54 protein-coding genes and 1 rRNA gene (1 of these 55 only partly in view) are annotated in these 56,880 nt (G+C 55.1%); 40 read left to right on the forward strand and 15 right to left on the reverse strand.

What is annotated here, in order from left to right:
* Position 1: 1 nt before the first annotated feature.
* A 5S ribosomal RNA gene (gene rrf / locus ML541_RS16800) occupies positions 2–118 on the forward strand.
* A gap of 134 nt (positions 119–252) precedes the next feature.
* On the opposite strand, the gene ML541_RS16805 is transcribed toward rrf, so the two are convergent.
* A complete protein-coding gene (locus ML541_RS16805; protein ID WP_243374676.1) occupies positions 253–2,043 on the reverse strand; it encodes a type II/IV secretion system protein in 1,791 nt (596 codons plus the stop codon).
* A gap of 160 nt (positions 2,044–2,203) precedes the next feature.
* Here ML541_RS16805 and msrA point away from each other — a divergent pair, with 160 nt between their 5' ends.
* Complete coding sequence (gene msrA, locus ML541_RS16810; RefSeq protein ID WP_243374678.1) at positions 2,204–2,749, forward strand: peptide-methionine (S)-S-oxide reductase MsrA; 546 nt, start codon at positions 2,204–2,206, stop codon at positions 2,747–2,749.
* Positions 2,750–2,761: 12 nt separating this feature from the next.
* Here the strand turns inward: msrA and ML541_RS16815 are convergent, their stop codons facing one another.
* Positions 2,762–4,681, reverse strand: a complete 1,920-nt coding sequence (locus ML541_RS16815; RefSeq protein ID WP_243374680.1) for an LTA synthase family protein — start codon at positions 4,679–4,681, stop codon at positions 2,762–2,764.
* A gap of 176 nt (positions 4,682–4,857) precedes the next feature.
* Between ML541_RS16815 and ML541_RS16820 the strand changes: the two genes are divergently transcribed.
* Complete coding sequence (locus tag ML541_RS16820) at positions 4,858–5,727, forward strand: diacylglycerol kinase family protein (RefSeq protein WP_243374682.1); 870 nt, start codon at positions 4,858–4,860, stop codon at positions 5,725–5,727.
* 11 nt (positions 5,728–5,738) lie between these two features.
* On the opposite strand, the gene ML541_RS16825 is transcribed toward ML541_RS16820, so the two are convergent.
* Both ML541_RS16825 and ML541_RS16830 read right to left on the reverse strand, forming a co-directional pair.
* Positions 5,739–6,281, reverse strand: coding sequence for an acyloxyacyl hydrolase (locus tag ML541_RS16825; protein WP_243374684.1), 543 nt, complete (start codon positions 6,279–6,281; stop codon positions 5,739–5,741).
* Positions 6,282–6,368: 87 nt separating this feature from the next.
* Entirely contained in the window at positions 6,369–6,998 is a 630-nt protein-coding gene (locus ML541_RS16830; RefSeq protein WP_243374686.1) for a hypothetical protein, read from the reverse strand.
* Between the two features lie 231 nt (positions 6,999–7,229).
* Between ML541_RS16830 and bfr the strand changes: the two genes are divergently transcribed.
* Entirely contained in the window at positions 7,230–7,697 is a 468-nt protein-coding gene (gene bfr, locus ML541_RS16835; protein WP_243374688.1) for a bacterioferritin, read from the forward strand.
* A gap of 257 nt (positions 7,698–7,954) precedes the next feature.
* Here bfr and ML541_RS16840 read toward each other — a convergent pair whose 3' ends face one another.
* The gene (locus tag ML541_RS16840; RefSeq protein WP_243374690.1) at positions 7,955–10,495 is read right to left on the reverse strand and encodes an EAL domain-containing protein; all 2,541 of its coding nucleotides are present in this window, start codon (positions 10,493–10,495) and stop codon (positions 7,955–7,957) included.
* Between the two features lie 49 nt (positions 10,496–10,544).
* Positions 10,545–10,991: a response regulator gene (locus ML541_RS16845; RefSeq protein ID WP_243374692.1), complete on the reverse strand. Its 447-nt coding sequence runs from the start codon at positions 10,989–10,991 to the stop codon at positions 10,545–10,547.
* Between the two features lie 214 nt (positions 10,992–11,205).
* On the opposite strand from ML541_RS16845, the gene ML541_RS16850 reads away from it, so the two are divergent.
* On the forward strand, positions 11,206–11,595 hold the full coding sequence (locus ML541_RS16850; RefSeq protein WP_243374694.1) for a response regulator: 390 nt from the start codon (positions 11,206–11,208) through the stop codon (positions 11,593–11,595).
* Between the two features lie 11 nt (positions 11,596–11,606).
* Here the strand turns inward: ML541_RS16850 and ML541_RS16855 are convergent, their stop codons facing one another.
* Entirely contained in the window at positions 11,607–13,514 is a 1,908-nt protein-coding gene (locus tag ML541_RS16855) for a PAS domain-containing sensor histidine kinase (protein WP_243374696.1), read from the reverse strand.
* 82 nt (positions 13,515–13,596) lie between these two features.
* Complete coding sequence (locus ML541_RS16860; RefSeq protein ID WP_243374698.1) at positions 13,597–14,364, reverse strand: ATP-binding protein; 768 nt, start codon at positions 14,362–14,364, stop codon at positions 13,597–13,599.
* A 117-nt stretch (positions 14,365–14,481) separates the two neighbouring features.
* Here ML541_RS16860 and ML541_RS16865 point away from each other — a divergent pair, with 117 nt between their 5' ends.
* The 6 genes from ML541_RS16865 (at position 14,482) to ML541_RS16890 (ending at position 20,262) form a co-directional block, all read left to right on the forward strand.
* Positions 14,482–15,900: a response regulator gene (locus tag ML541_RS16865; RefSeq protein ID WP_243374700.1), complete on the forward strand. Its 1,419-nt coding sequence runs from the start codon at positions 14,482–14,484 to the stop codon at positions 15,898–15,900.
* Positions 15,901–16,080: 180 nt separating this feature from the next.
* A complete protein-coding gene (gene kaiC / locus ML541_RS16870; RefSeq protein ID WP_243374702.1) occupies positions 16,081–17,841 on the forward strand; it encodes a circadian clock protein KaiC in 1,761 nt (586 codons plus the stop codon).
* Complete coding sequence (locus ML541_RS16875) at positions 17,838–18,155, forward strand: circadian clock KaiB family protein (protein ID WP_243374703.1); 318 nt, start codon at positions 17,838–17,840, stop codon at positions 18,153–18,155. Before kaiC ends, ML541_RS16875 begins: the two co-directional genes overlap by 4 nt.
* A gap of 37 nt (positions 18,156–18,192) precedes the next feature.
* Positions 18,193–18,552, forward strand: a complete 360-nt coding sequence (locus tag ML541_RS16880) for a circadian clock KaiB family protein (RefSeq protein WP_243374705.1) — start codon at positions 18,193–18,195, stop codon at positions 18,550–18,552.
* Positions 18,553–18,568: 16 nt separating this feature from the next.
* The gene (locus ML541_RS16885) at positions 18,569–19,837 is read left to right on the forward strand and encodes an ATP-binding protein (protein ID WP_243374707.1); all 1,269 of its coding nucleotides are present in this window, start codon (positions 18,569–18,571) and stop codon (positions 19,835–19,837) included.
* Between the two features lie 2 nt (positions 19,838–19,839).
* On the forward strand, positions 19,840–20,262 hold the full coding sequence (locus ML541_RS16890; protein ID WP_243374708.1) for a response regulator: 423 nt from the start codon (positions 19,840–19,842) through the stop codon (positions 20,260–20,262).
* Between the two features lie 9 nt (positions 20,263–20,271).
* On the opposite strand, the gene ML541_RS16895 is transcribed toward ML541_RS16890, so the two are convergent.
* The 3 genes from ML541_RS16895 to ML541_RS16905 form a co-directional block, all read right to left on the reverse strand.
* Positions 20,272–22,857 carry a PAS domain S-box protein gene (locus ML541_RS16895; RefSeq protein ID WP_243374710.1) on the reverse strand — a complete coding sequence of 862 codons (2,586 nt, stop codon included), beginning with the start codon at positions 22,855–22,857 and terminating at the stop codon, positions 20,272–20,274.
* Positions 22,858–22,901: 44 nt separating this feature from the next.
* Positions 22,902–25,103, reverse strand: coding sequence for an ATP-binding protein (locus tag ML541_RS16900; protein WP_243374712.1), 2,202 nt, complete (start codon positions 25,101–25,103; stop codon positions 22,902–22,904).
* Between the two features lie 384 nt (positions 25,104–25,487).
* Positions 25,488–26,195 (reverse strand): PilZ domain-containing protein, encoded by a 708-nt coding sequence (locus tag ML541_RS16905; RefSeq protein ID WP_243374714.1) that lies wholly within the window; start codon positions 26,193–26,195, stop codon positions 25,488–25,490.
* Between the two features lie 189 nt (positions 26,196–26,384).
* On the opposite strand from ML541_RS16905, the gene ML541_RS16910 reads away from it, so the two are divergent.
* From ML541_RS16910 to ML541_RS16925, 4 genes are all read left to right on the forward strand, one after another.
* Complete coding sequence (locus ML541_RS16910) at positions 26,385–28,454, forward strand: M1 family aminopeptidase (protein ID WP_243374717.1); 2,070 nt, start codon at positions 26,385–26,387, stop codon at positions 28,452–28,454.
* Positions 28,455–28,540: 86 nt separating this feature from the next.
* A complete protein-coding gene (locus tag ML541_RS16915) occupies positions 28,541–29,503 on the forward strand; it encodes an HD domain-containing phosphohydrolase (protein WP_243374718.1) in 963 nt (320 codons plus the stop codon).
* 85 nt (positions 29,504–29,588) lie between these two features.
* Positions 29,589–30,422 carry a rhomboid family intramembrane serine protease gene (locus ML541_RS16920; protein ID WP_243374719.1) on the forward strand — a complete coding sequence of 278 codons (834 nt, stop codon included), beginning with the start codon at positions 29,589–29,591 and terminating at the stop codon, positions 30,420–30,422.
* 55 nt (positions 30,423–30,477) lie between these two features.
* Positions 30,478–30,840: a DUF4124 domain-containing protein gene (locus ML541_RS16925; RefSeq protein WP_243374720.1), complete on the forward strand. Its 363-nt coding sequence runs from the start codon at positions 30,478–30,480 to the stop codon at positions 30,838–30,840.
* 14 nt (positions 30,841–30,854) lie between these two features.
* On the opposite strand, the gene ML541_RS16930 is transcribed toward ML541_RS16925, so the two are convergent.
* Positions 30,855–31,580 (reverse strand): YkgJ family cysteine cluster protein, encoded by a 726-nt coding sequence (locus tag ML541_RS16930; protein WP_243374721.1) that lies wholly within the window; start codon positions 31,578–31,580, stop codon positions 30,855–30,857.
* A gap of 54 nt (positions 31,581–31,634) precedes the next feature.
* On the opposite strand from ML541_RS16930, the gene ML541_RS18925 reads away from it, so the two are divergent.
* Together ML541_RS18925 and ML541_RS16935 are read left to right on the forward strand one after the other, a co-directional pair.
* Positions 31,635–31,769 (forward strand): hypothetical protein, encoded by a 135-nt coding sequence (locus tag ML541_RS18925; protein WP_279342553.1) that lies wholly within the window; start codon positions 31,635–31,637, stop codon positions 31,767–31,769.
* A 66-nt stretch (positions 31,770–31,835) separates the two neighbouring features.
* Positions 31,836–32,207, forward strand: coding sequence for a response regulator (locus ML541_RS16935; RefSeq protein WP_243374722.1), 372 nt, complete (start codon positions 31,836–31,838; stop codon positions 32,205–32,207).
* A gap of 97 nt (positions 32,208–32,304) precedes the next feature.
* Here the strand turns inward: ML541_RS16935 and ML541_RS16940 are convergent, their stop codons facing one another.
* Together ML541_RS16940 and ML541_RS16945 are read right to left on the reverse strand one after the other, a co-directional pair.
* Positions 32,305–34,077 (reverse strand): ATP-binding protein, encoded by a 1,773-nt coding sequence (locus ML541_RS16940; protein ID WP_243374723.1) that lies wholly within the window; start codon positions 34,075–34,077, stop codon positions 32,305–32,307.
* Positions 34,074–34,751 (reverse strand): response regulator transcription factor, encoded by a 678-nt coding sequence (locus ML541_RS16945; RefSeq protein ID WP_243374724.1) that lies wholly within the window; start codon positions 34,749–34,751, stop codon positions 34,074–34,076. Before ML541_RS16945 ends, ML541_RS16940 begins: the two co-directional genes overlap by 4 nt.
* Positions 34,752–35,016: 265 nt before the next feature.
* Between ML541_RS16945 and ML541_RS16950 the strand changes: the two genes are divergently transcribed.
* The 4 genes from ML541_RS16950 to ML541_RS16965 all read left to right on the forward strand — a co-directional run bounded on the left by ML541_RS16950 (position 35,017) and on the right by ML541_RS16965 (position 39,673).
* Positions 35,017–36,666: an AMP-binding protein gene (locus ML541_RS16950; protein WP_243374725.1), complete on the forward strand. Its 1,650-nt coding sequence runs from the start codon at positions 35,017–35,019 to the stop codon at positions 36,664–36,666.
* 46 nt (positions 36,667–36,712) lie between these two features.
* Positions 36,713–36,859 (forward strand): hypothetical protein, encoded by a 147-nt coding sequence (locus ML541_RS16955; protein WP_243374726.1) that lies wholly within the window; start codon positions 36,713–36,715, stop codon positions 36,857–36,859.
* A gap of 18 nt (positions 36,860–36,877) precedes the next feature.
* On the forward strand, positions 36,878–38,068 hold the full coding sequence (locus ML541_RS16960) for a Xaa-Pro peptidase family protein (protein ID WP_243374728.1): 1,191 nt from the start codon (positions 36,878–36,880) through the stop codon (positions 38,066–38,068).
* 282 nt (positions 38,069–38,350) lie between these two features.
* Complete coding sequence (locus tag ML541_RS16965) at positions 38,351–39,673, forward strand: citrate (Si)-synthase (protein WP_243374730.1); 1,323 nt, start codon at positions 38,351–38,353, stop codon at positions 39,671–39,673.
* A 101-nt stretch (positions 39,674–39,774) separates the two neighbouring features.
* Here the strand turns inward: ML541_RS16965 and amrA are convergent, their stop codons facing one another.
* Positions 39,775–40,329 (reverse strand): AmmeMemoRadiSam system protein A, encoded by a 555-nt coding sequence (gene amrA / locus ML541_RS16970; RefSeq protein ID WP_243374773.1) that lies wholly within the window; start codon positions 40,327–40,329, stop codon positions 39,775–39,777.
* A 92-nt stretch (positions 40,330–40,421) separates the two neighbouring features.
* On the opposite strand from amrA, the gene ML541_RS16975 reads away from it, so the two are divergent.
* From ML541_RS16975 to ML541_RS17065, 19 genes are all read left to right on the forward strand, one after another.
* Positions 40,422–41,849, forward strand: coding sequence for an aldehyde dehydrogenase family protein (locus ML541_RS16975; RefSeq protein ID WP_243374732.1), 1,428 nt, complete (start codon positions 40,422–40,424; stop codon positions 41,847–41,849).
* Between the two features lie 172 nt (positions 41,850–42,021).
* The gene (locus ML541_RS16980; RefSeq protein WP_243374733.1) at positions 42,022–42,231 is read left to right on the forward strand and encodes a hypothetical protein; all 210 of its coding nucleotides are present in this window, start codon (positions 42,022–42,024) and stop codon (positions 42,229–42,231) included.
* Between the two features lie 150 nt (positions 42,232–42,381).
* Complete coding sequence (ndk, locus tag ML541_RS16985; RefSeq protein WP_243374734.1) at positions 42,382–42,795, forward strand: nucleoside-diphosphate kinase; 414 nt, start codon at positions 42,382–42,384, stop codon at positions 42,793–42,795.
* A gap of 61 nt (positions 42,796–42,856) precedes the next feature.
* Positions 42,857–43,891: a 23S rRNA (adenine(2503)-C(2))-methyltransferase RlmN gene (gene rlmN, locus ML541_RS16990; RefSeq protein WP_243374735.1), complete on the forward strand. Its 1,035-nt coding sequence runs from the start codon at positions 42,857–42,859 to the stop codon at positions 43,889–43,891.
* A gap of 38 nt (positions 43,892–43,929) precedes the next feature.
* The gene (mtnP, locus tag ML541_RS16995; RefSeq protein WP_243374736.1) at positions 43,930–44,793 is read left to right on the forward strand and encodes an S-methyl-5'-thioadenosine phosphorylase; all 864 of its coding nucleotides are present in this window, start codon (positions 43,930–43,932) and stop codon (positions 44,791–44,793) included.
* Between the two features lie 22 nt (positions 44,794–44,815).
* The gene (locus ML541_RS17000; protein WP_243374737.1) at positions 44,816–45,190 is read left to right on the forward strand and encodes a hypothetical protein; all 375 of its coding nucleotides are present in this window, start codon (positions 44,816–44,818) and stop codon (positions 45,188–45,190) included.
* A 371-nt stretch (positions 45,191–45,561) separates the two neighbouring features.
* Positions 45,562–46,050, forward strand: a complete 489-nt coding sequence (locus tag ML541_RS17005) for an adenosine-specific kinase (RefSeq protein WP_243374738.1) — start codon at positions 45,562–45,564, stop codon at positions 46,048–46,050.
* 23 nt (positions 46,051–46,073) lie between these two features.
* Positions 46,074–46,727 (forward strand): protein-L-isoaspartate(D-aspartate) O-methyltransferase, encoded by a 654-nt coding sequence (locus tag ML541_RS17010; RefSeq protein WP_243374739.1) that lies wholly within the window; start codon positions 46,074–46,076, stop codon positions 46,725–46,727.
* Between the two features lie 364 nt (positions 46,728–47,091).
* Positions 47,092–47,982 carry an RluA family pseudouridine synthase gene (locus ML541_RS17015; protein ID WP_243374740.1) on the forward strand — a complete coding sequence of 297 codons (891 nt, stop codon included), beginning with the start codon at positions 47,092–47,094 and terminating at the stop codon, positions 47,980–47,982.
* An 88-nt stretch (positions 47,983–48,070) separates the two neighbouring features.
* Positions 48,071–49,282: a 30S ribosomal protein S1 gene (gene rpsA, locus ML541_RS17020; protein ID WP_243374742.1), complete on the forward strand. Its 1,212-nt coding sequence runs from the start codon at positions 48,071–48,073 to the stop codon at positions 49,280–49,282.
* Between the two features lie 22 nt (positions 49,283–49,304).
* Complete coding sequence (locus ML541_RS17025) at positions 49,305–50,222, forward strand: PfkB family carbohydrate kinase (RefSeq protein ID WP_243374743.1); 918 nt, start codon at positions 49,305–49,307, stop codon at positions 50,220–50,222.
* A gap of 113 nt (positions 50,223–50,335) precedes the next feature.
* Positions 50,336–51,082 carry a tetratricopeptide repeat protein gene (locus ML541_RS17030; protein ID WP_243374744.1) on the forward strand — a complete coding sequence of 249 codons (747 nt, stop codon included), beginning with the start codon at positions 50,336–50,338 and terminating at the stop codon, positions 51,080–51,082.
* Between the two features lie 7 nt (positions 51,083–51,089).
* Positions 51,090–51,917 carry a helix-turn-helix domain-containing protein gene (locus ML541_RS17035; protein ID WP_243374745.1) on the forward strand — a complete coding sequence of 276 codons (828 nt, stop codon included), beginning with the start codon at positions 51,090–51,092 and terminating at the stop codon, positions 51,915–51,917.
* A 40-nt stretch (positions 51,918–51,957) separates the two neighbouring features.
* A complete protein-coding gene (locus ML541_RS17040) occupies positions 51,958–52,692 on the forward strand; it encodes a GAF domain-containing protein (protein ID WP_243374746.1) in 735 nt (244 codons plus the stop codon).
* A gap of 140 nt (positions 52,693–52,832) precedes the next feature.
* Positions 52,833–53,216, forward strand: a complete 384-nt coding sequence (locus ML541_RS17045) for a response regulator (protein ID WP_243374775.1) — start codon at positions 52,833–52,835, stop codon at positions 53,214–53,216.
* 24 nt (positions 53,217–53,240) lie between these two features.
* The gene (locus ML541_RS17050; protein ID WP_243374747.1) at positions 53,241–53,684 is read left to right on the forward strand and encodes a universal stress protein; all 444 of its coding nucleotides are present in this window, start codon (positions 53,241–53,243) and stop codon (positions 53,682–53,684) included.
* Between the two features lie 185 nt (positions 53,685–53,869).
* On the forward strand, positions 53,870–55,048 hold the full coding sequence (locus ML541_RS17055; protein ID WP_243374748.1) for a response regulator: 1,179 nt from the start codon (positions 53,870–53,872) through the stop codon (positions 55,046–55,048).
* A gap of 107 nt (positions 55,049–55,155) precedes the next feature.
* Positions 55,156–55,557 (forward strand): response regulator, encoded by a 402-nt coding sequence (locus ML541_RS17060; protein WP_243374749.1) that lies wholly within the window; start codon positions 55,156–55,158, stop codon positions 55,555–55,557.
* 8 nt (positions 55,558–55,565) lie between these two features.
* Positions 55,566–56,880 carry the 5' portion of an FAD-dependent protein gene (locus ML541_RS17065; protein WP_243374751.1) on the forward strand. Its footprint extends 263 nt past the window's final position, so the window shows 1,315 of its 1,578 coding nt (coding positions 1–1,315); its start codon is at positions 55,566–55,568; its stop codon lies beyond the right edge, outside the window.

Consider the following 56,880-nt stretch of genomic DNA (forward strand, 5'->3'; position numbering starts at 1 on the left):
TCTCGGTGGCTATGCCGAGAGGGTCACACCCGTTCCCATCCCGAACACGGAAGTTAAGCCTCTCAGGGCCAATGGTACTGCACGGGTAGCTGTGTGGGAGAGTAGGTCGCCGCCGGGATTTAATTCAAAAAGCCTCTGCTTTCTTAAGCGGAGGCTTTTTTTATTGCCTGCTAATTCCCCTTCCGGGATTCTATCCTTTAGATCCACTTGTTACGACTCCATTTCCAACCCGTTATCGCCTTCGCACAAACTCTAACCGGTTATCGCCACTACCTCCTCGTATGTCGTAACGCCTTCCAGCATTTTGTGAATTGCCACATTCCGCAGGCTTACCATACCGTCCCCCTTTGCTGCTTCATATAGACGGGCCAGGTCCACCTGATCCGACAGTACCTCCTTGATGGACTCGGTGAAATCCATAACCTCAAAAATCCCGGTCCGCCCTTTGTATCCGGTTCCCCTGCATTCGGAACAGCCGTTCCCTTCGTGAACCGTATATTTCCCCTTTGCCAATTGCAGGTAAGCGATCTCATCATCGTGCAGGTGCCGCTGATTTTTGCAATGGGGGCATATGGTCCTCAGCAGGCGTTGGGCGATGATGCCATTGACCGTTGAGGAGATAAGAAAGGAAGGAACTCCGAGGTCGATGAGCCGTGTAACCGAAGACGGGGCATCATTAGTATGGAGGGTGGATAATACAAGATGACCGGTCAGTGCTGCCTGGACGGCATTCTCTGCCGTCTCACGGTCGCGGATCTCGCCGATCATGATGATATCCGGGTCCTGACGCAGGATGTTGCGCAGTACGGTGGCGAAGGTGACACCTATTGCAGACTGTACTCCCACCTGGTTGAACTCCTCCATTACCATTTCGATGGGGTCTTCTACCGTGACTATATTTACCTCAGGGGAGGCAAGGGTCCTCAAAGATGAATAGAGGGTCGTGGTCTTGCCGCTGCCGGTAGGACCGGTGACGAGGATGATGCCGTTGGGCTTGCGGATAAACGAGTTGTAAAGCTGGTACTCCCGGGGATAAAAACCGATCCTGTCCAGATCCTGCATGAGTATTTCCGGATCGAAAATCCTGATAACTACTTTTTCGCCGAAGGCGACCGGCAGCGTTGAGACGCGGAGCTCCACCTCCTTCCCCTTATGGCTCGTTTTGATCCGCCCGTCCTGTGGCCGCCGTTTCTCGGCCAAGTCCAGACGGGAGAGGAGCTTGATGCGCGAGACAATCGGTGGATGCAACTGGCGTGGAATGGTGTGGATATTGTGCAACACCCCATCCACCCGCAGTCTGACCAGGGACATTTCCCGCTTTGGCTCGATGTGGATATCGCTGGCCCGCTGGTCGAAGGCATACTGGAGCAGAAATTCGACAGCAGCTATGATGTGGTGATCGGTGCTTTCAATGTCGGACTGCCCGCGCATCTTCACGAACTGTTCAAGATTGGAAAGATCGGTGGAAGTTACGACTTCGTTTTCCGCAGCCCTGATAGACGCGCGGAAACCAAAAAACTCCCGGAGAATCTTCAAGATATCGTTGCGCGAAGCCAATACCAGCCTCACGGATATCTTTGTCGCTGCAGCCAGATCATCTATGGCCGCTGTATTAAAGGGGTCCGCCACTGCTATGGTGACTTTGCCACCGCATTCATCAACCGGGACAATGACATTCTTCAGGGCAAACGGCCTGGACATGTATCGGGTGACTATGTCGAGATTGAGCTTCAGGGGGTCGATCTTCAGGTATTCCAGTCCTGCCGCCTGGGCAATGATCTCGGTGATAATGTCTTCGCTAAGGATTTTGCCGCTCTTGGGCATGAGCAGGTTGAAAGAAGAGATGACTTCTGCCGGTGAAATCTGATCGACGCCTTGGGTAAGACGCCGGGAATATCCTGATTGTTGGTGACTGTGCAGACGAGCCGCCTGGATTTCCCCTTTTGCCGTGACTTCCTTGAATTGCTCTTCGGTGATGAGTCCGCGTTTCAGGAGGATCTGGCTGACGTTTTTTATGGTAAGGGTTTTCTTCTGATTGGTCATTGCGCCTCTCTGTGGTCATCGGATTGATTTACAACGGCTTGAATCTTGGCAGTATTTTATCTCCACTACCCAAGGAGGGCAAACCTAAAGTTGGTGGGGTAAGAAAGGAAGCTGCTTTTTGCTACAATAGAATTAACGGAGGACTGGGAGGAGAAATGCAATGGAAAGACTTGAAACGGCGACACTGGCCGCAGGATGCTTTTGGTGTACCGAGGCGGTTTTTCAGGTGCTTAAAGGGGTGTACCGGGTGGTATCCGGCTATGCCGGGGGGAATGTGGAGAATCCCACTTACCAGGAGGTCTGCAGCGGCAGAACCAAACATGCCGAATCGGTGCAGATATCTTTCGATCCGCAGGTCATATCCTACGGAGATCTTCTAGATGTATTCTGGCGCTGCCACGATCCGACCACTCCCAATCGCCAGGGGGCGGACCGGGGCAGCCAGTACCGGTCCGCCATCTTCTATCACGACGACAGACAGAGACGGATTGCCGAAGAATCAAAGGAAAAGGCCGAGGTGGATGGGCTCTGGTCCGATCCCATTGTTACCCAGATCGTACCCTTTACCAACTTCTATCCTGCGGAAGGATATCACCAGTCCTACTACCGGTTCAACCGTACCCAGCCTTACTGCCTCATGGTGATTGACCCCAAGATCGAAAAGTTGCGGAAGACCTTCCACGGCTGGATGAAGGATGATGTTTGAGTTTTGCGAACCCTATCTTACCAGCCTGTTCAGCCGGTTCTTATATACGTAGTAGGCTCCCTGGTAGTATCCCAAACCATTCATCAGCAGGTCATCCTGGGGCTTGATCTCGGTCATCCGGTCATCCCCCGAGGCTCCTCTGGTGAAGGTATAGAAGCCTGTCTCTTTTTTGGGTCCCAGTACGAGCAGGCGATTTCCTTCAATGAAGCCGAGCTTCTGATAGGTGGAGATGAAAGCCCGCTCCTGCCCCGGTTGAGCGTTCAGGATGTCTTTGCCGAAAAACCTGGTCGTATAGCTGAAGTTGAGCAAGCCGAGCACCGTTGGTGCTATATCGATCTGGCTCATCATGCGATCGACCCGCTGCGGCTTGATCAAGGCGGGGGCATAGATGAAGAGGGGGATGCGGTAGTTCTTCACCGGCAGGGCCATCTTGCGGGCACTTCCGGCGCAGTGGTCGGCAACGATGACGAAAACGGTGTCGTTGAACCAGGGTTTTTTCCTTGCTTCCGCCAGCAGCCGGCCGATGGCGTAGTCGGCGTATTTTACCCCCCCGTCGCGCCCGGTCTTTGAGGGGATGTCGATTTTGCCGTCGGGGTAGGTGAATGGACGATGGTTGGAGGTAGTCATGACGACGCTGAAGAATGGCTTCTTCTGAGTAAAGGATTTGTCCCCTTCCTTGAGGACTTTCAAGAACAGGTCTTCGTCGCAGACCCCCCAGGCGTTGGTGAAGGTGATTTCATCCTTGGCGAAATTGAGCCGGTCGACCGTGGCAAAGCCATTGTTGGCAAAGAAATAGTTCATATTGTCGAAGTACCCGTGCCCCGCATAGATGAACTTGTTGTCGTAGCCTTTGTCCCTCATCACCGAACCCCAGGAGAAAAAATGCTCATTGTTGGGGCGCTTGACTATGGACGTGCCGGGGAGCGGGGGCATTGCCAAGGTGATGGCTTCAAGCCCGCGCACGGTTCGCGTGCCGGTGGCGTAAAGGTTGGTAAAGAACAGGGATTCGTCTGCCAGTTTGTCCAGATTCGGCGTGATCCCAGTCCTATTACCGAATGTACCTAGGAATTCGGCGCTCAGACTCTCTTCGACCACTACAACCACATTCAGACGTTTTTCAGGCCCTTCGTGGCGGATGATACGGGAAATCTCGTCGGCGCCAGAGCTGGCGAAATGGTTGCCGGTTTCCGTCAGCTCTTTTTTGAGGGCAGCCATGACCAGCGTACCGTTTTTGGACGCGTAGAACTTGTTGAAGTCCAGCTCGTTGTTCCTGAAGGCTGCTGCCAAGTTGTAAATGCCGTTACTGGCCAGCTCATCGGCATAGTTGTTGGGAGAGATGTGGTTCATGGAAATATCGACGAAGAAATAAGACAGCACCGGCAGCGCCAGGAGCACGAGGCCTGTCCGGCAGCGTCGTCCCAGCCGCGAACTTCCTGAGAAAGCAGGACGCAGCTGTTTCCTGACGACCATGAAGACGAGGATGTTGATAATGAAGATGCCCCCAAGCAGCCAGTTAACCGGGTATGACTCGCGGATGTTGCGAATGACCTCGGTAGTATAGATCAGATAGTCGATGGCGATGAAGTTGTAGCGGGTGGCGAATTCGTCGAAGAAGGTATATTCGGCGATGACGTTGAAGAGCATCAGGTAGGTGACGACAAAGGCGACGGCAGCGGCAACGAGCTGGAAGACCCTGTTGTTGAAGACCTTGTCGGGAAGCAACATGGAGACGATGACGAACGGTATGGCAAAATAGCTGAAGGTAACGCAGTCGAAAAAGAAGCCCACGCCGTAAATTTTTGCCAGAAGAAGCGGTATAGGTTCAAGGCTGGGGAGCGACTTGACCAGGAGAATCGTTCTGGTGAGAAATGAAAACAGTATGATGATCAGGAACAGGATGTACAACGACCGGAATCTGCTTTTCGTCAACATGGTAGTTTCCTTGCATTCTTTAATCTAACCGCCTGTTTTGCCGAAGCAACTTCCAACTCTACTGTAGATTGATCACAGAAGTCCATCTTATTCATTAGCCCACCTAAAAAACGTTGCACATAGCCTGGTTACGTTCTATAACAGCCGAACGGATTCACCCCGAACATGGAGAACAAATGTCCAGACGCTGCTTTCTTATCGTCAATCCCACCTCGGGGAGCTATTCGCCACGCAGAATCGATGCAGTCATGGCACGGCTGAGTGGTGCCGGTTTCTCCCCCCAGCTGCTCATCACCGGGAGTGCCGACGATGCTTCCCGTTTTGCTGCCAGGATCTGTACAGAAGAGACTGACCCTTTCATCATTGCCGGCGGTGGCGACGGTACCGTTAACGGCGTAGTGAACGGGCTGGTGCCGGGAATGGCAACTCTTGGGGTGTTGCCGCTAGGTACGGCAAACGTGCTGGCGAAGGAACTGGGCATAGGTTCGGTGCACGAGGCCGTGGAGAAACTCGTCAGACAACGGGAGAGATCCATATCCGCAGGGATGCTGGAGGCTGCCGGCGAAAGCCGTTATTTCCTTCTCATGGCCGGTATCGGCTTTGACGGTGCGGTGGTGGAAGGGGTGCGCCTGGGGGAGAAACGGCTGATGGGCAAGGGTGCATACGTCCTGTCGGCCTTGCGGGTTCTGGCGGACTGGGACCGCCGGCAGTTCACGATCAGCATCGACGGCAGGGATATATCCTGCCACGGCGCGGTTATCTGCAATGCCTCCAAATATGGCGGCAATTTCGTCCTCGCTCCGGGGGCTGAGCTGTTCAGCCCGGAGTTCCAGGTGGTCTATATCAGGGACGGCAGCCGGACCGCCTACCTGAAATTATTGATGGGGATGGCTACAGGGAAAATTTCGGGCTCGGGCATAGCCGTCATGGGGGGGCGTGAGATAATCGTCGGCGGTGACAAGGCAGTCCAGGTGGATGGGGATTTCCACTGCCACGGGCCGCTGCGGGTCTCCCTTGTGGAGAACTTCGTGAACATTATCGTCTGAGGAAAAGGTGTCTAGAAATTCCAGCTGAGTGCAGCCATGTGCAGGTCCAATCCTGTATTGACGCTGTCATATAATCCTGCGTTGGATATGTGCTGAATCCGGTATCCTAATCCAAGGCCGCTGTCGAAGCGGTAGTTCAGTCCCAGGTAAATGAGAAACAGCACCTTTCCCCCAAAGTCCTGCTGGCCGAAATGGCGTTTGTCGAGAAAGACAAGCCCTGGTCCTACTTCTGCAGAAAAACCGCGATTCCCTTTGTCAAAACTGAATCCGGGACTTATCGTGCCGATAAACCCGGCTTCCTTGCCACCATAAAGGGCTCCGGCAGCAGCGTCAAGCTGCACTCCCAAACCCCACCCTGATTCTCTGCGCCATTCCCACGGCAAACCAAATTGGGCAAAAGCCTCGTATTGATGGAAGTATTCGTTCTTTCCCTTTGCCGAAAAGCCGGCTCGAATGCCGATGTCTTTCAGTCCTTCCTCTGCAGAAGCGATGGGCAGCAGCCAGAGATTCAACACCAGAAACAGCAGGCCCAGGACCGGAAGAGTGGTTTTCATGTATGCCCCTTTTTAAGTTAGTGTCGTTTAATATTTTAAGGGGTGCCGCTGAAAATGCAATCGACCGTGGGGCAAATGGGGAGGCGGCTATTCGTAGGAATAACCCGCCAGTCCCTGGAGAGTCTCCTTTAACTCAAAGGCAGCTATGGAAAAGAAGCGGTTGAGGAGGATTTGGTCAGGATTTACGGGATAGACAGGGAAGGAAAGGCGATAAATAAGGTCCAGGAAGGAGTCGTGGCGGTTTTCCTCAAGAAACAGGGAACCGTACTGGTTGACCGGACCATAGAGGAGGGCGTCCTCCATGACCGCCTCGTCTTCGCTGTAGTAAGGCATGAGCATCTCCAGGGCAAGGCAAAGACCCTGTCCGGTGGCATCCTCCGCCAGGTAGACCAGCACCTCGTCTTGGCCTGCTCCGCCATGCTCATCGCTTTCCGGGCAGATCGCTCCAGCCGGGATGACGATGACCTGCCCGTGACGGGGGTCGAGGCCGTAAGGCCATCCTCTCTCGGTGATGAACCGCTCGATTACCCGGTAGCCCTCGGCCTGCAGCGGCTCCAGCCCCCGAAAAAATTCCACCTGGAAAATCTCCCGGTTTGCTACGAGCTCCTGAAACGAGATGAAGTCGTCTTCGCTGGCAGCGGGTCGCGTGTTTCTCTTTTCGGTATTATTCACCACCAACCTCAGCTGGGGTCGGTTGTCGTTTTTGTCTTTGCTCATGGCTAGAGGTTCCGTTTCCTGGGAATTGTCGGTCTTCCAGACGATACTTTGTATATGCCCCAGTGTCAAGGGATGTGACGATCGTATGGGGGATGGTGGCTTACCGCCTGCTCAGGGGAGGGCTGCCGTGGCAGGCAAAAGAGATGCTTGAATTAGTTCTCTCTCATATTATACTGATGAAGACGGTAAAAGCTGCCGAATACACGACCAGTGCCGAAAAGGGGGAGGATCATGAAAGGAAGCGAGAAGGTCATCGAACACCTGAATGCCAGACTGGCCGAGGAGCTTTCGGCCATCAACCAGTATATGGTCCATGCGGAAATGTGCGAAAACTGGAAGTATGCCAGGCTGTACAAAACCATAGAAGAGCGGGCCATAGTTGAGATGAAGCATGCGGAAAAGCTCATAGCTCGGATCCTTTTCCTCGAAGGGAGGCCGATCGTCAGCAACCTGAACAAAATAAATATTGGTGCCGAGGTGGAACTGATGCTGCGCAACGACCATGCCTACGAGCTCGAAGCGATCCATGGGTATAACGACAGCATCCGTGTGGCGGTCGAAGAAAAGGACAACGGTACCCGTGATCTTCTCCAGTCCATCCTGGATAACGAGGAGGAACATATCGACTGGATCGAGGCGCAGCTGGATCAGATCCAGCAGATGGGGCTGCAGCAGTACTTGGCTGAACAGACTGCCTGAGTTCAGGAAAAGGAAGAATAGACGATAGACAGAAGAATGTTGCACCCGGTCCATAAATGTCTCCCATTTGTGGACTTTTTGTTTTCCTCCATCCATTTCTCCTGGTGTGGCCGGCGGGAAAATTCCTTTGGTTGTAACGGCACCATGAGATAAAAATGGCGACAGGAGATGTCGCCAGTATTTTCAAGCCGGGGGGGAAACTACGTTGCTAATTCAGGCTACTGGTAAATTGCTTCAATTCATCAACCTGTCATGCATTACATTATCAGCCGCCTGAACTGCTCGGCCGGTATGGGGCGGCTGTAAAGAAACCCCTGCATGTGATCGCAGCGGTTCTCATGGAGAAATTCCAGTTGATCCTCGTCCTCCACCCCTTCGGCGATGACCTCCAGTTTCAGGTTATGGGCCATGGCGATGATGGTGGCGACGATGGCCTTGTCGTTGGGATCGCTGTTGACGCCGAAGATAAAGGATTTGTCGATTTTCAGCTTGCGAATGGGAAGTTTTTTGAGATAGCTGAGGGAAGAGTAGCCGGTGCCGAAGTCGTCGATGGCAAAGCCTACCTCCATACCAGTCAGGGTTTTGAGGCTGGGAATCGTATATTCGATATCCCGCATGGCTGTTCCCTCGGTGATCTCCAATTCCAGGAAGCGGGGGGGGAGGCCTGTCCCCTCCAGCACCTTCCGTACCCGGTCCACCAAGTCCGGCCTGCGGAACTGCTTGGACGAGAGGTTTACCGTCACATTGAAGGGAGGGTGTCCCTCGTCCTGCCATGCCTTGTTCTGGGCACAGGCTGTTTTCATGACCCAGTCGTCAATGTCGGTGATGAAGCCTATTTCCTCTGCCATGGGGATGAAGTGGCTGGGGGAGAGCAATCCCAGCTCGGGGTGGAGCCAGTAAACGAGCGCTTCGGCCCCGGTCAACAGCCCCGTATCCATGGCTACCTGGGGCTGGTAGAGCACGACCAGCTCGTTATGTTCCAGTGCCTGCCTCAGCCGGTTTTCCAGCTTTACCCTTTCCAGCGTCCGGGTGTTCAGTGCGGGATTGTAGAACTGGTAGTTGTTTCTCCCCTGTTCCTTGGCGTGGTAGAGGGCTATGTCGGCATTTTTGAGCAGGGTCTCCGCGTCTTCCCCATCGGTGGGATAGAGACTGATGCCTATGCTGATGGTCACTTGTAGCTGGTGCCCATCTATGGCAAAGGGTTTGCTCGTGGCCGAGAGGATTTTATTGGCAATTGCCGTTGCATCCTCCGGATGAACCATCTGGGTGATGAGGATGTTGTATTCGTCCCCCCCGATGCGGGCCACCGTATCCGTTTCGCGGACGCACTCCTTCAGCCGTTCCGAGATGAGTTGCAGAAGCTTGTCCCCCGCTGCATGCCCCAAGGAATCGTTGATGGATTTGAAGCGGTCCAGATCCAGGAACATGACCGCCTGGATTTCGTTGTAGCGGTGCCCCTGGCTGATGGACAGGGCCAGATGGTCCATGAACAGCATTCTGTTGGCCAGGCCGGTGAGAATATCGTGGGTGGCCTGGTAACGGATCTCGTCTTCCAGCCGCTTGCTCCGGGTAATGTCTCTGATGATGTGTATGGAACCCAGGACGTTCTCCCGTTCGATGAAGGGGGAGGAACTTATTTCCACATCGAGAAAGGAGCCCCACTTGGTACGCATGGCAGTGCCCAGTTTCTCCAGAGCCTCCCGTGATTCTTCCCTCTTCTTCAGCTCCCCCTGAAGCCTGGGGACCTGGTCCACCGGCACCAGGTCCACCATGTGCATCTTCATGAACTCGTCCGGTTCGTAACCAAAGAGGTCCATGGCCCGTTGGTTGATGTTGATGAATTTCAAATCCCGATCGACGATGAATATGGGATCGTTGGCGCTCTGGAACAGGTAACGGTAGCGTTCCTCCGACTTCTGCCGTTCTTCGTAGAGGAGGTAGTTTTTTAATGCCAGGCTGACGGTTTTGCCGACTTTGTGGGCGAAGTCGTATTGGCTGTCGCTGAACCAGGAAGCGGGGCTGTGGTAGTGGAGAGAAAAAGCGCCGATGATGGAATCGCCGGAGGTCAGAGGCACCTCGATCAGGGATTGGATATGGTACCCGTTGATAAAACGTATGTTTGTCTGCTCGGTTACCAGGACACTCTGTTGATCGTTCAGCTGAAAACGGGAAAATACCATTTCTTCAAGTCCATAGGTTTCTCCGACGATTGTTTGTGGTAGCCCCCAGGCGGATATGATCTTCCATTGCTCATGTTCCAGCTGGTAAATGACCGCCGAATCAGCCTTTATAGCATAGGCGGCCTTTTCCATGATCCGTTCCATGATGATCTGGAAATCCAGCGACAGGTCCATCAGCTCATTGATCTGATTGATGGCCTCACTGAGCTCCTTTGCCTTGCGGATCGTCTCTTCGGCCTTTTTACGGTGAATGGCATAGCGGATTGAGCGAGTGAGCATGCCGGCGTTGAATTGCCCCTTAACCAGGTAATCCTGGGCGCCTTTTTCCACCGCTTCCAGCCCCATCCCTTCGTCGTCGAGACCGGTGAGGAGGATGACCGGAGTTTCGGCATTCTTCTCCTGTATGCGTGCCAGGGTGTCGAGCCCCTGGCTGTCCGGCAACCCAAGATCCAGAAGCACCACATGGAATGACCCTTCGGCAAGGGCCTTGATCCCATGGGCGAGGCGCCCCACCGGCGTCACCGAAAAGTGCGCGGCTTCCCGTTCGGCAAGCATCTCCTCTATAAGGGCGGAATCGAGGGGATTATCCTCGATCAGCAGGATTTTGATTGTGTCCATAGGCGGCTCTTTGGCAACAATCGGGCGTCCTGAAGGGGTGGCCGTGGCTTTAGTGCCTGAAGGGGAGCTTGACCGTCGTCAGCCAAAAGTCTTCTATCGCCTTGACCACCCCCATGAACTGTTCGAAATCGACCGGCTTTGTTACATAGCAGTTTGCATGCAGGCTGTAGGATTTCAGGATATCCTCTTCGGCCTTGGAGCTGGTGAGGACGATAATAGGTATCCACTTCAGTTCCGGGTCGTCCTTTATCTCCTGAAGCACCTCCCTCCCGCTTTTCCGCGGCAGGTTCAGATCCAGCAGCACCAGGTCGGGGAGTTGGCGGTCGGCATAAAGGTCCTGCCTGCGGAGGTACTTCAACGCCTGGGCGCCGTCGCGCACCACGTTCAAATGGTGCCGTGAGGTGCCGGAGGCAAGGGCCTCGCGAATCAGTTCCACATCTCCCGGATTATCTTCTACCAGCAGAATATCGATGGCACTGCCGAGCTCTTTCTTCACCTGACCCTCCCCGTCAGTGGCGGACGAATGAATTCTTGGCAGACAGCCGGAACGGTTGCTGACGACCTGCGGCATTCCCGCCGTACTGGTTGCACATGGCGGACTTCACAAATCTATAGCAATGTTAACACAGTTTAACTTTTTTGGCAGGGTGTAGGGCAACGCGCGTAACGCTGTGTTACTATTTCTACAGGGAGCTCAATGGGAGAAAAAGATGAAAGACAAGGCCATTCGTATTTTACTCATAGAGGATAGCAGCGGCGATGCACTGCTCCTTACTGAGATGCTTGCCGAGTTTGCCGGGCGCTATGACGTGACCCGGGCCAGCCGTCTTTCAGCTGCCTTCGAGCTTATGGAGGGGGAGGGCTTCGACCTGGTCATGATGGACCTCAATCTGCCCGACAGTAGCGGAATACAATCCTTAAGCCTGGTCAGGGAAAAGTTGCCATTGCCAGTCATCGTCCTGACCGGCCTCTTCGACAGTGAACTGGCTGCCAGGGCCATTGCCGAAGGAGCGGGATACTTTCTCGTCAAGGGGCATGTGGAGGCGGACGAGCTCGACAGGATCATTCGGCAATGCCTGGGTGGAAACCACTCCCCCTGAGAACCTTTCCCCTATCTGCTGATCCCCTTCATGACCGGGATGGTGAAAAAAAAGGTTGAACCCCTGCCGAAGGTGGATTCAATCCATATCCGGCCGCCGTGCCGCTCGACGATCCTCTTGCACAGGGCCAGGCCGATGCCGGTTCCCGAGTACTCGTCGCGGCTATGTAGCCTCTGGAATAACTGGAAGACCCGGTCATAATATTCCGCTTCGATGCCGATGCCGTTGTCCGCCACCGCAAAAACCCATTCGGATTGTTGGCGGCGGGCGGAAACGGTTATGGTCAAGGGAGTGTCGCGCTTGCGATATTTGATGGCGTTGCCGATGAGGTTCTGTAATAGCTGCAGCAGCTGGATTTCGTCGCCGTAGACGGTCGGCAGGTCTTTGCCTTGTACAGTAGCGGCGCTTTCCCGTATGGACGCATCAAGGTTGGCAAGGGCCTCATCAAAGACCCGGCCGGTGTTGACCGGGTTGAATGGCGCACCGTGGGTTATGCGGGAATAGGCGAGCAACCCCTCGATCAGGCGCTGCATCCGCTTAGCCCCATCCACGGCGTAATGGATATAAGTCTCTGCCTTGCTGTCGAGCCGGCCACGGTATTTGGCAGCAAGGAGTTGCAGGTAGCTGGCGATCATCCGCAGCGGCTCCTGCAGGTCGTGGGATGCCACATAGGCAAACTGGGCGAGTTCCAAGTTAGAACGGGACAGATCGACCATTGTTTTCCGCAACTCCTCTTCGGCCCGTCTGCGGTCGCTCATGTCCAAGGTGATGCCGATCAGCCTGAGGGGACCGCCGTCCCGGTCGTAAAAAACCCTGCCGCGCACCGAGATCCAGCGCTCCTTGCCGTCCTGGAGCCCGATGCTCCTGAATTCGATGGCGACAGCTTTCTCCTCTCCCAGCGCCTGGCGGATGGCGTGGTCCACCTTGGTCCGGTCTTCTTCGTGTATTCTCTGCAGGAAAACCTCATAGTCTACCGGCGCATCGCGGTCGAGCCCGAAATGCCGCTTGGTGGTTTCCGACCAGCGCAAAACCCCGGCTTCCGGATGAAAATCGAAGGTGCCGATGTCGGCGGATTCAATGGCTAGATTCAGGGTTGCCGCGTGATAGCGCAGCTCTTCTTCCACCAGCTTTTTCTCGTTGATGTCCAGCACGTAAGTCAGGAAATGGAGCGGCTTGCCCTCCTCATCGGTGACGATGGAGCAGTTGAGGTATCCCCAGACTGCCCTGCCGTCCTTGCGGATGAATCTCTTCTCCATCTGAAAGGATTGGATTTCGCCACTTTTCAAACGCTGGACCTGGTTCCAATCGGTAGCGAAATCGGCGGGGTGGGTAAAATCCCTGAAGGGACGTCCGAGCAATTCCTCTTCCGTGTAGCCGAGGAAGCGGCAGAAATTGGGGGTTACCTTCTGCCAGCACCCGTCCAGACTCACGTGCAACGGCATGACCAGCGCTATTTTTTCCGCCTGGGCAAGCCGCTCGTAGCTCTGGCGCAATTCCTGCTCCGCCTTCCGTCTTTCGGCAGCCTCCTGCTCCGCCTGCTCTCGGCGGAGTTCTGCTTCCTGCCTGCTGGCTTCTGCCCAGGCCTGTGCTCTCCAGGCGATGCCGCCGATGCCGCTGATCAGCAGCGAGACCAAGAGAAAGCCGATGCTGCCCAGCAGGGGAATGATCCACGACGGGTATTGGGAGATACCCGGCATGATGAACAGCCAGACGGCAGCGGCGAAGCTGAGGAAAACGGCGAATAGCGACGGTCCGGGGCCGGCAAAAAAAGCGGTGGCGGTGATGGCCACATAAAAGGTGGAAAAGGGGAAGTACTTGCCCAGGTAGGGAGCCAGCGCCAGCCTCAGCAGCAGCGCGACGAGGGTGAAACCTGCGGCAAGGGCGTATCGTTCTCGGGGAGTTCGGGGATATCCGGGCATACCGCTTCCTCTGATCAAAAGGCTCATGGGCTATCATGGAGGCTGTCGGATTATGGGGCAAAGCGTGAGCATGGGCCGTTTTCTAAGTCCGAGATCCTCCAAGGGTAAAGGAAAAGGTGGCGCCTTCTCCCTCGGCCCCTTGGGCGAAGACCCGGCCTCCGTGACGCTGGACGGCTTTTCTGACGATGGCCAGACCCATGCCGGTGCCGGGAAATTCGGATTCCAGATGAAGCCGCTGAAAAGGGTTGAACAGCCGGTAAATCTGATCGGGGGCAAAGCCGGCACCGTTGTCACTGACGAAATAGACCGTCTCATCCTCCTCCTGTCTGATCCCGAACCGGATCTCCGCCGGCTGTGTATCACGGGTGAATTTCCAGGCGTTGTCCAGCAGGTTCGTCAGGGCAGCCTGCAGCAGCTGCCCGTCCCCTACCACCCGTATGTCCGGTGCCACATGGATCTGCACCTGCCGCTCGGGTTGGCTCTCCTGCAGTTTTTTCAGAATTTCGGCAGCCATGGCGGAAAGATCGACCTGTTCCATTTTCATTTCCAGACGGCCTATCCGGGACAGGTTAAGGAGATCGTCTATCATGTGTCCCATGCGCTCAATACCCGACATGATCATTTCCAGGTATTCAAGCCCCTGGCCCTGCAGCTGGTCCCGGTATTTTTTCGCCAGGAGATGGGCGAAACCGAAAATATTGCGCAAAGGTGAGCGGAGGTCATGTGAAACGGAATAATTGAAGGAGGCCAGTTCCTGCTGCGCTTCCTTGAGCTGCGCAGTCCGTTCTTCCAGCTGTTTTTCCAATTCCGATACCCGTGCCTGCAGATATTCCGCCGGTTGCCGATGCATATGCTCTCTCCGTTTCCTTTTCTTTTGTCCTTCCTCTTTTGTAATTATATATTACTTATTATAATATTTAATAAAAAGCGGATGAAATGCCATTACTCTTCCAGATAAAGGGATTACATGAAGATACTTATCGTCGACGACAACGAGCCCTATCGAAAACTCCTCTCTGCTATCTTTACGGACCGGGGATGGGAGGCGTTGGACGCTCCCGACGGCACCAGGGGAATGGAACTGCTCAGGGAACAAATTCCGGACGTGATCCTTTCGGACATCATGATGCCGCGCATGGACGGCTTCCAGTTCCTGCGGGCATTGCGCACCTCTGCCTTCGGCGACATCATTTTCATCTTTTATACTTCCACCTATACCAAGACCAGCCATCGTGATTTCGCCCTGGCGCTGGGTGCAGATGCCTATATCGCCAAGCCTCTGGATCCGGAGGCAATCGTCCAGGTCCTGATGGGCATTCTCGACCGCAAGGGACTGAGGCCTGAGCGCCGGGAGTTGCCGAGCGAAGAGGAATTTCTCCGCCTGCACAGCCTTTTTCTCTCGGAAAAGCTCATGGAAAAGGCGGAAGAGCTGCGGAAGGAATCGGTGGAACACCGGCGAATCGAAGACGAACTGATGCATTTGAGGGAAAAGGAGCGGCAGCGGCCGGGGGGCTACGCTCTGGGGCAGGAGACGGTCGGGCAGGGTTTCCCGACGGTGAGCCCGCAGAGCGTACTGTCCGTTGAGATAGACGACGAAGTCTATACCCCCCTTAACAGGGCCGAGGCCCTTTGCCGGTCCATTGCCGAAGCTGGTTTACCGGATAGCGAAGGGTACCGTCTCGTGGAGAAGATCTGTCTGTCCATAGGTAAGCTGCGCAACCTGGTCATGGAGCTCGCGCGGAATTTTCTGCTTCCACGAAGCGCCGTCCTTGCTCCGATTCGTCGCATTCAGATAATGATGGATGTCCTGAAAAAAGATTATGCCGCATTCAGTGCCACTCTGGGTTCAAGGCTGGAGGAGATGGAAGGCCTGCTCAGACAGTTTGCCGGATTTGTCGAGGACCTGTTGAAGCTGGGAAACGTGGCGAAGCAGACGTTGAAAAACGAGCCGGTGGATATAACGGGGCTTGCGGGCGAGATTCTGGCGGGGCTTAGGCAGTCCTCACCCCATCGCAGGTGCGAATTCAGCATTCAGCCCGGTCTGAATGCCGTAGGCGACCACCTGTTGTTGAGAACGGCACTGGAGCAACTCCTGGAAAATGCCTGGAAATATACAGTGGCGCGGGACGAGACGAGGATCACCGTCGGCTCCAGAATCGAAGGGGGGAAAAAACCGGAGTATTACGTGAGCGACAACGGCATCGGCTTTCCCGCCGAAAAGGCCGGGAGCATCTTCAAGGCCTTTGGCAAAGCCCACGAGCCCCCGGGAGTTGCGGGCAACGGCATCGGCCTGACTCTGGCAAAAGCCATAGTAAGGCGCCATGGGGGAGATATCCGCTGCGAGGCCGAAGCTGGCCGTGGCGCTACTTTCTTTTTCACCATCTGAAAGCCTTTCCCTGTTCGTGGATGTGTCATTGTACCTCCGTGCCACCGTTTTCGTCCCTTGCCTATGTCCGCAGTTGAAAACAATTGGAAAAAATGGAAAAATTTATGAGGTAATTCTTTGATTCCGGTGCCGGTTGTGTTATTGATGCTGGGCTGACACAGCTCGGAAGGGAGAATGGGAGTGACGGGAAGAGCAAAAAGGGGCAAAACTGAAGGTCCGATTCTGAAGAAATGTTCCACCGGAATAAAGGGGCTGGACGAAATAACCGGAGGAGGCCTGCCCCAGGGGCGGCCGACCTTGGTCTGCGGCGGTACCGGCTGCGGCAAGACCCTGCTGGCCATGGAATTTCTGCTGCGTGGTGCCCTGAACTACGGTGAGCCGGGCGTTTTCATGTCCTTCGAGGAGAAGCCCGACGAGCTGGTGCAGAACTATGCCTCCCTTGGCTTCGACCTGGAGGGCTTGGTTGCGCAGCACCGGCTTGTCCTGGAATACGTCTACATCGAGCGGAGTGAGATAGAGGAGACGGGAGAATACGACCTGGAAGCCCTCTTCATCCGCCTCGGCCATGCCATCGACTCCATCGGCGCCAAGCGGGTCGTGCTCGATACCGTGGAGGCGCTGTTCTCTGGCTTTTCCAACGAATCAATCCTGCGGGCGGAATTGCGGCGGTTATTCAGGTTCCTGAAAAGCAAAGGGGTAACAGCCATCATTACCGGTGAACAGGGGGAACGGACCCTGACCCGCTACGGACTGGAAGAGTATGTGGCCGATTGCGTCATCTTCCTCAACCACACCGTTTCCGACCAGATTGCCACGCGTCATCTGCGGATCATCAAGTACCGCGGTTCTTCCCACGGCACCAATGAATATCCTTTCCTCATCGACCAGCAGGGCTTTTCCGTCATGCCGATCACCTCGCTGGGCCTCGATCATCCCGCTTTCACCGAGCGTATATCCACCGGCATCCCCCGCCTGGATACAATGCTTGGCGGGGAAGGTTATTTCCGGGGGAGCAGTATCCTTGTCTCCGGTACGGCGGGCACCGGCAAGAGCAGCATGGCCGCCCACTTCGTGGACGGGGCCTGCAGTCGAGGGGAACGCTGCCTTTACTTTGCCTTCGAGGAATCCCAGAACCAGATCATCCGCAATATGCGCTCCATCGGCATAGATCTGGAACAGTGGGTGAAAAAGGGGCTGCTCCGCTTCCACAACACCCGGCCTTCCCTCTACGGACTGGAGATGCACCTGGTCGCCTTGCATAAGGAAGTGGAGCGATTCGACCCGGCGGTGGTGGTGGTCGATCCCATCTCAAACCTGGTGACCGCTGCCGCCCCAAAAGAGGTCAAGGCCATGCTTTCCCGGCTGATCGACTACCTGAAACTGAAAAGGATCACCGCATTCTGCACGGATTTGACTTCAGCCGGGGGGGGGATTCTGGAACAGACCGAAGTGGGGGTGTCGTCGCTCATGGATGCATGGCTTCTGCTGCAGAACATCGAAGGGAGCGGCGAGCGCAACCGCGGCCTGTACATCCTCAAGGCCCGCGGTATAGCCCACTCCAACCAGATCAGGGAATTCTTCCTTACGGATCGAGGAATCGCCTTGCGTGACGTTTACGTGGGACCTGGAGGGGTATTGACTGGAACGGCCCGAATAGCCCAGGAGGCCCGGGATGCGGCGGCAAGTACACTGCACCGCCAGGAGATCGAGCGCAAGCAGCGTGAGCTGGAGCGGAAGAAAAAGACGGTGGATGCGCAGATTATTGCGCTGAAGACGGAATATGAGCTGGAGCGGGAAGAATTGCAGCAAGCAGTTGCCCAGGAAAGGCTCCGTGACGATGTTGTCATGAAGGAAAGCATGGAGATGGCCAGGGCGCGGCAGGCGGATGCGGTGCCGACGACTGCCGGCGGGAAACAAGGTCGGGGAGGGCGTAAGCGATGATCGCTGCAGAAGGAAAGAGGGTTCACAATGGAGATGGGGAACAGTGGATCCTTAGATTGTACGTGGCAGGGCAGACGCCTAAATGCCTGACCGCCTTCGCCAATCTGAAGAAAATCTGCGAGGAGCACCTGGCAGGGCAATATCGCATTGAAATCATCGACCTGCTCGTCCATCCGGAGTTGGCCAAAGGGGACCAGATACTCGCTTTGCCGACCCTGGTGAGGAAACTTCCCGAGCCGGTGAAAAAAATCATCGGTGACCTGTCCAATACGGAGAAGGTGCTGGTCGGACTGGACATCCGGCCATTCAAGTAAAGCCGGCAAATATCTTTTATAGTATCCGGAGCAGGCGATGGGGAAGAGAAAAAAAGACACAGCCGAGCCTGCGGACAAGGCCCTCAAGGACTTCGAACTGGCCCTGGAACGGACAAGTACGGGGAAATATCTCCTGCGCCTTTACGTCGCCGGAACTACGCCCAATTCCCGTCGGGCCATCGAGAACGTGCGGAAGATATGCGAGGAGCATCTCAAGGGGCGATACGAGCTTGAGATCGTCGATATTTACCAGCAGCCCATTTTTGCACGGGAAGGGCAGATCGTCGCGGCTCCCACCCTGGTGAAGGAGCTGCCGCCGCCGCTGCGGAAATTCATTGGTGACATGTCCCAGACGGAGCGGATTCTCCTGGGACTCGACGTGCGCCGGAAAAAGTAGCTGGATGGGAACCGGCATGGCAAAGGCCAAAAAAACAAAAGAGCAGCTCCTGGCAGAGAACGAAGAATTGCGCCTGCGCCTTGAAGAAGCGGAGGAAATTCTCCGCGCCATCCATAGCGGCGAAGTGGATGCCCTGGTGGTGAAAGCTCCCGGCGGAGAAAGAATCTACACCCTGGAAGGTGCGGATTTTGCGTACCGGGTTCTCGTGGAGTCAATGAACGAGGGAGCCGTCACACTTGCTCCCGACGGCACCATTCTCTACTGTAACCGGGTGCTGGCGACCATGCTCAGGGCCCCGCTGGAGAAGGTCATTGGTTCGGCATTCATTGATTTCGTTGCCCCTGCCGATGCCGCCGATTTCATATCCCTGATGGAGATGTGCGGGGAGGGGAGAAAGCGTGACCTGGATATGGTGACCGGGACCGGGGAGACCCTCTCCGTGTTGGTATCCTGCGCTGCCATGGAAGCGGACGGACGCCGGGGACTGACCCTGGTGGTGACTGACCTTTCGGAGCAGATTTCGGCCCAGCAGGCCCTGCAGGCGGAAATCGTCCGGCGCTTGCAGACCACGGAGGAACTGCGCCGAAGTGAGCAACTGCTCATGCACCAGGGGCGGCAGGCCGCCATGGGTGAAATGATCGGCAACATCGCCCATCAGTGGCGCCAGCCCCTGAACGCCCTGGGGCTGATGGTGCAGAAGCTGCAGCTCTTGAGCCGTGCCGGCAGCTTGAACGGCGAGTTCCTGGATGATTTTTGCAGTAGATCCATGGATACCATCATGCACATGTCGAAGACCATCGACGACTTCAGGAATTTCTTCAGGGGCGATCGGGAAAAGGCACCATTCAGGGTTCTCGATGTTATTCGAAATACGCTCTCCCTTATAGAAGGAACATTCTCTCAAAATCAGATTACCGTTCGCATCGATGCCGCAGGAGACCCTGTCATTACCGGTTACTCCAATGAATACTCCCAGGTTCTCCTCAATGTTCTTCTCAATGCCAGGGATGCCTTCGTCATGAGGGAATGCCGTGAACCTCGGCTCGTTACGGTGCGGGTGTTCCCGGAAGGGGAGCGGACGGTTGTCTGCATTACGGACAATGCGGGGGGGATCGACGATGCAATCCTGAACAGGATTTTCGATCCCTATTTCACCACCAAAGGGCCGGATAAGGGGACCGGTGTCGGACTTTTCATGTCAAAAACGATCATCGAAAAGAATATGAATGGCAGGATCAGCGCGTCCAACACCGGGAGAGGCGCCACTTTCCGGATCGAGGTTTGATTATGGCGGTATGTGAGAGAGACAGACGAGCCCGGATCCTCATTGCCGAAGATGATCCTGTCGCCAGCAACCTGTTGCAGAACCTGTTAGACCTGGTCGGTTTCGACTCCGATGTGGCGCCGACCGGAGTCGATGCGGTGAATATGTGGGAGCAGGGATACTACGACCTGATAACGATGGATGTGCAAATGCCGCGGATGGACGGACTGACCGCGACGCGCATCATCCGCCAGAGAGAGAAGGCAAAGGGAGAACATATCCCCATCGTTGCCATGTCAGCCCATACCTTCCGCGAGGACGAGGAAAAAGGATATGCCGCCGGCATGGATGCCTACCTTACCAAACCACTTGACCTGGATCGAGGATTGACGACCATCAGGGAGCTCATAGAAAAACAGCGGAGCACCTGCGACAGCCCGAATTAGTCCTTCCTATCAACTCCTTAAGGCCGGAATCGTGAAACAGAATGTCGATCCCTTCCCCGGCTCCGATTCCACCCAAATCCTGCCGCCGTGGCGCTCGACGATCTTCTTGCACGAGGCGAGACCGATGCCGGTTCCCTGATACTCGTCCTGGCCGTGGAGCCTCCTGAATATCTGAAAAATCTGCTCGAAATACTTCCTTTCAATGCCGATGCCGTTATCCTGCACCGCGAACAGCCATTCGTCATTATCCCTGCGGGCCGAAACGTGAATTTCCGGGGAGACATCCCTTTTCCTATACTTGATGCCGTTGGAAAGCAGATTCTGGAAGAGCTGCATGAGCTGTGTTTCATCCCCCTCCAAGACGGGAAGGGGGCCGCTGCCGATGCGGGCGCCGCTCTCCCGGATCACCGCATCCAGATTTGCCACGGCTGCAGCAAAGGGCTTGCCGGCATCAATGGGTGCGAAGCTGATGCCGCGGGAAATGCGGGAGTAGGCCAGCAGCCCTTCGATCAGCTTCTGCATCCGGGCGGCGCCATCGACGGCAAAATTGATATAGGTTTCCGCCTTGGCGTCCAGCCTTCCCTTGTACTTTCGTTCCAGAAGCTTCACGTATCCGGCGACCATCCTCAGGGGTTCCTGCAGGTCGTGGGAGGCGATGTAGGCAAACTGCTCCAGCTCACGATTCGACCGTTCCAGCTCATCCAGAACCCTTTTCCGCTCCGAAATATCCCGTACTACCGCCAGAAGCCTGTCCTTGCCCCCCAGTACCACCTTTTTCAGGCTTACCTCCACCCAAAAACGGGTGCCGTCCTTAGCCAGGGCCAGCCATTCCTCCAATTGCGGCTCTCCCGCTGTGGCGCGACGCCCCACCTCCATGGCCCGTTCCTGGGTATAACCAGCCGAAACGACGCTCAAATCCTCCACGTTCAGTCGCAGGACCTCCTCGTAACTGTATTTATACAGCTCCAGCACTTTCTGGTTCACGTCCAGAATGGCTCCCGATTGGGCGCACTGGACAAAGAGGCCGTCGTTGGCCGAGTTGAAAATGGTCCGATAGTTGGCTTCGGAGATTTTCAGGGCTTCTTCGGCCTCTTTCCGGTCCTGGATGTCCTCGACAATGGCAATGACCCGCGCCGGCCGCTCTTCCTCGTCAAGACAGGCGGCAGCGCTGACTCTCACCCAGACGACGGTGCCATCCTTGCGGATATTGCGTTTTTCGATGAAAAGGCTGTTCACCTCACCCGACAGCACCCGGTTCAGCTCCGAGACGTTCCGCTCCACATCGGCCGGGTGGGTTATGCGCATGAAATTGAAGTCTGGATGCAGGACCTCCATCTCTTCGTAGCCGAAAATATTGCAGTAGGCCCGGTTTACCGCGTGAAATCTGCCATGGACATCCATGATGGCCATGCCGATGGGGGCGTTGACGAAGAACTCCCGGAACCTTTCCTCGCTTTCCCGGAGCCGCTTGCTGAGGGTTTCCAGTTCGGCGGCATGTTTTTCGACGGCATTGCGTGCCTCGATGTGTCTGATGGCCAGGGAAGCGAGCTGGCAGAGCTGGGTAAGCATCACTTCGTCTTCTTCGTCGAATTCCCCGTTTCGTTTGTGGGAAACGAGAACCAGACCGTTTGCTTCCCTCCCTGTTCCTTCCAGTCTGGCACCCAGCAGACCGTTAAGCGGTGCATGCCCTTTCGGCAGTCCCCACCACAGCGGATGATTGACCAGCTCCTCCTGGGTCAGGCGAATGGTTCCCGCTTTTTCCAGGAGCTCCATGTAAACGCCGCCGTGGTCGACGGTGAAGGAGACGTCGGTGGGGCAGGGGGAGATCTTGGCATCGTGGGCTATGGCACCCAAGGTTATTCTTCCCATTTTGTAGCCATGGCCCGAGGCTGCAATCCGCGCATCGGTGACCGCCAGGGCTCCTTCGACAGTTCGGTTGAGGGTGCCTTCGATGGTGGTTTCACTCAGCACCCGGGATGAAACTCCCACGAGGATCATGAGCCGGTCGAGGGTCTGCAGAACCCTCTGTTCGTTGGCCTTGAGCGCTTTTTCGGTCAGGGCATAGTCCTTGAGCAGCAGGGCGTTCTTCAGGGCAAGGGTAATGGTGGATGCGGCTTTATTGGCGAAGTCAACCTCCATGTCGGTGAATTTCCGTTCCGGACGGTGGTAGTGGATGGACATGTTTCCCACCATTTTTTTACTGATGCTCAGGGCTACGTCGAGAATGGCGTTGATGCCGTAACGGTGGATCAGCTCACTGTTCACCCGGTCGTCATGGAGGGGATCGTTGATGACGACCGCCTTCCCCTGTTGCACTGCCAGTGCCGAGTAGGATAGCTCTTCCGCGGCCAGGCGCTTGTTCAGCATCTCCTCTGGCATCCCGTACGTGAACCGGGCGACCCAGCCGTGGTCCTCCTCCAGGAAAATAACAGCCGATTCGGCACCGACGGTCCGTGCAACCTCAACCACGACTTTGTTCATGATGCTGTCGATGTCAAGCTGGGAGTGGATCAGGATGTTGATATGGTTCAAGGCATCGCTGTATTTTTTGCCAAGCTCATTTTGCTCGGTGCTTTTCCTGTCTTGATCGGACATATGATCCTCGCGGGGCAGAAGGTTGGGATGCTTGCCGTCCATAGTCATTCCCCGGCTGTTCCGTGTTGGCGCCTGCTTTCCTCCGGCAGGTGCGGTACGGTAAAGGAAAAGGTTGATCCCTGCCCCGGTGCCGATTCAACCCATATCCTGCCGCCATGCCGTTCTACGATCCTTTTGCATGAGGCAAGACCGATCCCTGTGCCGGAATACTCGTCGCGTGTATGGAGGCGCTGGAAGATCTGGAAGATACGGTCGAAATATTGATCTTCTATGCCGATGCCGTTGTCCCGGACGGATACGACCCAGGCCTCGGCCGTGTGCCGTGCCGAAACCCGGACGAGCGGCTTTACGTCCTGGCGCCGGTACTTGATTGCGTTGCCGATCAGGTTCTGGAAGAGGATGAAAAGCTGTGTCCTGTCCCCCCAGACCACCGGCAGGTCGTCTGCCTCCACCGTTGTGCCGCTTTCGCCTATTGTTGCGGCCAGGGCGGTGGTCACCGCCATGACTGTTGTGTTTAGGTTCACCTCTTCGAATTTTTCCCCGCGATTGATGCGCCCATAGGAGAGCAGGTCTTCGATCAGGGTCTGCATCCGCTTTGCCCCTTCGGCCGCATAGTCGATATAACGGTCAGCATTCTCGTCCAGCTGCCCCCGATAGCGCTTGTCCAGCAGTTGGACATAACTGGCCACCATCCGCAGCGGTTCCTGCAGGTCGTGGGACGCTACATAGGCGAACTGCTCCAAGTCCCTGTTGGAGCGGAGCAGCTCCTCAAGGGTCCTCTTCAGCTCGTCTTCCGCCTGCTTCCGAACAGTGTAGTCGTGGACGATGCCCATGAGCTCCTTGACCCGGCCGTCCTCTTCCACCAGGGGCACGTAGGTGACGTGCAGGTATCGATTCCCACCGTCGCCGGCAGGGATTTCCAGTTCCAGGTGCTGCACGCTTGCCGTTTCCTGCGCCTTATTCAGGATCGGACGCCACCGGGTATACATCTCGGGCCATATCTCCTCATCCACTTGCCCGATCAACCGGGAAGCGGACAGGCCGATGGCCCGGACGGCGGCGGGGTTCACATACCGGATGCGCAGATCCTGGCCGAAGATGACGATCATGTCGGGAATGTTCTCCAGGGCGAGACGAAAGCGCTTCTCCTCGGCGCGCAGGTGAGCCGCCATCTCCAGGATGACCCGGCGCAACCGGCTGACCTCCAGTGGAGCTAGGGGATCATCGGGTGCTTCTGCTGTTGAGTCCCCCATGCCCCGGGTGGCCTTCTCCAGCCGCTGCAGGGGGAGAGCGATTGTGCGGGCCACCACGTAGGCCAGGAGAAAAGCCAGTGCCAGCGCGGGAATGGAAAAGCCGATTTCCCGGTAAAGGGCTTTCCGAACCGGCGTGAATGCCACTTCGACTGGGGTTCCTGCACCGACAAACCAGCCGATATCCTGCATGGGCACTCGTGCTGAAATCCATTCTCCCGTGCGCAGTACCGGTACGGCAATGCCGACCTGGGGCTTTTTCGTTTTCACCGCCATCTGCAGGATCGGGTCTTCTTTCATCCACTCTGTCCGATAGTTCCAGCGAAGGGTCTGATAGGTGCTGTGGTAGACAACAAAACCCCGGCTGTCGAAGATGGCGTAGGCACCCTTATCGAGCCGCTGCTGGGTGAGGGTCAGCTCGCCCAGCCGTTCCGGCTCTATGGTGGCTACGATTACCCCGCGAAGAACGCCCTTGACGCGGCAGGCGGTGGCAATGAAGAATGTCGGTGCAACAGTTTTTATTCCTTTGCGGCTGAGATCGCAGATGCTCCATTCCGCCCCGGCGGCAACTTTGGCGAAACAAGGTAGATGGGAAAGATCATTTCCCTCCATTCCCGGCTGGCTCGAAGCAAGAATCTTCCCCTGTGGACTCACCCAATTGAAGTTCCGTACGGAAGCATGATGGGAGGCGGTAGTCGTCAGGAGTCGTCTGGCCTTGGGCAATACCGGCGGCGAGAACATGTTTATTGACTCTCCGATGGAGTGGTTTTCACGCCAGACACCCTCCACGTATCCGGAAAATGCCATGGCTACACCCTTTGCCACCTCCAATTCCGTCTTCATCGCCTCCATCCGCCGCATTTTGTACCGATCGTTGTAGATCCAGGTCAGAAGCAGCCCTTGGGGCAGGAGTACGAGGGTGATGAGCAAGAACAGCCGTGCCCTGATGCCCGCCGGCAGTACCCTGGCCAATCCCTTTATTTGTGTCTTTGCCATGACAGGATCTTTGCCGTTCACCGCGCCCGTTCCATTTTATTAATTTTAAAATTAAATCATTATAATTTTACACCGTTGGCGAAACGTTAACAATGGCCGGCAAGGACGCAGCTTCCCTTTTGGAGAAGCGACGATCCGGATGTCCGGAATCCCGGCCTACAGGAAACGAGGGTCTATTCACATGGCTGAAATCGATTGGGAGAGGACGACAAAGGGAATGAGGTTGGCTTGTGGTTGAAGTATAGAGAGGGAGGGTGACGTCTGCCTAAAACCGGCAGCCTGTTCCCAGGCTGCGTTTACGGCTCCTAGGTTTGGCTAGGCTCGAGTTGCCGCGCCCCCGGGTGATGAACCTGGCATGTGGTGCTGGGCTAATCGCTCAAGATGTTAGCTCTTCTCCCGCAGTTCCCGGATTATCTCCAACTGGCGCTGATAGATGAAGACGGAGAGGATGCGTTCTGACTCGGAGGTGTGCTGAAAGGTCAAGGCACACTCGTGGGGCGGCCCGGGGCCGATCCGTACCATCTTTGCCGGCACGTCGATCTCCACCACCTTCCCCTCATGCATGATCTTGATGTGCAGGCTCAGGTCTTCCGCCGTTTCCAGATTGCTGCCGAGAAGGGTCGTCAGACTGCACCCGCCGAGGGATATGTCACGGACGACGCCGGGAACGGTCTTGTCGTCTGCATGGAGGTTGATGTTGAGAGGAATCCTCAGCTTGACGCGCACCGTGTTTCGCTTGTCGATCAATACTTCGGCATAGGAAAAATTGCCCAGGCATACCAGTTGGTGGGGTAGGTCCAGGTAAACCAGCCGTCCTATGACACTCATGTTGAAAAAAGGCGCCTGAACGATGGTTTCCGTGCTGTTGGCGATGGCTGCCACCTGCAGGGGGGTCGCCTTGAATTCGACGTTTTTCCCCCTGAAATCGAATATCGTGGCGTTGTTGCAGATGGGGAGCTCTTTGTAAATATTCAGCAGCGAAATGGACGGATTGGTTTCCCTGGCAAAGACGTCCCGGAAAATGGCAAGAATCGCCGCTTCGTCGTCACTTTTGGAGGAGAGGATGACCTCCCTGTAAGCAGATAAAGTCATGGTATTTCTCGGTCCAGAGGTTGTCGGTGCTCATGGGCTGTTATTTTTATGTCCTTTATTTCGGGGTCTTATTCTCCTTTATCGGCTACAGCCATATGAGCATTAATTTTTTTATTGCCGGTTCAAGGCATGGAAGGCGGGCATATTTGGTATACTTTACCGGTAGTTATCACATGGATGGAGGATTCCGTGAAGGCTGCCCTTCTCATCGTCCGTATCCTTTTGCTGGTCCTGCTGCCAACCTTTCCCGCCCTGGCCGCCGACCCCCTGCCGGTGGTTGAACGCCAGGAACTGAGGGTGAACCTGGTACCGGATCGGCATCTTCTGGAGGGAGAGAGCCTCGTTACCTTTGCTCCCTTTGCCGGACGGGTTTTTCTGAATCTCTCTTCAGCCGCTGCCATCGACCGTATTTCTGTGGCAGGCAAGGGGGTACACTATACCTTTTCCGGCGGTGCACTTGCCGTGGACCTGCCGAAGGAAAGAGGAAATGCCCCGGCAACGGTCCGCATCGCCTACCGCATAACCTATGGAAAGCAGGTGCCGGAGCATCCCGCCAGCAGCGAGGACCCCACCTATGGCGTGACCGGCTCCATAACTCCCGCCGGAGTGTTCCTCGGCAGCGATGCCGGCTGGTATCCGGACCCCCAGGTATTGCCCAAATACCGCAAAGTTAAGGTTACCGCCCCGGCGGGGATGGAAGCGGTTACTTCGGGCAAGCGCCTGGAGCGTGAGACCGGGAAGAAGGTTTTCCGCTCAGTTTGGGAGGAGAAGCGGCCGACAGGGGAACTTTCTCTGTCAGCTGGTCCCTATGATATCAGGGAACGGCAGGTGAACGGGGTGGCGATTTATACATATCTCTATCCACAGAACGCACGGCTTGCGAAAACGTACCTGGATGCTGCAGTCAAGTACATCGGCATGTACAGCAAGCTTTTCGGCCCCTACCCATTCGACAAATTTGCCGCCGTGGAGAATTTCTTTCCCACCGGTTACGGCTATCCCTCCTACACCCTCCTGGGGAGCACGGTCATCCGCCTGCCCTTCATCGTCGATACCAGCTTTCCCCATGAAATAGCCCACTGCTGGTGGGGCAACGGCGTGCGGGTTGACTACCGGGAAGGAAATTGGTCCGAGGGGCTTGTCACCTATCTGGCCGACTATCTCCTTGAGGAGAAGAAATCTCCTGCCGCTGCCCTCGATTACCGCCTGCGCCTGTTGAGTGAGTATGCATCGCTGGTGAAGCCCGACCGGGACTTTCCCCTGCGGCACTTCATGGGGCGCGTGGATGCCCCTTCCCGTGCCGTTGGCTACGGTAAGGCCGCCATGGTTTTCCACATGGTGCGCAACAGGATCGGCGACAAGGCTTTCTTCGGGGCGCTGCAGGATGTATTCAGGGAGAAACTGTTCAAAACCGCCACCTGGAGTGATTTTGCCAAGGCATTTTCCCGTCGTGCCGGAAAGGACCTCTCGCCATTCATGACCCAGTGGCTGGTCCGGCCGGGGGGGCCGCATCTCTCCTTCGAGGGGGTGACCCTGAGGCGCAAAGGAAGGGGATGGCAGGTCTCCGGAAACATCGTTCAGCAGAATTCGCGCCCTTATGACCTGACGCTGCCACTGCGGGTGGAGGGGAAAAACGCGTCGGTCCTGGAGAAGGTGCCCCTTTCCGGCAGAACATCTCCATTCAGGATTTCCCTGCTCAGCCGACCGCGCCGTGTCATTATGGATCCTGATGCAGAGGTTTTCCGCGTGCTCTCTCCGGAAGAGCTGCCGCCGACGGTGAACCTGGTCAAAGGCTCCGGGAAACTCGCCCTCGTGGTTACCGACACCTGTCAGGCTGAGGAGGGGACGCTCCGCGATCTTCTCCAATCCTTGGGGCAGGGGGCGGCACCGGTTGTGTCCGAGGAGAAGCCGGGCATCCGCCTTGCCGACTACGATTTGCTCTTTTGCGGAATGCCGCGGCAAAAGAATTTTCCCCTCGAATTTCCCGCCGGTATAGGTGCGGCGCCCAAGCAGTTCACCCTTGGCGGAGACCGCTACAGCGATTTTTACGACCTGCTTTTCGTCGTCACCCGTCATCCGCTCGCCGAGGACAGAACGGCCGCCCTATTTCTTCCCCTTTCCCGGGATGCCGCCGACAAATATGCCCTGAAAATCACCCACTATGGCAAGTACGGCTATCTGGCCTTCAGCGGTGGCGAAAACCGGCGGAAGGGTACCTTCTCCCCCGCGGGCAACGTGGTGGAATTCGAGGAAAAATGACGCAAATGCTTGAGCTGTGCACTCCTCCTGCCGATAAGTTATGTAACGGACTTATGTGCAAGAGCCCATGAGGTGGAGGAACGAAAATGAACGAGTATTACGTGCCGGTAGCTATCGAGAGCATCGAAGCGGATATATTTCCTGACATTGCCCTGTTTCTCAAGAGTGGCAATAATTATGTGCTGTACAAAAGCCATGGAAGAAATTTCAATCTGGAAGACGCCGCCCGGCTCATGGGCAACAGTGTCGCTTGTCTCTATGTGCGATCGGCGGACATGGAGGCCGTGACCGAATACATGGAAAGCAATGCGGGGCGGTTGCTGAAAAGTGACGTATTCGACGGCAAGACCAAGGGAAAGATCATCTACCAGACTTCTATCAACTATGTGGGTGATCTTTTTCAGCATCCGGAAAAGGTGGAAGACTTCGACCGGAGCAGGCGGTTGATGGAAAACCTCCTGCTGTATCTTTCGTCGGACCGGGAAGCCCTGCACTCCCTGGAGACGGTCATGTCATATAATTACCACACCTTCATCCACAGTTTGCAGGTGACGGCCCTTTCCATCCTTCTCCACGCCAAATTATATCTCATTGCCCGTGACGAACTGGAAGATGTGGGCATCGGCACCCTGCTCCACGATTTTGGCAAAATCTTCGTTCCCCAGGAGATCCTGAACAAGTCGGTAAAACTGACAGAGGCCGAACTTGCCCAATTCAGGAAACACCCGGAGGAAGGCTATCGGTACCTGAAGGAGAAAACCAGGTTCAGCGAAATATCTCTGGATATCGTTCGCTATCACCACGAGCGTAACAACGGCACCGGCTATCCACACGGCCTCAGGGGAGCGCAAATCCCCCGCAGCGCCCAGGTGTGTTCCCTCTGCGATCTGTACTGCACTCTGACCATGGACCGTACCGGCCGAAAGGCGCTGCCTCCCAACATCTCACTGAACATCATCAGGCAGGAGATGAGGGATTCCTTCAACAACAGGCTCGTGGACGCTCTCGAATCGCTGGTCTGCGTGGAGGACACGGCCATGTCGCTGTAGCAGCGCTGCGTAAAAACGACGATCAGCATTTGACCTCGGGCTTCCATGGGGCTATAGTGCGGAAAAATTCCTTTCCGAGGTGGAAATGTCACAACGTGCCATGCTTTGCCCTCGATGCCGGCGGCTGATCGGCAGCAGCGAATCTTCCTGCTCCTGGTGCGGTACGCCACGCCCCAAAGGGGTCTGGCGCATTTCCGCCTGGACCCGTGGCGCATTGGACGGCGACTGGCTGATCAAGGCCATTATCACCGGCAACATCGCGTTTTACCTCCTCTCGCTGCTTCTGGGCGCCCGGGGCATCTTGGCAAACCCTCTCAATCTGCTGTCACCGGACCAGACTGCCCTTATGCTGCTGGGGGCAACCGGCACGTTCCCCATCGAACGTCTTGGCCGGCTCTGGTCGCTGGTCTCAGCCAATTACCTCCATGGTGGCATTCTCCATATTTTCTTCAACCTGATGGCCCTGCGTCAGATTGCCCCGTGGGTGATCCAGGAATACGGCCCCAGCCGCATGTTCACCATTTATACCCTGGGGGGTGTCTGCGGATTCTGGGTATCCTATCTTGCCGGGGTACCCTTTACCATCGGCGCCTCGGCGGCAATCTGCGGCCTGATTGGGTCACTGCTCTATTTCGGTAAAAGCCGGGGGGGGACCTATGGTGCGGCTGTCTATCGCGAGGTAAGTGGGTGGGTGGTGGGGCTGGTGCTGTTCGGTTTCGTTTTTCCCGGAATAAACAACTGGGGCCACGGTGGCGGCATTGTCGGCGGCATTGCCCTGGGAAAGCTGCTTGGCTATGAGGAGCGGCGCCGGGAGAATGCGCTTCATCACTTGCTTGCTTTGGCCTGTGCCGTGGCAACCGTTGCCGTTCTCGGCTGGGCGGTATTCAGTGCCTTCATGGTCAAGGGAGCAAATCTCTAATGTGCAGATTTTACGACGAAAACACCGTTGCCGGAAAGAGAGAGGAAAAGGAAAGATGGTGAAAACTGTACTGCTTTTACTGGTGCTATTTGCTTCCGCTGCCCAAGCGGAGATTTATACCTGGAAGGATTCCCGGGGAGTTACCCACTATACCAACAGCACCGTTGAAATCCCGGCCCGGTACCGCGCCAAGGCAAAGGTCCTGAATCTGGGGCCGGAGCAGAAGGACCAATCGGCGGCACCACCTGCTTCTTCGCCTGCTCCGCCTGCGGCTGCCGTGCCTGCGTCTCCTCCCGGAGCCGGAACCCAGATACAGCTTACTCCTTCCAATCCCTCACCTGCTGCCGTTCCTGCACCGCCTCAACGGGATCGGCGGCCGGGCGTGCGGCAATCGACTGCCGTTCTGGAAACGGACTAGCAGATAGTTGCATTCTAAATATGATCCACCGCAATAAGGAATGGATTGAACAGTCGGGCCTGGTGCAGAAAGTCCATGGTTATGTCGTAGCCGTGGCACATGATGTTTCCCAATCCGTGCTCCGTTTCCAGATAAAGGAGAAAGGGGAGGTTTCCGGTGACGGTGAAGCCGAATTCTTCCGCCATGACCAGCGCGGTGCGGGACTCGAATTGCTCCCCCAGGTCCCTGCTTGCCGCCAGGTAATGCATGGGGAACGCCACAACCTCCCGGTCGAGGCTGTCCATGAAGGCTTGTTTTTCGGACCGGGAGAGCAGGGAAAAATCCGTTCCGCACCAGTTGCTTTCCATGGTGGACAGCAGCGAACGGCACGAGAAGGGTCTCTTACCATAGACGCCGCAAGCACCGTCGCCATTAAGCAGTGGACAGAAACCGATGACCGTGCGCTGCATCCTCAGATACCCTTTCAGGTCAGAGATCTCTCCCACATGTCTGAGAAGTTTTTCCCCATGGGATTTGACCCTGAAGATCTGCTCATCCGTAAGGATTTCCGCCACGCACAGGGCCTCCACATAGGTGCTGTTCACGGCGAGATTGCAGCATTCGCGGCACCCCTTGTGACAATGGATATGTCTGCCGGATGTGCTGTATTTATCCACAAGCCGCCGGGTCAGGCCGTCGAACAGTTCATACTGTCTTTTCGTTTCATCGCGCAATAGCTGCCATCTCTTCTCTTTAGCCATGGGCAGAGTCTAAAGGGAGGAGGAGGGCGGGTCAAGAGAAATCAGGGGCATGGCTTGGGACTGTTCCGTTACCTGGGGCTCGCCATCGGCGATCTGTGCGGCCTCTGTCTCGCCCTGGCCCCTTTCCCTCTCTGGCGCCTGGAGGAGACGGTTCACAAGGACCTTGACTACTTTGAGGACTTCCTGTAGCGTTAAGATCTGATACTGATACACTTGCAGATGTAATGTCACCCATGAAGATGACGGAGGAACGTGATGAAAACAAAGACCGTTCTGGTCGTTGATGACAGCGAGATCGTGGTGGCCATGGCCAGCGATGCCCTTGAAGAGGGTGGTTTCAAGGTTATTACCGCCCCGAACGCAAAGGCGGCGGACAAGCATATCTTTTCCCAGAGCAAGCCTGATCTCATCATTCTCGACGTGATGCTGCCCATCCTCGACGGGGACAAGAAGGCACGGATGCTCAAGGACAATCCCCAGACCAGGGATATTCCCATTCTGCTGCTTTCTTCGAAGCCTGCGGACGAGTTGGCCCGGTTGGTAACCGACTCGGGAGCCGACGGATTCATCCGTAAGCCGTTCATGCCCCGTAACATGGTGGATAAGGTGCGGGATATGCTGAGCTGACAGAGCGAAATAACCGGAACATGAAAGGGGACAGGTATTAAAGCCTGTCCCCTTTTTTTACGGTTTATCGGAGATTCCGGAAGTGCGCTTGACTCTTTCAAGCGGCCTTTCTGAGGGTGAACGAGAAGGTCGATCCCTTCCCCGGGGTGCTCGTTACCCAGATAGTGCCCCCGTGGGACTGGACGATGTGCTTGACGATGGAGAGCCCCAGACCGGTTCCCCCCTTGTCACGGCTTCGCGCTTCGTCCACCCGGTAAAACCGCTCGAAGATGCGGGGCAGGTCCTTGGCCGGAATTCCCAGGCCTGTGTCGGTCACGGAAATTTTCAGCATTTCCCCGTCATCCTCAGCGGTGACTGTCACCGTGCCGTTGTCGGGGGTGTATTTGATGGCATTGTCCAGGAGGTTCACCAGTACCTGATCCAGCTTTCCCTTATCGGCAAGGACCATATGCCTGTCCCCGATCGTCTCTGCATCCAGGCCGATCCCTTTGTCGGCGGCCTTTTGGCTGAGCAGGGTCACCGCCTGCTTTACTGCTGACTTGAGGCTCAGGGGGCGGGGGTCGAGAAGGACCTTGCCCGATTCCAGCTCGGACAATGCCAGCAGATCGGCGATCAGGGACGAGAGCCGCTCACCGTGGTTGTGGATCACCTGGATGAACCTCCGTGCCCGGTCGGGATCGCTTTCCAGCGCCCCTCCCAGCAGGGTTTCCGCATAACCCTGGATAACGGAGACCGGAGTTCGCAGCTCGTGGGAGACATTGGCCACAAAATCCCGGCGTGTGGCGGCCAGCTTCTTCAGGTCGGTGATATCGTGGAAAACCGCCACCACCCCCGTAAGCCGGTCACCGTCAAGGAGCGGCACCCAGTGGGTCAGGATGTAGCAGTCCTTTTCACCGCTCATGCTCATTTCTTCCTGTCGCTCGATGCCGTCGGCCATGGTCTTTCGGTAGGCTGCATGGAGCGCTGGTTGCCGGCTCACCTCCAAGAGGGGCTTTCCTTCCACATCTTCCCTGATTGAGAACATCCTGCGAAAGGCCGGATTGACCAGGGTAACGATGCCCTGGGCATCTGTCACCATCAGTCCCTCCCCCATGCCGCGAAGAATGGTGTCGAGTCTGTTCCTTTCGGCTACGATACTGGTAAGCTGGGTCTCGATCCTTTCCGACATGTCATTCATGACCGCAGCCAGATCCCCTACCTCGTCGCGGCTTTCCCGGGGAACCCTGAGACCGTATTCTCCCTTGCCGATCCTGGCGGCGATGCCGGATATGGTGCGCAGGGAGCGGGAGGTGATGTTGGACATGATGTAGCTGAAAAAGAGGGCTGCCAGAAGGGCGAGCACCAGGGCGATGCCCAGCATCAGGTGCATGTGGGAGCGTGCTTCCTGCAGCCGGGCCAGTGGGAGGGCAAGCCTGATGATTGCCATTTCTCCGTTTTTCAGCACCAGGGGGCGGGCCACATAGAGCATGGGCATCTGCAATGTGGACGAGTAACGGATGGCGGTACCCATTCCCTCTTTGATTGACCTCTGTACTTCGGGACGATGCAGATGATTTTCCAGGTCCTTGAGCTGGCCTGGGGGAACCTCCGAATCGCCGATTACCCTGCCGTCACTTGCAATGATGGTGAGCCTGGCCTTGATTTCCTTGCCGACCGTTGCGGCAATGGCCGGCGCATCCCGGAGCAGGTTATCACCGGCCCTGTCGGCCATGAGGGCTGCCAGTCTGGTCTCGCTGATCAGGTTGTTGCTGATCTCGGCCAGCATGTACCTTTCCAGGGCATGATTCAGGTAGGCATAGATGATCGCCCCCATGAAAAGGACCAGGCAGAGGTAGGAGAGCATCAGTTTCAGGCGGAAGCTCGTTTTCATTGCTCCTCCATTTTATAGCCGAAACCCCTGATGGTTTTGATCATCTCCCCTGCCTCCCCCAGTTTTGTCCTGAGCCGTGTCACGTGGGTATCCACCGTCCGGGTGTCTCCCACATAGTTATAGCCCCATACATCCTGAAGCAGTGTTTCCCTGCTCTGCACCCGTCCCCGGCGTTCGGCCAGGTTTAAGAGCAGCTTGAATTCGGTCGTGGTGAGGGCGATCTCCTCGTTTTCGATCAGAACCTGGTGCCGTTCCGTATCGATATGTACCGGACCAATGACTATTTTGCAGGCGGGTGCAGCGGGGGCGGAACGGCGGAGCACCGCCCTGATCCGCAGCAACAGTTCCCTGACGGAGAAGGGCTTGACCACGTAATCGTCCGCCCCCACCTCGAATCCCACTACCCGGTCGATCTCCTCGCCTCGGGCGGTAAGCATCATGATGGGAATCGCTGCCGTCTGCTCGTTTTTTTTCAGACTTTTGCAGATTTCCGTGCCCATCAGGCCGGGGAGCATCAGGTCCAGAAGTATCAAATCCGGCAATTCCCGGCGTGCCGCCTCAAGTCCGGAGCTCCCATCGGCTTCGTACAGGCAGCGGAAGCCCTCACCCTCCAGGTTGAAGCGTATCAATTCGGCCAGATCCCGTTCGTCTTCGATAATGAGGATTGTTTGCATGTGCCGCTCCTTTGCTGCCGGCATTTTATTTCCACATCTGCTGTTGATAACAGGGTGGATAATAGGTTAATCGGCAGAAAAAAGGTAACAATAAATAGCTACCTGTAACGGAATGCCTAATAAACCGGCAAAAAGCTGGAGGGGTCATCTCGGTCCTCAAACTGCTTGACTTGTAATAAATGCTGTGATAAGTGGTAAATTCCCTTTTAAATCAATAAGTTAAATTGTCAAACTTAAGTTTGATATTGTCAAACAGGAGGACAGTATGTCGACCCGGCTGGAGTTTACAATTGGTGGTCTGCTGGACCATATCGCCGCCACTTATCCCGACAATGATGCCCTGGTTTACCCCGAACTGGGTCTGCGCTACAGCTATCGGCAGTTTAACGAGGTTTGCCGCCGGGTGGCTAAAGGCCTTCTGAAGCTCGGCATCCGTAAGGGGGAAAATGTGGCCATCTGGGCCTACAACGTCCCCGAATGGGTTATCCTCCAGTTCGCTACAGCCAAGATCGGCGCTGTCCTCGTTACAGTCAATACTGCCTATAAGTCGGCTGAGCTTGAATATCTTCTCAACCAGTCCGATTCCACCACCCTCTTTATGGTCAGGTCCTGGAAAGATACGGACTATGTGGCAACCCTGGGTGAGGTGGTGCCGGAATTGGCCACTGCCAAGGATGGGCGCATTACCACGCCTAAGCTTCCCTTCCTGAAGAACCTGGTCTTCATCGGTGACGAGACCCCTGCGGGTATGCTCAGCTTTGCCTGCATCGCCGAGATGGGTACGGATGTCGCCGATACCGAGCTTGCTGCCGTAGAGGCATCACTGGACATCCACGACACCATCAACATGCAGTACACCTCAGGTACCACCGGTTTCCCCAAGGGGGTCATGCTGACCCACCATAACCTGGTCAACAACGGTTTCAATATCGGCGAGTGTATGAAATTCACCCACGCGGACCGCCTGTGCATTCCGGTGCCCTTTTTCCACTGCTTCGGTTCCGTTCTCGCGGTAATGGCCAGTGTCACCCACGGCACTGCAATGGTGCCGGTGGAGCTCTTCGACCCGCTCAAGGTGCTGCAGACTATCGAAAAGGAGCGTTGCACCGCCGTTCATGGTGTTCCCACCATGTTCATCGCCGAGTTGGAACATCCCGAATTCCGCAAGTTCGATCTTTCCACATTGCGTACCGGCATCATGGCAGGCTCGGTCTGCCCCATCGAGGTGATGAAGCGGTGCGTCAAGGATATGAACCTGACGGAAATCACGAGTGTCTATGGCCAGACCGAATCCTCTCCCGGCATAACCCAGACCCGAACCGGCGACTCCTTGGAGCTGCGGGTCTCGACCGTTGGCCGTGCCTTGCCCGGGGCGGAGGTCAGGATCGTCGACATCGAAACCGGAGAATCTCTGCCGCCGGGCAAGCAGGGAGAGCTGTGCGCCCGTGGATACATGGTTATGAAGGGATACTACAAGATGCCGGAGGAGACCGCCAAGGTGATCGATGCCGACGGCTGGCTGCACACGGGCGATCTGGCAGTGATGGACGAGAGCGGCTATTGCAAGATCACCGGCAGGATCAAGCAGATGATCATTCGCGGTGGCGAGAACATTTATCCTAAGGAGATCGAGGAATATCTTTACACCCATCCCAAGATCTCGGACGTGCAGATATATGGAGTGCCCGACCGCAGGTTCGGAGAGCAGGTCATGGCTGCGGTCATTCTGAAGAAGGGGGAGGTCATGAGCGAGGACGAGGTCAAAGCCTTCTGCAAAGGCAGGATAGCCAACTACAAGATCCCCAAGTACGTCAAATTTGTGGAGGGCTATCCCATGACCGCCAGCGGCAAGATCCAGAAATTCAAGCTGCGGGAGATGGCTATCAAGGAATTGCAGCTGGAAGAGGAGAATTGAGCAGCAACAAGTCCATCGGGCTTATGCCCGCCAAAAAGGAGCTACGGTGAGGGAAACGGCACTGGGTATCATTTTCTTTCTTTTTATTCTCTGCTTCATCGCCATCGTCATCGAAGAGACATTTCTCGGCGGACGGAAAAAGCGCAGACTGCTGCGCGAGGCACGGGAAAAGCAGCATTCCTCATCTAACTGAACAGCACAAGGAACAATCATGAGACTTACACCGGCAACAGAGCTTGATTACCGCTATAAAAAACTTCAACAGCAGATGGCGGTCCAAGGGCTCGATGCAGTCCTGATATTGCAGAATGCGGATCTCTTTTATTTTACCGGCACCATTCAGAACGGAAATCTCTACGTCCCTGCTGAGGGTGAGCCCATTTACATGGTGAGAAAGGATTTCATGCGGGCGCGCATGGAGTGCGGCCTGAAGCATGTGGTGCCCTTCGGCACCATGAAGGATATCCCCGCGGTCCTGGCCGAGCATGGCTATCCGTTGCCGGTGAACATCGGTATGGAGCTGGATATCCTTCCCGTGAATTTCTTTACCCGCTACGAGAAAGTCTTCCCCGGAGCCCGATTCAGCGATGCCACTCCCCTTGTCCGCAAGGTGCGCATGATCAAGAGCCATTACGAAATCCATCTCCTTCAGGATGCGGCCGAGCAGGTAGACAGGGTAAACCGCCGGGTGAAGGATGTGCTTCGCGAGGGGATGACCGATCTGGACTTGGCCGCCGAACTGGAATATGTGGCACGGAAGGAAGGGCACCAGGGCCTGGTGCGGATGCGGGCCTTCAACGGCGTGATGCTCTTCGGCCATGTCTTCTCCGGTACCGATACGGCGGTGCCGACTTATGTGGACACGCCGCTGGGGGGGATGGGCATCAATACGAGTTTCAGCCAGGGGGCCGGCCACAAGCCGATCGGGCGGAACGAGCCGGTCATCGTGGATTTTGCTGGATGCTGCGACGGTTATCTGGTGGACCAGACCAGGATTTTCGCCATCGGCAGTCTGTCCGACAGGATGAAAAAGGGCTATGAAGACATGCTGAAGATACAGGCGCGCATGATGGAGCTTGTACCGCAGCGCCCAGCCTGGGGGCTCATCTACGATGAATGCTTGGCCCTGGCCCACAGGCTGGGGTATGCCGATACCTTCATGGGCAACAAGGGGGCACAAGTCAGCTTCATCGGTCACGGCCTTGGCGTGGAAATCGACGAGTATCCCTTCATTGCCAAGGGGTTCGATACCATGACCATGGAGCCGGGCATGGCATTCGCCTTCGAGCCCAAGGTGGTCTTTGCCGGCGAAGGCGCGATAGGCATCGAAAATACCTTCTATCTCACCGAGTCTGGTCTTAAGCGGTTGACCTTTTCCAGTGAGGAGTTGGTCTTCTTATGAAGATTGTTTAATTCCTGCATTTTTTTTGTTGAAATATGCACAGCGGGGTGATATAAGTTTTACCCAAATTGTATACAGTATATTTTATAATGAGTACCTGAAGTTTTATCGTGGCTTGCTCCTGGCTGTTTTTCCTGCTTTAACATCATTTGGAATCGACCAAATTGCCGCTTTTTCCAGCTTATCCATGCAGGAAAGGAGGTTACCTGTTAGGCAGCTTTTGGTTTATTTTTTCTTATTTTTTATTTTATCACCCCACCAGACAAAAGGAGAGCGAACACCATGGCACTTAAGGACACCCTGAAGCAGAAGATTGAAGCGCATCGCACCCGCACCACCAGACTGACCAAAGAGTTCGGCAAGGTAATCATCGATCAGGTAACCATCGACCAGTGCATCGGCGGTGCCCGCGATATCCGCAGCCTGGTTACCGACATTTCCTACCTCGATCCCCAGGAAGGTATCCGCTTCCGCGGCAAAACCATCCCCGAAACCTTTGCAGCACTGCCGAAGGCTGCCGGTTCGGCATATCCGACCGTTGAGTCTTTCTGGTACTTCCTTTTGACTGGTGATGTTCCGACCCAGGCTCAGGTTGACGAGGTCGTTGCCGAGTGGAAAACTCGTCAGAATGTGCCCTCCTATGTCTTTGATGCCATCCGTGCTCTTCCTAAGGAAAGCCATCCGATGGTCATGCTGTCCGTCGGTATCCTGGCCATGCAGAAGGATTCCAAGTTCGCCGCTTTCTACAACTCCGGCAAGTTCAACAAAATGGTTGCCTGGGAAACTGTCTATGAAGATGCCAGCGACATCGTTGCACGTATCCCCATCGTTGCCGCCTTTATCTATAACCTGAAATACAAGGGCGACAAGCAGATCGCCATCGACCCGAAACTGGACATGGGTGCAAACTTTGCCCACATGATCGGCCAGAGCGAGCAGTACAAAGACGTTGCCCGTATGTACTTCATCCTCCACTCCGACCATGAGTCCGGAAACGTTTCCGCCCACACCACTCACCTGGTGCACTCGGCTCTTTCCGACCCCTACTATGCATACTCCGCCGGTCTCAACGGCCTCGCCGGTCCTCTCCACGGCCTGGCAAACCAGGAGGTCCTGGGCTGGATCATGGAATTCCAGAAGAAACTCAATGGTGCCGAGCCCACCAAGGAAAACGTTACCAAAGCTCTCTGGGATACCCTCAATGCCGGCCAGGTCGTTCCCGGTTACGGCCATGCCGTTCTCCGCAAGACCGACCCCCGTTACACCGCACAGCGTGAATTCTGTCTCAACACCCCGGGCCTGAAGGACGACTCGCTCTTCAAGCTCGTTGCCATGATCTTCGAAACCGCCCCCGGTGTTCTCACCGAGCACGGCAAGACCAAGAACCCCTGGCCGAACGTCGATGCACAGTCGGGCGTCATCCAGTGGTACTACGGCGTCAAGGAGTGGGACTTCTACACTGTTCTCTTCGGTGTTGGCCGTGCCCTCGGCTGCATGGCTAACATTACTTGGGACCGTGGCCTCGGCTACGCCATCGAGCGTCCCAAGTCAGTTACCACCGACATGCTCGAGAAGTGGGCTGCTGAAGGTGGTCGCAAGTTCTAATCGCGATCTGCAATGGTACAAAAAAAGGGAGATGCTTCGGCATCTCCCTTTTTTGTTAAATTTTTTGCAAGCAAAACCTTCGGGGGCGGAAAAGAACTTTATTACAGATCTTTTTCGCTGAATACTTGGGCGCTGAAGATGTAGATGTCAGTTCCTTCCTTCCAGCCCTCCTGTTTCAGCCCAGCTTTCAGGCAGGTCTGACGGAGGAAGGTATCCCTGTCCCAGCCGAATTCGACGGCCACCTGGGGAAGCAGCACCCCCCGGGAAAAGTTCTTCTCTATGTACAGGCCGTGTTTTCCCACTTCAATTTCTTCTATGGAGGAGATCTTGTGTAAAGGGGAGAGTACTGAGATCTCCAGGTTGTAATCAGCCAGATCCTCCTCTTTCATGGGATAGAAGCGCGGATCACGGGTTGCGGCAGAAATGGCCATTTCCTGCACCAGTTGAAACAGCGGCTTCTCGGAGATAAAATTGCCTATGCATCCGCGCAGCGTTCCATGCACTTTAATGCTGACGAAGCATCCGGACTGGGTGAGCAGCCCTTGGTCCGCTGTTTCGAATTTCGGTATTGTGTCATCGGTTACGTATTGGTTGATGGTGTCCCGGGCGATCTTGAGGAGCACCTGTTTGTCGCCGGCGGAAAGATTGCTGTCGATCACGGTAGTTTCCTTGTTAGCTGTTGATAATTGGGTGTCAATGTAATATATTTGGCGAATATTTACAAGCGTTAACGCATGGGGAGGAACGAATGGCCAAACGTTATAGAATGTTGATTGACGGAGAATGGCTGGGGGATGACCGCATTGGAATAGAGGTGATTAATCCGTTTGACGATTCATTGATAGGGCTGGTTCCCGAGGCAACCGCCGGAGACGTTGAGGCAGCCATCGTTGCCGCCGGAAGGGGATACGAGCGGATTTCCGCCCTGCCTGCCCACAGGCGTGCCGAGATACTGGAGAAAACGGCCGAATTCATCCTCCGGGATAAGGACGAGATAGCGGGCATCATCGCGCGGGAGGCGGGCAAATCCTGGAAATTCGCGATTGCCGAGGCCGAGCGCAGTGCGGAGACATTCAAATTTGCCGCCATGGAGGCGAAGGGAAGCCACGGCGACATCGTTCCCATGGACGCATCCCCTGTTTCCGCCGGGCGCTTCGGCTTCTACATCCGGACCCCCATTGGCATAATCGGAGCCATCACACCATTCAATTTCCCTTTGAACCTGGTGGCACACAAGGTTGCCCCGGCCATTGCCACCGGTAATGCCGTAGTGCTCAAGCCGGCTACCAAAACGCCGCTTACCTCCCTTAAACTTGCCGAATTGCTCATGGAGGCGGGCCTTCCTGCTGGAGCCCTCAATGTGCTGATCGGCAGCGGAGCGACGGTAGGAAACCGGCTGGTGGAGGACGACCGGCTGGCAATGATTACCTTTACCGGCAGTCCACCCGTGGGGCGGGGCATCAAATCCCGCAGCGGCCTCAAAAGGGTTACCCTGGAGCTCGGCTCCAATTCTCCGACCATTATTGAAGAGGACGGCGATGTGGACAAGGCCGTTTCCCGGTGCGTCGTCGGGAGCTTTGCCAACTCGGGGCAGGTTTGTATTTCGGTGCAGCGCATCTTTGTCCACAAGAAACGGTACGATGAGTTCCTCGGCAAATTTATCGAGGCGACCCACCTTCTGAAGGTGGGGGACCCGTTCGACAAGACTTCGGACATAGGCCCCATGATTACCAGGAAAGAATTGAACAGGGCTCTGGAATGGCTGGAAGAAGCAAAGAAACTCGGTGCCGTAGTAGCGGCAGGGGGCAATGCTTTCGGTAACTGCCTGGAGCCGACCATCCTCACCGGCGTTACCCGCGATATGAAGGTCATGTGCTCCGAGGTTTTCGCTCCCATCGTTTCGGTACTCCCCTATGAGACGTTCGATGAGGCGCTGGAGATGGCTGACGATTCTGTCTACGGCCTTCAGGCCGGCCTTTATACCAGTGACATAAAGAAGGCGTTCACGGCCATCAAGAAGCTGGATGTGGGTGGGGTGATCATCAATGACGTGCCAACCTTCCGTGTTGACCACATGCCCTATGGCGGCAACAAGGAAAGTGGACTGGGACGCGAGGGGCTGAAATATGCCATGGAGGAGATGACCAATATCAAAATGGTCTGCATAAGCATCTGATTTTTCCAGCCTTTTCCGGTGTTGCCAGTAACCTTGAAATATTTATTTTTAGCGGTTAAAAAAATCTTGACTTTTGAAATTTTAATAGTATATTTGCGCTTTGTTGTGACCGAAAACCATGCGCCATGCGCAAAAGAATGGTAATCAAAAAAGAAAAGAGGTGATATCGTCAATGAAAAAACTGATCTCTTTGGCACTGTGCCTGGCTCTGGCTATCGCTTTCGCCGCTGGCTGCAAAAAGAAGGAAGAGGCTCCTGTTGAGCCCGCTAAGACCGAAGCTCCTGCTGCTGCTCCGGTTCAGGCTCCTATGACTGCTAAGTCTGCTCCTGCAGCTCCTGCTGCTCCGGAAGCAACCCCGGCAGCCCCTGCTGAGAAGAAATAATCTTTCTTCACTCGGTTTGGACCAAAATGGCCTACAGAATTTATTCTGTAGGCTGTTTTTATTTCCAGTGTAACGGAACTTTCATTGACATGGCAGGCGCAAAATGGTATTGAAAACGTTCGTTTACTATAATTGATTACGGAGGGAACCATGGAAAGAACATTTGCGATTATTAAACCCGATGCCGTGGAGCGAAACATCACCGGCAAAGTTCTCGATAGGATAGAAGGGGCAGGATTCAAGATCGTCGGCATGAAAAAGATTCACCTGACCAAGAAACAGGCCGAGGGTTTCTATTATGTGCACAAGGAGCGTCCATTCTTTAACGACCTCTGTACGTTCATGTCCAGGAATCCGGTGATCGTACTTGCCCTGGAGAAGGACAATGCCATTGCCGCTTGGCGTGAGCTGATGGGAGCGACCAACCCTGCCAATGCCGAAGCCGGAACCATCAGAAAAGATCTGGGGGTCAGCATCGAAGAAAACACCGTTCATGGTTCCGATTCTCCCGAATCCGCCGCCTTCGAAATACCGTATTTTTTCAGCGCCCTTGAACTGGTGTAGGAACATTTCACAATACAAGTAAGGAAAGAGCCCTTCATCTTGAAGGGCTTTTTTATATTCAATGGAAAAAGTAGATATAAAAAATTTTACGCTGGCGCAACTGGAAGGCCATATCACCGGTCAGGGCAAAGAACGGTTTCGTGCTAAGCAGATCTTCAAGTGGCTCTATCAACAGAACGCCACCTCTTTTGCCCAGATGACAAACCTTTCCAAGGAATTCCGGGCCGAGTTGGAGAGAACGGCCTGGATCAGCAACCTGGAAGCTGAGGCGGTGGAAGCCTCTGCCGACGGGACAAAGAAGTATCTCTTCCGCCTTGCTGACGGCAATGCTGTGGAGTCGGTGCTCATTCCCGACGAGGATAGAAACACCCTCTGCATTTCGAGCCAGGTAGGATGCGCCATGGGGTGCGAATTCTGCCTAACCGGCACCTTCAAGCTGACACGAAATCTAACCACTGCCGAGATTGTCAATCAGGTCTGTGCCGTCAAGCGGGAAGAGCCGGTCCGAAACATCGTATTCATGGGGATGGGGGAACCTCTGGCCAATCTTGAAAACGTAATCGGTGCCTTGCGCATTCTCACCGATCCCGACGGCTTTCAATTCTCGACCCGCAAGGTGACGGTGTCCACGTCGGGGCTTGTGCCCGAAATGGCGGCGCTGGGGGCGGCAGTGACTGTAAACCTGGCCGTTTCCCTCAATGCAACCACCGACGAGGTCCGAGACCGGATCATGCCCGTCAATCGTCGCTACCCGCTTAAAGAGCTTATCGCCGCCTGCAAGGCGTTTCCACTCCCTTCGCGGCGCTGGATAACGGTCGAGTATGTGTTGATCAGAGGGGTTAATGATTCCCTGGATGACGCAAAACGGCTGGTGAGATTGATCAGCACCTTTCCTTCCAAGGTGAATCTGATCCCTTTCAATGAGCACGAAGGGTGCAGCCTCGCAACCCCGACCCAGGAATCGATCGATCGCTTCCACAAGTACCTTCTTGATAAGCATGTTACCGTCATCACCCGCTCAAGCCGGGGGAGCGATATCTCGGCGGCATGCGGGCAGTTGAAAGGGCGGCTGGACAAGGCGGCAGAAGCACGATAACAGTCGATACGGCAGCAATACAATCAGGAGGCAGTATAATGAGCGAACAGGTAATTGGTATCATCGGCGGCAGCGGTCTCTATGAGCTGGATGGACTGGCCGATCTGCAGAACATCTCCATGACCACCCCTTTTGGTGATCCTTCAGACGATTTTATCACCGGCACCCTCGATGGGGTGCGTATGGTCTTCCTGCCGCGCCACGGTAGGGGACACCGTCTCCTGCCCTCTGAGATCAACTTTCGCGCCAATATCTACGGAATGAAAAAACTGGGGGTGACACACCTCGTATCCGTTTCGGCGGTGGGGAGTATGAAGGAAGAGATTGTGCCCGGCCACATCGTAATACCCGACCAGTTCATTGACCGCACCAATGCGAGCCGTATCAATACCTTTTTCGGCAACGGCGTTGTTGCACATGCCCAGTTCGCCGACCCGGTCTGTGCCGAGCTTTCGGCCAATCTCTATGCTGCAGCCGAGGCTGTCGGGGCGACTGTGCATCGGGGCGGGACCTACATCTGCATGGAAGGACCCGCTTTTTCCACCCGCGCCGAGTCCCTCATGTACCGTTCCTTTGGTGCTTCGGTTATCGGCATGACCAATGTTCCCGAAGCCAAACTGGCCAGGGAGGCGGAAATCTGCTACGGAGTTATTGCTCTGGCAACCGATTACGACTGCTGGCACGAGTCCCATGAAGATGTATCCATCGATGCCATACTGGAAATCGTTCGAAAAAATGTTACCATGGCAAAGGCCATCATCAAAAATGCCGCCGGCCGCATTGGCGCCGAAAGAACATGCCACTGCTCTTCGGCCATGCAGTATGCGGTCATCACCGACAGAGCCGTCATTCCTCAGCAGACCAGGGAGAATTTGGACATCATTATCGGAAAATATCTCTAGCGGGCGCTGGAAGGAGTTGGACATGGGAATCAGAGGATCGAAAATAGCTTTCTGGGCCACCGGGATACTATTGCTGCTGATTGGTTGTTTCTTCGTCTATACATGGTTTGCCCTGACCTGGAGTTATTCGAACGGAGAGCGTGCGGGATATGTGCAGAAATTCTCCCGCAAAGGGTGGTTATGCAAGACCTGGGAAGGGGAATTGTCCATGGTTCCGGTCCCAGGCGCAGTGCCGGAAAAATTCCTCTTCAGCGTGCGGGATGACGCCGTGGCACAAAAGATCACCGGCTCCATGGGGAAAAGGGTATCTCTTCTCTATGAGCAGCATAAGGGGATACCAACCAGCTGTTTCGGCGAGTCCGAGTACTTTGTTACCAACATCAAGACTACTGAATAATCTTTGCTTTACCGCAATTTCTCATGGCTGTCCGGGTACGGACAGCCATTTTTTTTGATTCATCTGGAATTCTGTTAAGCAAAAGGCAGTCGCGACCTCGTCCGTTCGCTCTGTCGCCACAGCTGCGACCTTGCGGTGTCGCCCGTCTAATGGTGCACGCTGCTTGAATGAAATGGTTGCCTCCGTTCGACTTGCGGCGGTGTCCGCTCACCGCTGTAGCTCGTTGCTCTCTACCGACGCCACGACTGCCTTCCCCGGAAATGTCAGAAGGACCTTTTTTATCCAGCCTCTTGGACGTCCCCCGTTTGCGTATGGCTGCAGGGTTGATAGAATATTTTAATATGACGGCTATTTCCCAAAAGGGGGAGTGTATGAACCTGGAGATGCATGCCGTAAAAATCGATGTCCCCGATGGTTGCAATTTTATCCTTGGCCAGACCCATTTTGTTAAAACAGTGGAAGATCTCTACGAGATAATGGTTGCCACCGTACCGAAGGCACGTTTCGGCATAGCTTTCACCGAGGCGTCGGGACAATGTCTGATCCGTACCGAAGGAAATGACGATGAGCTCATTGCCAGTTGTGTCATCAGTATGCAGGCCATAGGGGCCGGCCATGTTTTCTGTATCATCATGCGTGAGGCTTTCCCAATAAGTGTCCTCAATCCCATCAAGAACTGTCCCGAGGTGTGCCAGATCTATTGTGCTACTGCCAATCCGCTGCAGGTCATTGTCGCATCCACGGACAAGGGTTGGGGGGTCGTTGGCGTCATTGATGGATTCCCGCCGAAGGGAGTTGAGACCGAAAGTGACCGCAACGAGCGGCGGGCGTTGCTGCGAAAGCTGGGCTACAAGCGTTGAGGATACATGGCTGGAGGTCATCTATGAAAATGCATGACTCCATGGCAGCGCTTCGTGAAAGGATGATCCGGGAGCACTTGGCAGCCAGAGACATCCGTGACCAGGCGGTTCTCGATGCCATGGCTCAGGTGCCCCGCGAGGCTTTCGTTCCTGAGGAGGAGCGGTACCTTGCTTATGAGGATTACCCACTGCCCATCGGTCATGGGCAAACCATCTCCCAGCCCTATATCGTCGCGTACATGACGGAGGCACTGGAACCCACCGCGGCCGACACCGTTCTGGAGATCGGCACCGGTTCGGGCTATGCTGCTGCAATCCTGAGCAGAATCGTCAGGCAAGTGTACACGGTGGAGCGGATTGCCGAGCTGGCGGCAGCCGCCCGCCAACGATTGGTGCAGTTGGGTTATGACAATATCGAGGTTCTGGCAGGAGATGGATCACTGGGTTGGCCGGAGTACGCCCCCTATGATGCCATCGTTGTCACGGCCGGTGCTCCGGAGCTGCCGAAAGCCCTTCTTCATCAGCTGACGGTTGGCGGCCGGCTGGTGATACCGGTCGGTCCGACCCAGACACTGCAGATGCTCATGAGAGCCAGACGGATAAGCGAATCTGAATTCAAAAGGGAAGAGCTGTGCGCTGTGAGGTTCGTCCCCCTCTTCGGCGCCGAAGGGTGGTAAAGAAATTTGCACCTAAAAAAAGAACCCCGGCCGTTTGGCCGAGGTTCCTGGGAGCAGCTCCCGAATACCGCATAAATTTTGAATTCTCTGCCCTTTGTGTCCAGCATTTCCCCGGAAAACGCTTCAGGCTTCCTTCTCCAGAGGAGGGCTTGCGCACCACGTCTGTAACCGGAGAAAATCATCATGTTAAATATCGACAGGTTCCTCAAAATGTTCTGCGCATATCCGAGAGCTTCTATTAATTATATTTTATCTTTAGGGTGCTAAAAAATCAAGGAATTTTCTTTTCAGGAGGGATGCTTGACATCCGTAGTCAGGCAATGCACTATTACATATTTACGATCGAGATTCGGGGTGGTTTTCAATGCTGGAGTACAAAATTTCCGAAGCGGACCACTGCCGCCAGTTGCAGGGCTTTCTCAATGTCATCTTGCCTGCCGCTACACCTTCCTATGTGCGCAAACTGGTGACATCAGGGCATGCTCAGGTCAATGGCCATCCGGCTGCCAGTTCAAAGATCCTGCGCCTCGATGATGTGGTTGCCCTCAAGGAGAGCGGCAAGACGAAGGCCTTGCTTGGCCCGGCTCGGCCCGTACTGGAAATCCTCTTTGAGGATAGCTGGATTGTCGTATTCAACAAGCCTCAGGGACTTCCCATGCACCGGGCCGCCGAGGTTTATGACCGGAACCTGGTGGAGCAGGGTTCCTGCTTTTTAAACCGGCGGGATGGTGGCAACGGCAAGCTTAGACCGGTGAATAGACTGGACAGGGGCACTTCGGGTGCGGTGATTCTTGCGAAAAGCTCCACGGCTGCCGGCATGTTTGGACGGAAGCTGAAAGAAGAGGGGCTGGACAAGCTTTATCTAGCCGTTGTAGACGGCAATCTGCAGGGTGAAGGAGCCATTACCGTGCCTCTGGAGGGCAAGGAAGCTGAAACCCGCTATAAAGTCATATTCAATGGCTCCCGTCAGTCCCTGCTTGCCGTCTATCCCATTACCGGTCGCATGCATCAGATTCGCCTACATTGCAAAGCCATCGGACATCCCGTCTGCGGCGACCGCCGCTATGGCGGATTGACATGCAGCGGCCTTGAAGGGCATGCCCTCCATTCCTTCAGGACATCCTTTTCCCATCCTGCCACAGGGGAAGCGATCACCATATTTGCGCCGCTTCCCGAAGGTTTTCTCCGGGTTCTGAAGGGCATTGCGAGAGATGATTACTGTTCCGTACTCCAAACACTGTCAAGCCTTCCGTGAGCGGAAAAGCCCTGTCTCCCCTTTATCTGTTGACTTAATCTGAGCTTTACACTAATTTCCATTAAAATATTCATTGAGAGGTTCCTGCATGAGTACGAATGATGAAAAAAACGAACAGGAATCGGCAGAAGAGAGTTTTGCCGATCTTTTTGAAAAAAGCTTTTCCGCACAGGCCCGCCTGGAGCCGGGGCAGAAGATAGATGCAACGGTCCTGAAAATCAGCGGCGACTGGATATTTCTCGACACTGGCAGAAAGGGTGAGGGGGTCCTTGAGAAAAAGGAACTTCTAACCCCTGACGGCGAACTTCCCTTTAAAGAAGGGGACACCATTACCGCTTGGTTTTTGGGAATAGTGAACAACGAATTGCGCTTCACGACAAAGATGGGCAGTGGTGCGGCGGGAAAATCGCAACTGGAAGAAGCCTGGAAGAATGGGATTCCTGTGGAAGGGCATGTGGAAAAAGAGGTCAAGGGGGGATTCGAGGTCAAGGTAGGCGGCAGCGTGCGCGCTTTCTGTCCCTATTCCCAGATTTCCCTGCGCAGGCTGGAAAATGCAGCCGACGTCGTCGGCCGGCACCTGTCCTTCAGAATAACCGAATATGGAGAGAACGGCCGCAATATCGTCCTGTCTCACCGTTCGATCCTGGAGGAGGAGGCGGCCAAACAGAAGGAAGCGCAGAAAGAAACACTCAAGGAAGGAATGACGGTGAGAGGTACCGTCACCTCCATTCGTGACTTCGGCGCGTTCATTGCCGTCGGCAGTATCGAAGGGCTGCTGCCCATCTCGGAACTGGGCTGGACCAGGGTGAAGAATGTCAGCGAGGTGCTTTCGGTCGGCCAGGACGTGGAGGTGGTGGTAAAGCAGATCGATTGGGACCACGACCGCATATCCTTCAGCCTTAAGGACACCCTTGCCGACCCATGGGATGCCGTTGCCGCCCGATTCCCCGAAGGTTCATTCCACCGGGGGCAGGTGGCGCGCCTGGCCCAGTTCGGTGCTTTCATCACGCTTGATGCGGGAATCGACGGGCTCATTCATATCTCCAGGCTCGGCGCCGGCAAGCGGATCAACCATCCTCGGGAGGTACTGAAGGAAGGGGATACGGTCGAGGTCAAGGTGGAGAGTGTCGACAGGGAAAGCAGGCGGTTGTCCCTATCCTTGGCCGAAGTAAGCCGGGCCGCCGAGGAAGAGGAGCGAACCCTGGAAGCCTTCCGCCGGACTTCAGCAGAAGGTGCGTCGAAAACCATGGGCACTCTGGGGGATCTGCTCAAGGCAAAGCTGGAAAAGGTAAAAAAATAGACTTGATTCAGGAGAACCTTAAATGGGCATTCTGGTTGTTGGTTCTGTGGCATTCGATTCGGTTGAGACTCCATTCGGTAAAATGGAGGGAGTTCTCGGCGGATCAGCGACTTATTTTTCCACCGCGGCAAGCTTCTTTACCGACGTGAGTCTGGTGGCGGTCGTCGGTGAAGACTTTCCCGATGAAGACATTAACTTCCTGAAATCGAGGAATATCGATCTGACTGGGCTGTCACGGGTAAGCGGCAAGACCTTCCACTGGAAGGGGAAGTACGGCTATGATCTCAATGAGGCACAGACCCTCGAAACCCATCTCAACGTTTTTGAAAGGTTCAAGCCGGTCATTCCTGCCGCATCTGCCGGTGCAGAGTACCTTTTCCTGGCCAATATCGACCCGGAACTGCAGATGGAAGTCCTGAACCAGATGCGGAAACCCCGGATCATTGCCTGCGATACCATGAACTTCTGGATTTCGTCGAAACCGGACGCATTGAAAAAGGTCATCGAACGGGTGGATATACTGATCATCAATGAAGGTGAGGCGCGACAATTCACCGGGGAATCCAATCTGGTCAAAGCTGCGAAGAAGATTCTTGCCATGGGCGCCAAAAAGCTCATCATCAAACGGGGCGAATACGGAGTGCTGATGTTCACCGATGCCACGATCTTTGCCGCACCGGCCTATCCCCTTGAAGAGGTTTTCGATCCGACCGGCGCCGGCGATACCTTTGCCGGCGGTTTCATGGGGTATCTGGCCAATACTGGGGACACTTCCGATGAGGGAATCCGCCAGGCAATCATTTTCGGCAGCGTCATGGCCTCGTTCAACGTGGAGGACTTCAGTCTCAATCGATTGAAGCGGCTTGACTACACGGAAATAGAAACGAGATACCGCAACTTCAAAAAAATGACTCATTTCGAGGGGCTGAGCAGCCGATGAGAGGGGGTATGTGCACGTTCCCCCTTGATTGACAATGGTGGGTAAATCTGTTAGCCTCCCAGAGGCTGAGTCAGCTTTAATTGCCGTATGCCAATGCGGCCGATGAAGGATCTATGAAGCATCTTTTGTTAACGATTTCCGCCGTGGCGGCTATTCTGCTTGCAGGATGCGCCATGAGCGAGGAGGCACGGAAACGGTCCTCCTATCATTACCAGATGGGATTGTCCTATCTGGGCGAGAACAACTTCACCAGCGCCCTGGTGGAGTTTTCCGAGGCAGAAAAGCTGGATTCCCGGAATCCGGAGCTCCTCAACTATCTGGGCATGGTCTACTATCGCAAGAACAGATATGACCTGGCCGAGCAAAAATACCTGAAGGCCCTGAAAATCAGCCCAGTCTATTCGGAGACGCGGAACAACCTGGCGGTAAACTATCTGGAAATGAAGCGTTGGGACGATGCCATCGCACAGCTGAAGCTGGTCGCCGAGGATATCTTCTATCAGAACCAGGATACCGCTGCCGTCAATCTCGGGCTTGCCTATTTCGGCAAGGGGGACTATCAGAAAGCACTTGCCGTTTATCGTTCCGCCGTTACCACCTATCCCAGGGACCCGCGGGTGCGGCTGAATCTCGGCCGGGTCTACTTCGCTCTGGACAAGGTCGAATGGGCAGTGGCCGAATATAAGAAGGCGCTTGAATTGAACAGCAATTATGCCAATGCCCATTATAACCTGGCCTTGGCTTATATGAAGATCAAAGAAAACAAATCTGCAGTCGCGGCATTCAGAGAAGTTATCCGCATTGCCCCCGATTCGGAGATAGGGCAATTCGCACGGGAATATGTGGATATGCTGAAGTGAGGGACCAGTGTCTGAATCAGGTTCGGCAGTCATGAGCAGGGTCGAATTGGGTTTATATCTGCGTGAAGCACGGGAAGCGCGGGGCTTTCAGCTTGACGACGTGGCTGCCACGACGCGCATCAGCAAAAATTATTTGGTTGCCATCGAGGCGGGGGATTTCGAAAAGCTTCCCAACCCTGCCTATGTCAAGGGCTTTCTCAGGCTCTATGCTGGTTTCGTAGGACTTTCGGGCGACGACGTCATTGCCATGTATGAAAGAACTGGGGACAAGGCTGAAGATGCCGAAGAAGGAACCGTCTCCGCATCCACGACTTACAGCGCCAAGCCTGCCGCGCGCCGCCGCTTTACCATGCCCCTGATCTTGCTGATACTTGTTCTGATTGCTGCTGTTTTTATCCGGCAGAATGAAGAAGAAAAGGTTGTCGTATCTGCATCGACGCCACGACCGCAGCCTGTTGCCCCTGCTGTGGCGCCGCCGCCGATACAGCAGGCAGTGTCGTCGGCCCGCCCTGAGGCAGCAAACCTTGCGCCCACACCGGCTGTACCTGCCGGCGAGACTGCATCCCCTCCTTCAGTTGCGCCGGGGAAGGGGCTGTTTCTCAAATTGAAATGCAACCAGGACAGCGCTCTCAACGTCACCATCGATGAAAATCTTTCCCAGCATTATGATCTCAAGGCGGGAGACCTCATCGAGTGGAAGGCGGAGAACTCCATTGCGCTTGATTTGGGCAATGCCGGGGGGGTTGAGGCTGAACTCAATGGCAAGACGCTGAAACCTTTCGGTGCTGCGGGGGCATCTACCCACGTGGTGCTGAAGCCGGGCGGCACACTATAAAATCGAATTCCAAGCGGAGTTTTATCAAGGAGACCGTAGTATGCAATTGGTAGCGCGCTGCCGGAAGTGCGGAAGGGTTATGAAGAGCGAGCGGGTGGACAGTTACCGCGTGAAGATGACGTGCAGCTGTGGCTTTTCCGATTTTCGTACCATTACGGAGAAGATCAAGACCGTCAACCCTTTTTATCACAAGGCAGGGTTCACTCCCTTTATGGAAAGCGAAAAAGGCAAGATGGTCCTGACCATGCAGAAGGCCAACCGTGAACACCTTGAAATCATATCGCTGGAAGAGATCAGCATGCTCGTCTCGTCCGATTTCCCGCTTCCCCAGGTTTTACAGCGGGTGTGCGAAAAGGTGGCGAACCAGCTCAAGGTCAGTATCTGCTCCATTTATCTCATGAATGAAGGGCAACTGGTACTTTCCGCCACCCATGGGTTCGACCAGAGCTTTATCGGCAAGATACGGATCAACATCGGGGAAGGGATCACCGGTGCCGTAGCCAAAGATAAACAGTACATTTCCCTGACCAACGCCTCCCTCGATCCACGGTATAAGAACTTTCCTGAATTGCAGGAAGAAAAATACAACTCCATGCTCTCCTTTCCCATTGCGGACAAGCAGGAGGTGTTCGGCATCATCAACCTCAATTCCACCTCCATGAAGACCTTCACCAGCGACGAAATTTATTTCATATCCATCATTGCCAATCTGATTCTTACTGCCGTCAAGCTGCGGCAGCATGTGGCTTCGCGCAAAAAACCCGCCTCGAATTAAGGTGCCGGTACCGTTGGTTCCGGAGTCCCCCTCGTTCCTGCCAGAACCTTTTTAAGCCCCTGTTAACCTGCGACTTGACAGGGGTGAACTCCATGCTAGACTGGACAGCAGCTCATTAATCCAAGCGGAGTCCCATGTTGATACCAATGAAAAATCAAAAGCGAATTCTCGTTGTCGATGATGAAGAAAATGCACGGATAGGACTTTCCCGATTACTGGCAAAGGAGGGCTTCCTCGTCGAGAGTGTTTCCAATGGCTTTGAGGCACTGAACTACCTGCGTCAGCAGGAGGTCAATCTGATCGTTACCGATATAAACATGCCTGAGATGAACGGCATTACCTTTCTCAAGGAGCTGAACAAGAACTTTCCCAAAAGCAATGTGATCATGATCACGGCTTACGGCGGCGTCGAATCTTACATAGAGGCCATGAATCTCGGTGCATTCGAATACATCAATAAACCAGTCAAGATTGAGGAGCTGAAGTCCATCTTGAAGAAGATCTTCAAGGAAACCAGCCATTGAAATGAGTTATGTAAAGGAGGATTTATGACGCGTCTTGAAAAGATTCTCTTTGCCACCGACTTCTCGGAAAACTCTGAACATGCCTTTGAGTATGCCTACTCCTTCGCCAGAAAATTCGATTCCCAGCTGCTGATTCTCCACGTTATCAACGAGCCGGTGGATCTGAGAGGCTTCTATGTGCCCCATGTTTCCTTCGACAACCTGGAAAAGGAAATCGAGGAAGGGGCGGAAAAGATGATGGAAAAATTCTGCAGGACCAAAATCACGGACGGCGTGCGCTACACGTCCGAGATCGTCACCGGTATCCCCTATGAGGAAATACTGAAAAAAGCCGATGAAGAGGCTGTTTCCCTCATCGTTCTCGGCACCCAGGGCAGAAGCGGCATCGATCATCTGCTCTTCGGCAGCACCGCCGAAAGAGTAGTGCGAAAGGCCAAATGCCCGGTTATGACGGTACGTCTTCCTTAACATGAATCGAATCGTTACAGCCGGTAACTAATACCCGAAGGGCAGCTTTGCTGCCCTTCTTTTATGTCCGTAAACTCTTTTTCAGGCAAGCGGATGCATGTTTATCAGATTAAAAATCCTTGTCAGTCGAATTTCATTGTGACTATAATTCCAGTCCTGAATATCAAATTTCCCATTGGATAAATATGGCAAAGGAACTTAAACAGCAAAGCGGCAAAGTGCTTATCATAGATGATGAGAAAGTCATTCTTGACCTGACTTCCATCATTCTGAAAAACCGCGGTTATACCGTCTATACCGCTGTAGACGCTCCTTCCGGTTTCTCGATAATAGAGAGCGCCCAGCCGGAACTGGTGCTTCTCGATTACATGATGCCGGATATCGACGGCCTCAGTGCCCTGCGTGAGATCAAGAAGCGCTTCCCCGATACATATGTCATCATGTTCACCGGCAAAGGAAGTGAAGAGATTGCCGTAGAGCTCATGAAGGCCGGTGCTTCCGATTACATTCTCAAACCATTCAACAATCAGGATCTTGCTGATCGTATCGAAAATGTCCTGAGAATTCGAGGGTTTGAAATAAAGAACAGGGAACTGCTCCGCGAGAAGGAGATGCTTCTTGCAGAGATTGAGGCATGGAACCTGGAACTTGAGGCAAGGGTCCAGGAGAAGAGCGAGGCCTTGCAGAAAGCCCAGGCTGAGATTGTCCAGTCGGAGAAACTGGCGACTCTCGGCTATCTGTCCGCCGGCATGGCCCACGAAATAAGAAACCCCCTGAACTCCATCTCACTGTTCGTCCAGCTGATCAAGAGCGGCATGGACGATCCCGAGAAGCTGGAGTATGTGGAAAAGATCGTCAAGGAGATCGATCGCATCGACGGCATTCTGCGCAAGCTGCTTGATGCCTCGAAACGGCCGAAGTTCGAGATCAGGGACGTCCTGATCCACCAGGTCATCGACAATACCCTGGAGATATTCAGCCCGCAGATTGAGCTGCACAGGATTACGGTCAACAAGGTATACCGGCATATCCCTCCAGCCATAAAGGCCGATCCTTCGGAACTGGAACAGATCTTCACTAACCTCTTCCTCAATTCCATCCACGAAATGACATCGGAGGGCACTCTGGGTGTCTTTCTCGACTGCGACGACGAATATATCACCATCAGGGTTTCCGACACCGGCACCGGCATCCCCCCCGAAAACGTACCCTACATATTCGATCCTTTCTTTACCACCAGCAGCCGCGGCACCGGCCTCGGGCTTTCCGTCGTTCTGCGCATCGTCAAAAATTACAAGGGCAAGATTGAGGTGGAAAAAAGCGATGCCACCGGTACCATTTTCTGTGTAAAACTGCCCCTTTGAGTTTTCCGGATTTGCCTGCTTTGTCCTTTTCTTTTGAGTTGTATTTTTGTATTATGGCCCGGATTTCGTGATGCGCCGTTCATAGAAGTTCGTTTTTTGAGGTTTTGATGGCTGCCAGAGGCAAAATCCTTTTGATCGACGATGACCCTTTTTTCCTCAAGGTACTGTCCGATTCCTTTCAGGAGACCGGTTTCACCGTGATTACCGCCGGCGATGGCGTGGAAGGGGTAAAGGCCTATATCGACAACGCTCCCGATGTGGTTATCAGCGATCTCATAATGCCGCGCATGGGTGGGGTCAGCACCTGCATGGAAATATCACGGCGCGCGGGAGACACTGCCCCGGTCATCATCCTTCTTACCTCCATGTTTCACGGAGCCCCACATGAGCACGAAATCCCGGAGATGGGGGCTAAAATTCACATACCTAAATCAACCAAACCCTTCGACATTGTCATCATCGTCGAACAGCTGCTGGACCGCAAGAGACAACAGCGGCCCCCCCAATAGCCCTTCCCATGCCATTCCTGCTCCGTAACCTCACACTGGATCTGGGGGAGAATGAAGCGCTCCTTCCGGCAATGGTCGGTGCCAGGTTTTCTCTCCAGCCGGGGGAAATCATTCGCTTTGCCATTGTGCGTAAGGGGATCGATGCCCGGAAGAAACCGCGCATCAAGCTCGTTTACACGGTGGAATTTTCCCTGGCTGATGAAGAGCGTTTCCACAAGGCCCACGGAGGCGGAGACCTGGAGTATGTTCCGGAAAAGAAGCCGGCCCTTTTCCCGCGGGTGACTGGCGGCAAGCGGACCGTTATCGTCGGCATGGGGCCGGCAGGGCTTTTTGCCGCCCTGCGGCTTGCAGAGTACGGACTGACCGCCACCATGATTGAGCGAGGCAGGCCGGTGGAAGAGCGGCTGCAGGATGTCCAATCCTTCTGGGACCGGGGCTTGCTGAATCCGGCCAGTAATGTACAGTTTGGCGAAGGGGGGGCGGGAACTTTCTCCGACGGTAAGCTGACCACACGGCTGAAAGATCCGCATATCCGCTACGTCCTGGAAAAGTTCGTGCAATTCGGGGCTCCCGAGGATATTCTGACTGCTGCGAAGCCGCACATCGGCACGGACCGCCTGCGCGGCGTGCTGACGGCTGCCCGGGCCTATCTTGTCGAGCGGGGTTTTGCCATCGGTTTCAGCCGTTGTTTGTCGGATATCGTCGTAAACAACGGGAGGCTTACCTCCATCAGGATCAACGATGATGATGAGCTGCCCTGCGACGTGCTGGTATTGGCGCCGGGGCACAGTGCCCGCGACACCTACGCCATGCTCCACGGCCGCCAGGTGGCCATGGCACAGAAGCCGTTCGCCATCGGTTTACGGGTGGAGCATCCACAGGAACTGATCAATCGCATCCAGTATGGCATGCCTTCCCATCCGCAGTTGCCGGCGGCCGATTATGCTCTCGCCTACAACGACGGGCAGACGGGACGCTCCGCCTATTCATTCTGCATGTGTCCCGGGGGTGTGGTTGTCGCCGGCGCTTCCGAAGAGGGTGGAGTGGTGACCAACGGCATGAGCGGCTACGCCCGTAACTCGCCCTTTGCCAACAGCGCTCTCGTGGCGACCGTGCACACCGGTGATTTCGGCGGTGATCATCCCCTTGCCGGGGTGGAATTCCAGCGAAAATGGGAGCGGCGGGCATTCGAGACAGGAGGAGGCGGCTACCGGGCTCCCGCCCAGAATCTCCTGGCATTTCTCGGGCAGGGGCGCGGCGGCATGGTTTCTTCCAGCTACCGGCCCGGTGTGACGGAGACCGACCTTGCCCTGGTTCTGCCCA

The organism is Geotalea sp. SG265 (assembly GCF_022808985.1).
Taxonomy (GTDB): Bacteria; Desulfobacterota; Desulfuromonadia; order Geobacterales; family Geobacteraceae; genus Geotalea.

Excerpts from the sequence above, each read along its gene's own strand:
- ML541_RS16805 (WP_243374676.1), bottom strand. The coding sequence starts at position 2,043 with ATGACCAATCAGAAGAAAACCCTTACCATAAAAAACGTCAGCCAGATC.
- msrA (WP_243374678.1), top strand. The coding sequence starts at position 2,204 with ATGGAAAGACTTGAAACGGCGACACTGGCCGCAGGATGCTTTTGGTGT.
- ML541_RS16815 (WP_243374680.1), bottom strand. The coding sequence starts at position 4,681 with ATGTTGACGAAAAGCAGATTCCGGTCGTTGTACATCCTGTTCCTGATC.
- ML541_RS16820 (WP_243374682.1), top strand. The coding sequence starts at position 4,858 with ATGTCCAGACGCTGCTTTCTTATCGTCAATCCCACCTCGGGGAGCTAT.
- ML541_RS16825 (WP_243374684.1), bottom strand. The coding sequence starts at position 6,281 with ATGAAAACCACTCTTCCGGTCCTGGGCCTGCTGTTTCTGGTGTTGAAT.
- ML541_RS16830 (WP_243374686.1), bottom strand. The coding sequence starts at position 6,998 with ATGAGCAAAGACAAAAACGACAACCGACCCCAGCTGAGGTTGGTGGTG.
- bfr (WP_243374688.1), top strand. The coding sequence starts at position 7,230 with ATGAAAGGAAGCGAGAAGGTCATCGAACACCTGAATGCCAGACTGGCC.
- ML541_RS16840 (WP_243374690.1), bottom strand. The coding sequence starts at position 10,495 with ATGGACACAATCAAAATCCTGCTGATCGAGGATAATCCCCTCGATTCC.
- ML541_RS16850 (WP_243374694.1), top strand. The coding sequence starts at position 11,206 with ATGAAAGACAAGGCCATTCGTATTTTACTCATAGAGGATAGCAGCGGC.
- ML541_RS16855 (WP_243374696.1), bottom strand. The coding sequence starts at position 13,514 with ATGCCCGGATATCCCCGAACTCCCCGAGAACGATACGCCCTTGCCGCA.
- ML541_RS16860 (WP_243374698.1), bottom strand. The coding sequence starts at position 14,364 with ATGCATCGGCAACCGGCGGAATATCTGCAGGCACGGGTATCGGAATTG.
- ML541_RS16865 (WP_243374700.1), top strand. The coding sequence starts at position 14,482 with ATGAAGATACTTATCGTCGACGACAACGAGCCCTATCGAAAACTCCTC.
- ML541_RS16875 (WP_243374703.1), top strand. The coding sequence starts at position 17,838 with ATGATCGCTGCAGAAGGAAAGAGGGTTCACAATGGAGATGGGGAACAG.
- ML541_RS16880 (WP_243374705.1), top strand. The coding sequence starts at position 18,193 with ATGGGGAAGAGAAAAAAAGACACAGCCGAGCCTGCGGACAAGGCCCTC.
- ML541_RS16885 (WP_243374707.1), top strand. The coding sequence starts at position 18,569 with ATGGCAAAGGCCAAAAAAACAAAAGAGCAGCTCCTGGCAGAGAACGAA.
- ML541_RS16890 (WP_243374708.1), top strand. The coding sequence starts at position 19,840 with ATGGCGGTATGTGAGAGAGACAGACGAGCCCGGATCCTCATTGCCGAA.
- ML541_RS16895 (WP_243374710.1), bottom strand. The coding sequence starts at position 22,857 with ATGTCCGATCAAGACAGGAAAAGCACCGAGCAAAATGAGCTTGGCAAA.
- ML541_RS16900 (WP_243374712.1), bottom strand. The coding sequence starts at position 25,103 with ATGGCAAAGACACAAATAAAGGGATTGGCCAGGGTACTGCCGGCGGGC.
- ML541_RS16905 (WP_243374714.1), bottom strand. The coding sequence starts at position 26,195 with ATGACTTTATCTGCTTACAGGGAGGTCATCCTCTCCTCCAAAAGTGAC.
- ML541_RS16915 (WP_243374718.1), top strand. The coding sequence starts at position 28,541 with ATGAACGAGTATTACGTGCCGGTAGCTATCGAGAGCATCGAAGCGGAT.
- ML541_RS16920 (WP_243374719.1), top strand. The coding sequence starts at position 29,589 with ATGTCACAACGTGCCATGCTTTGCCCTCGATGCCGGCGGCTGATCGGC.
- ML541_RS16925 (WP_243374720.1), top strand. The coding sequence starts at position 30,478 with ATGGTGAAAACTGTACTGCTTTTACTGGTGCTATTTGCTTCCGCTGCC.
- ML541_RS16930 (WP_243374721.1), bottom strand. The coding sequence starts at position 31,580 with ATGGCTAAAGAGAAGAGATGGCAGCTATTGCGCGATGAAACGAAAAGA.
- ML541_RS16935 (WP_243374722.1), top strand. The coding sequence starts at position 31,836 with ATGAAAACAAAGACCGTTCTGGTCGTTGATGACAGCGAGATCGTGGTG.
- ML541_RS16940 (WP_243374723.1), bottom strand. The coding sequence starts at position 34,077 with ATGAAAACGAGCTTCCGCCTGAAACTGATGCTCTCCTACCTCTGCCTG.
- ML541_RS16945 (WP_243374724.1), bottom strand. The coding sequence starts at position 34,751 with ATGCAAACAATCCTCATTATCGAAGACGAACGGGATCTGGCCGAATTG.
- ML541_RS16950 (WP_243374725.1), top strand. The coding sequence starts at position 35,017 with ATGTCGACCCGGCTGGAGTTTACAATTGGTGGTCTGCTGGACCATATC.
- ML541_RS16960 (WP_243374728.1), top strand. The coding sequence starts at position 36,878 with ATGAGACTTACACCGGCAACAGAGCTTGATTACCGCTATAAAAAACTT.
- ML541_RS16965 (WP_243374730.1), top strand. The coding sequence starts at position 38,351 with ATGGCACTTAAGGACACCCTGAAGCAGAAGATTGAAGCGCATCGCACC.
- ML541_RS16975 (WP_243374732.1), top strand. The coding sequence starts at position 40,422 with ATGGCCAAACGTTATAGAATGTTGATTGACGGAGAATGGCTGGGGGAT.
- ML541_RS16980 (WP_243374733.1), top strand. The coding sequence starts at position 42,022 with ATGAAAAAACTGATCTCTTTGGCACTGTGCCTGGCTCTGGCTATCGCT.
- ndk (WP_243374734.1), top strand. The coding sequence starts at position 42,382 with ATGGAAAGAACATTTGCGATTATTAAACCCGATGCCGTGGAGCGAAAC.
- rlmN (WP_243374735.1), top strand. The coding sequence starts at position 42,857 with ATGGAAAAAGTAGATATAAAAAATTTTACGCTGGCGCAACTGGAAGGC.
- mtnP (WP_243374736.1), top strand. The coding sequence starts at position 43,930 with ATGAGCGAACAGGTAATTGGTATCATCGGCGGCAGCGGTCTCTATGAG.
- ML541_RS17000 (WP_243374737.1), top strand. The coding sequence starts at position 44,816 with ATGGGAATCAGAGGATCGAAAATAGCTTTCTGGGCCACCGGGATACTA.
- ML541_RS17005 (WP_243374738.1), top strand. The coding sequence starts at position 45,562 with ATGAACCTGGAGATGCATGCCGTAAAAATCGATGTCCCCGATGGTTGC.
- ML541_RS17010 (WP_243374739.1), top strand. The coding sequence starts at position 46,074 with ATGAAAATGCATGACTCCATGGCAGCGCTTCGTGAAAGGATGATCCGG.
- ML541_RS17015 (WP_243374740.1), top strand. The coding sequence starts at position 47,092 with ATGCTGGAGTACAAAATTTCCGAAGCGGACCACTGCCGCCAGTTGCAG.
- rpsA (WP_243374742.1), top strand. The coding sequence starts at position 48,071 with ATGAGTACGAATGATGAAAAAAACGAACAGGAATCGGCAGAAGAGAGT.
- ML541_RS17025 (WP_243374743.1), top strand. The coding sequence starts at position 49,305 with ATGGGCATTCTGGTTGTTGGTTCTGTGGCATTCGATTCGGTTGAGACT.
- ML541_RS17030 (WP_243374744.1), top strand. The coding sequence starts at position 50,336 with ATGAAGCATCTTTTGTTAACGATTTCCGCCGTGGCGGCTATTCTGCTT.
- ML541_RS17040 (WP_243374746.1), top strand. The coding sequence starts at position 51,958 with ATGCAATTGGTAGCGCGCTGCCGGAAGTGCGGAAGGGTTATGAAGAGC.
- ML541_RS17050 (WP_243374747.1), top strand. The coding sequence starts at position 53,241 with ATGACGCGTCTTGAAAAGATTCTCTTTGCCACCGACTTCTCGGAAAAC.
- ML541_RS17055 (WP_243374748.1), top strand. The coding sequence starts at position 53,870 with ATGGCAAAGGAACTTAAACAGCAAAGCGGCAAAGTGCTTATCATAGAT.
- ML541_RS17060 (WP_243374749.1), top strand. The coding sequence starts at position 55,156 with ATGGCTGCCAGAGGCAAAATCCTTTTGATCGACGATGACCCTTTTTTC.